The organism is Rhodoplanes sp. SY1, assembly GCF_046000175.1.
Classification (GTDB): domain Bacteria; phylum Pseudomonadota; class Alphaproteobacteria; order Rhizobiales; family Xanthobacteraceae; genus Rhodoplanes.
Map to the genome: position 1 here is coordinate 1 of NZ_JBEOMB010000005.1, position 55205 is coordinate 55205.

The window sequence follows — 55205 nt, forward strand, 5'->3', positions numbered from 1 at the left end:
CGCCGCGCCGGCGGTCGCGGCTGTCGGCCAGGATGGCGGCGAGCTCGGCGGCGCGACCGGCCACGTCGCCGGCCCCGCGCCGCTTCTGCGCGTCGACCACCCCGACATCGACCACGAAGCTCTCGTCCTCGCGGAAGGTGCGCACGTCGACATTGCCGATGAAGCCGAAGCGGACCGTCGTCGCCTGCTCGAGGATCTCGGTGTCGACGCCGCCGACCATCGGCGGCATGTTGCCCTTGGCGTCGGCGAGATCGAACTTGAGGGCCGCGTCGAAGGTGAGGACGAGGGCGTCCTTCTCGCGCGAGGTCGCCACCGGAATCAGATCGGGCAGATCGAAGACGTAGCGCGAGAAGGTCGGCTGGTGCGACACGCGGACGCGCGTCAGCGGCATCTGCTTCTGGCGGACGAGCTGCTGCTGCCTCTTGATCTCGCGCTCGGCCTCGCGGGCGCGCCGCGCGAGCTCCTCCACCACCTGCTGCGGCAGGCCGGGCGGAGCGCCCTTCCAGTTGTCCGGCAGGAGATCGACATAGAGGCGCTCGCCCGCCGTCAGCGTGTTGAGCTTGGCGCTGCGCGACAACGCGATGCGGATGCCGCGGCCGTCCGGATCGCGCCGCGCCGCGCCGACCCAGCCGTTCGACATGCTGGGCAGCCGCTCGACATTGACGGAGACGGGCTGGCGAAAGCCGATGATCACGAGCCCGTTCGCCATCCGCACCTCGCTCTCGACATCGTCGGCGAAGTGGAAGACCAGGCGGGCATAACCTTCGTTGGTGGTGACCGAGAGCTCGCCGCGGATCGGCGCGGTCTGGGCGACGGCGACGCCGAGCAGCGCCGCCATCAGGAGGGCGGCGGCGACCAGGCCGGCGAGCCTCGCCCGGAGATGCCCGAGCGGAGCGGCGACGCCCCTCCGCCCGGTGCGATCGAACGCGGCACGACGAGACGCGGTGCCACGATACGTGGTGCGCAACGCAACTGAGAACAACGGCATGACGGGTCCCGCGCGAACGCGCTACGACTGCACTCGGGATACGGTTCACCATAAGCCGCCGCGTTTAACGCGCGCTTAACGCTATACGCTTGATTTCGAAGGCCTCGCACGACCCGCTTGCGCCCGTCCAGGCCGCGCCGCGGCGCGGACGACACCGCGGCCTCGTCCCTGGCGGAACCGGTGCGCCGACCGGCGATTGTCCGATCGACACCGAACAGCCAGGAGGCTTCCATGGTTCAGGAAAATTTCGGCGTGATCCTCGCGCTCACGCTGATCATCGTGCCGACCGTCGGTGCGCTGCTGATGGGCAATGCCGGACGGTCGCACACGTCGTATCGGCCGGCCTTCGCCGGCGGTCGCGGCCGCGACGACCACGATCACGACACCGACGAGGGCGAGCCGAACCGCGGCCATCCGGTCCGCGACGTCGGCCGCAATCCCGACCGGCGCTGATCGAGCACGTTCCGCGTCGCGCAAGACGCGTCATGCGCGGGCTCGTCCCGCGCATCCTTCGCGCTTCACCAAAGCGTTCGCGCTTCACCAAAGCGTTCGCGCTTCACCAAAGCGTTCTTCCGCAGAAGGATGGATCGCCGGGTCGACGCCCGGCGATGACGCCCGCGGGGCCGCGCGGCGGTTCGGCACCGCCGCGCTCTTTCGACGTCTGCGTTTCGGACTCACGTCACGAGATCAGAACGACCTCAGCGCCGCCACGGCAGCGCGGCCGGGTCTTCGACGAACACCCAGGCGCCCTGCCCCAGCGCCTCCGGAAAAGCCGCCGTGACGGCGCCGTCGCGCTCGCCGACCGGCAGGCCGGCCTGCGCGAGTGTCGCCTTCACGACGGCGAGCGACGTCACCACCAGCGCATAGGCGCCGATGAACGGCAGGCTCGGCGGCACGATGCCGATCAGGTCGCGCAGCGTATCGGGCGTCGTGATCTGGACGCGGCCACGGTCGAGCGCGATCACCGGACCGGCCGCACTGTCACCCACCGGACGGCCGAGAAACCGCGAGAAGCGGGACGCCGCCTCGGCCGTGTCACCCACCGCGATCACGGCGTCGAGCAGCGCCCTCACGCCGTTCGGATGCGTCAGCCAGCGCGGCTGCCAGACGGTGTGCTCGGTGTGGTGGGTCAGGATCTGGATGCGCCCCTCCGGCATGACGCCGGGCGACAGCCGGGCCACCGTGAAGGCCGCGACGTCGGGGCCGTCGGCGGTGTCGACCGGCCGCTGCATCGAGACGAGCGGCTGCATCGGCATGCCGGCCTGCGCGACGCGCTCGTGATGCGCCGCCGCGTCCGCGACCGCGAACGCGATCAGATGCACGCCCGGGTAGCGGGCGCGCGCCGTGTCGAGCTGACGGCCGAGCGCGGTGTCGGCGGTCTTGAACAGAACCTCGACGTAGCCGCGTGAGAACATCGCCGTCACATTGCCGGTGCCGGTCGGTGTCGCGGAGCCGTCCGGCCCTGGATTGACCTGAACGGAGGGGGGCGTGGGCGCGAACCCGGCCTGCGCGAGTGCCGCACCGGCCGCGCCCCGGTCGGCAGCGAAGTGACCGATATGGTCCAGAAAAATCTCCTCCCCGGCGGGAAGCTGACGCGAGCTTTCTTCCATCAAACGCCGAACTCCTGATCCCATCGTCGTTTTTTCACCATCTCGCGCAGCGGTTGATGCCTCCTCTGCGCAGCTCGCCTTATATACGAGGCGTCACGGCGGTCGAGTGTCGCGCACAGCGGAACCGATCCGCGTCGCGAACGCCCGACGCCGGCGACCCCGTCCCGATGCGCGTCGCCCTCCACGGCCGCAGCCGGGCGTCATCTTCTCGTGATCGGCACAGAATTTGCTCGGGTTCACGGCCCGCAACAGCATAATACGGCCCCCAGTGGTCGAGATCGGACCTCGATTGACCCCCGTCACCACCATGGATGCCATGACGCCATCGGCGCCCCTCGCCGCGACCCCGGATCGACGCCAGGCACTCGCGTTCCGCCACGTCTCGAAGCGGTTCGGCCGCGCCGACGGCTCGTCCCTCGAGGTGCTGCGCGACATCAGCTTCGACGTGCCGGCCGGCTCGATCGTGTCGATCCTCGGCCCCTCGGGCTCGGGCAAGTCGACGCTGCTCAACATGGCGGCGGGCCTGCTCGCTCCGGATCAGGGGCGCGTCCTCGTGCTCGGCCACGAGACCACCGGCGACACGGCCGGCGCCGTCGACTGGTCGCGGCTCGGCTACATGTTCCAGGACGATCGCCTGCTGCCGTGGCGCTCCGCACTCGCCAATGTCGGGCTGGCGCTGGAGAGCGGCTCGGTCGGCAAGCGCGAGTGGCGTGCGCGGTCGCAGGCCCAGCTCGCGCTGGTCGGCCTCGGCGATTTCGCGTCCGCCTACCCGCACCAGCTCTCCGGCGGCATGCGCAGCCGCGTCGCGCTGGCCCGCAGCCTCGTCACCGAGCCGGACATCCTGCTCATGGACGAGCCGTTCTCGCGGCTCGATGCCCAAACGCGCACCACTATGCATACAGAGTTGCTGCGCATCCATCGCGAGCGTGACATGTCGATCGTGTTCGTCACCCACGACGTCGAGGAGGCGGTGATCCTGGCCGACCACATCGTGATGTTCTCGCCGCGGCCGGGGCGCGTGCACACCGAGCTCGCCGTCGACCTGCCGCATCCCCGCCTCGGCACGCCGGAGGCCCAGACCCTCGTCGCGGAGCTGCGTGCCGCGATCGCGGGCATGTCGGCCGACTGGGTGATTTGAACCCGTTCCTCGTCGCGTCCCGGAACAGCCACCGGTCCCGAACCCCCGTCCCTGGAGAGACCATGTCCGTTCGAAAGCTCGCCCTCGCCGTGGCCGTCGCCACCGTCACCGCTACCGTCACGCTCGCGCCGGGCGCCGCCGCGGCGCAGGAGAAGATCAAGGTCGGCTACTGGACCTCCGGCTTCAGTGTCGGCTTCGGCGCCGTGCTGGAGGCCGGCAAGTTCCTCGAGGCGCAGGGCCTGGTGCCCGAGTACATCAAGTTCTCCGACGTCAACGGCCCGACCAAGGCGCTGATGACCCACTCGATCGACGTCGCCTTCGGGGCGCCGGCGACCGGCGCCTTCACGCTCGGCGGCGAGGGCGCGCCGCTGGAGGTCGTGCTGGTGACGCAGATCGCCGAGGCGACCTTCGTCACCAAGGACGGATCGGGCATCGGCTCGCTCGCCGACCTGAAGGGCAAGAAGGTCGGCATGTCGCCGGCCGGCAGCGCCATGTACGCCATCACGACGTCGCTCCTGGAGAAGAACCAGGGCCTCAAGCGCAGCGACTTCACGGCCGTGCCGGGCAACGAGGGGCGGCTCCTCCAGTTCCTCTCCCAGGGCGACATCGACGCGGCGGCGCTGCGTGCCGTGACGCTCGCCTCCGTCACCGACGTCAAGCTGAAGCGACTCGGCAACGTCGTCGACGAGTGGAAGGCGATGACCAAGACCTCGGCCCCGCCGATCCTCGGCGTCGCCATCGTGCACAAGGACTTCGCCCGCCAGAGCCCGCAGGCCGTGGTGAAATACGTGAAGGCCGTGATCGAGGCGACGCGGTTCGGATCCAAGGAGACCGACAAGGCCTCCGAGATCCTGCGCAAGAGCGCCAATCTCGACGCCCGCGACGCCACCGCCTACGCCAAGCTGTGGGACCAGTTCTACGTCGCCTCGCTCGAGCCCACCGACGTCGCGACGCTCAAGACCATGGCCGAGGTGTTCCGCGCCGCCGGCACGATCGAGAAGCCGGTGCCGGATTCGCTGTTCGTCTCCAGCTACTACGAGCAGGCGAAGAAGTGAGAGCTCCGAGTGAAGCAATGGCCGCCACGGCGGCCCAGGGACCCGGACGCGGTGGGCTCGCGTTGCGCCGCACCGCGCTCCTCGTGCTGCTGATCGCCATCTGGTGGGCCGCCTCGCTCGCCATGCCGCCCTACGTGCTGCCGAGCCCGGTCCGCGTCGCCCAGCGCCTGGTGACGCTGGCCGAGAGCGGCGACCTGTTCTCGAACCTGTTCACCACGCTGTGGCGCGTGCTCGCCGGCTTCGCCGTCGCGGTCGTGATCGGCGTGCCGGGCGGCATCCTGCTCGGCTCCAATCGGGCGCTCGGTGCCTTCTTCGAGCCCGTGCTGCCGGTGATGAACACGGTGTCGTCGGCGATCTGGGCGATCTTCGCGATCCTGTGGTTCGGCCTGTCGCCGCTCACGCCGATCTTCGTCGTGCTGATGACGGCGCTGCCGCTGATCATCACCAACGTGTGGCAGGGCACCCAGGCCGTCAACGCCGACTATGTGGAGCTGGCCCAGACGCTGCGCTTCTCGCGGCTGAAGACGTTGACCAAGATCTACGTTCCGTCGATCCTGCCCTACTTCTTCTCGGGCGCGCGGCTCGCCTTCGGGTTCGGCTGGCGCGTCAGCCTGGTGGCCGAGACGCTCGGCGCCTCGAGTGGCGTCGGCTATCGGCTGCGCCAGGCCTCCGACCTGATCCAGACCGACCAGGTGTTCGCCTGGACGATCGCCCAGATCGCCATGATGGTCGTGATCGAGATCGGTCTTCTGGCACCGCTGGAGCGGCATCTGTTCCGCTGGCGGCGCGACGTGAGGACGTGAGCTGCGCCCGGCCGCCACGACGACGGTGGTCGCGGCCGGGATCTTGCAAGGGCGGACGGGCGACGTGTCGCCCGGACCTGTCCCGGGTGGCGTTCGAAGCGTGGGTGCGGCCCGTCCGACACGGGCCGATCGAGGTGCAGCGCAGCGGCCCCCGGCCGTGCCGCGATGGGAGACGAGAATGCTACGACGTGACGTGCTGAAGCTGGCGCTCGGTTCGCTCGCAGGGGCGGCCCTCGCCGCCCACCCGGCGGCCGCGCAGGGCTATCCGGATCGCCCGATCCGCCTGATCGTGCCGCGCAGCGCCGGCGGCGTGCTCGACATCGTCGCCCGCCAATACGCGGAGTGGGTCAAGACGTCGCTCGGCTCCGTCATCGTCGAGAACCAGGGTGGCGGCGGCGGCATCATCGGCACCGCGATGGCGGCCCGCAGCGCACCGGACGGCTACACGCTCCTGCTCGGCTCGACCAGCGACCTCGTCCTCATCCCGGCGCTCAACAGCAAGACCGGCTACGAGGCGAAGGACTTCGCGCCGATCGCCACGATGGCGATCTCGGTCGCGGCCATCATCGTGCACCCTTCCGTTCCGGCCAAGGACCTGAAGGAGCTCGCCGCCTACGCCAAGGCGAACCCGGGCAAGCTGTCCTACGGCTCGGCCGGTCCGGGCACCATGGCGAACCTCGCGGGAGAGCTGTTCAAGTCGCTCGCCGGCACGCCCGACATCGTCCACGTGCCCTACAAGGGCGCGGCGGGCGGCTACACGGATCTGATCGCCGGCCAGGTGCCGATGTTCGCCGCCAACGTCACCGACCAGATGGTCGCGCTGCACCGGAACGGCAAGGTGCGCATCCTCGCGGTGGCGAGCGAGCAGCGCCTCGGCATCGCGCCCGAAATCCCGACCAGCGCCGAGGCGGGCTATCCCGAGCTGATCGCCAAGCTGGCGCTCGGCCTGTTCGCGCCGGCCGCGACACCCGCCCCGATCCTCGAGACGCTCGACGCGGCGACGCGCAAATGCATGGACGACGAGGCGTTCCGGGCGCAGCTGGTGAAGGCCGGGTTCGAGCCGGTGCTCGGCGTCGGTCGCCGCGAGACGGGCGAGTTCATCGGCGCCGAGCAGAAGCGCTGGACCCCGGTGGTGATGTCGTCCGGGTTGAGGACGCAGTAGCTTTCAAGGTCATTCCGGGGCGCGGACCGCAGGTCCGCGAGCTCGGAATCCATAACCCCTGTCAGCGAATATGGATTCCGGGCCCGCTGCTTCGCAGCGTCCCGGAATGACGGGCTCACCCCTTCCGTCCCGTCTCCAGCCGCGCCTCGGCGTCGCGGTGGAGGGCGCCGCGGTCGATCTTGTTGGTCGAGGCGAGCGGCAGCTTCTCCACGAACCAGACGAAGCGCGGGTGCTGATAGGCCGGCGCGTTGGCGAGCGCGAAGCGCTTGATGTCGTCGGCGTCCGGCGTGCTGCCGGCACGCGGAATGACGAACGCGACCGGCTTCTGCCCCTTGATCTCGTCGTCGACCGGCACGACCGCCGCCTGCGCGACGTCGGGATGACGCTCCAGCATGCGCTCGACGTCCCCCGGGAAGATGTTCTCGCCGCCCGAGACGAACATGTCGTCGGTGCGGCCGACGAAGGTGTAGAAGCCGTCCGGGTCGCGGCGAAACACGTCGCCGGTCTTGTAGAAGCCGTCCGGCGTGATCGGCGTCGGAAGATCCGGGCGGTTGTGATAGCCGTTCATGATCGCCGGCGACTTCATCTCGAGCGCGCCCTCGACCGCGTCGCGGTCGTCACCGTCGACGAGACGCACCTGCACCTGCGGGTGCGGATAGCCGACCGACGTGTCGGGCTGCTTGCGCCCGTCGGGATGTGGGCCGAACACCACCGGGCCGCCCTCGGTCGTGCCATAGGCGTTGGTGATCACGGCGTTCGGCAACAACGCCTCGATCGCCGCCATCAGGCTGGCGCTGACCGGTGCCGAGCCCATCCGGACCAGCTTCACGCTGGAGAGATCGGTCGCGGCGAGCAGCGCGCGCTCGCGCAGCATCATCGCCATCATGGGCGGCACCGCGGTGAGCCAGGTCGCCTCGTAACGCCCGATCGCCTCGATATAGGCGGCGGCCGTGAACTGCGGCAGCAGGATCACGGTGGCGTGCGCCGCGCAGGCGAGCTTCGCCAGCGCGAGCGCGTTCATGTGATAGAGCGGCGCGGCGACGAGAAAGCGATGCCCGCTCATGCCGGGCGCGCCGGCGAGCCGGGTCTTCACCACCCACAGATGGCTCTGGTGCGACAACACGACGCCCTTCGGCGTGCCGGTCGAGCCCGACGTGTAGAGGAACATGGCGGGCTCGCGCTCGGCCGGCACCACCGCCTCGAACGGCCCCGGATCGAGAAAGCCCTCGAAGCTCTCGCTGCCGTGCGCCCCGAAGCAGACGACCGGGAGGTCGGCCGGGCAGTCGTCGCGTCGCGCCGAATCGCAGAACACCAGCCTGGCGCCGCAGTCCCGCAGGATGAAGTCGATGGTGCCGCGCGGGAACTTGAAGTTGACCGGCACGGCGACGAAGCCGGCCCGCATGATGCCGAGATAGGCGGCGACGTACTCAGACCGGTTCGCCGACAGGATGGCGACCCTGTCGCCACGCGAGAAGCCACGTGCAACGAGGGCACGGGCGACGCCGTTCGCGGCCGCGTCGAGCGCGCCGTAGCTGATCTCGCGCGGCGTCTCCTCGCCGCCGAGATCGACGATGGCGATCTTTTCGGGATCCTGGCGGCGGTCGATCAGGTCGCCGAGATTTTTCGGATCGAACGAGTTGGGATCGAAGGAATTGGAATCGAAGGATTGCGACGTCATCTCAGCTTCAACTCGCGCCCGAGGCCGACCGCCCCACACTCCGCTCATCCCCGCGCAAGCGGGGACCCAGGGCGGCACGTCGGATCGCCCCTCAAGTCCCCGCCTGCGCGGGGACGAGCGGCCTCACTCCGTGTCGCACCGACCATCATGCCACGACCGGACCGGTGACGATCCCATCTCCTGCAACGACGGTCGGAATGACGCAGTATCACTTCTTCGGCGCCGCGGCGCCGGTGAAATACGTGGCGCGCCCGCTCGCCAGGAGCTTGCCGTCGAGGTCGAACACCTGCGACTCGGCGGCGGCGAACTGGCTGCCCGGCTTCAGCACCCGGCCCTTGACGATCAGGTCGCCCGGCACCGCGGCCGCGTGATAATCGACCCGCATGTCGATGGTCGGCACGCCGCGCCCGGTGCGCTTCACCAGCGCCCAGTCGGCGGCGAGGTCGAGCAGCGTCGCGAGAATGCCGCCATGCGTGTAGGGGCGCTCCGGATGCACCTTCCACTCCTCGCGCCAGGTGGCGCGGATCTCGATCGTGTCCTCGCCGAGCGCCGTCACCTTCAGGCCGAGCCATTGGTGGAACGGCCCCTGGGTGATCATGGCGTCGACGTCTGCGGCGGTGAGGTCCTGGCTCATGAGTGTCCTGTGGTGTGGCTCTCCGCGCCGCCTTGCCGAGACGCTACCCCCCTCCCCACCCCTCCCCCACAAGGGGGGAGGGAGCAGGCGGAGATCCGGGCAGGCGCTCAGACCATCAGGCGCAAAGGCCTCTCTTGGAATTTGTCAGCCCGAGATTCGAGCGGTTGCGGCTCCTGCGTTCCCTCCCCCCTTGTGGGGGAGGGACAGGGAGGGGGGTGACGCGGCAAAGCGATGGCGATCTACGCCTCGCAATCGCGAGCGCCTCACGGCGTGATCACGACCTTGCCGATCACCTCGCGGTCCTGGATCAGGCGCAGGCCTTCGCGGGCCTGGTCGAGCGGCAGCACCGTGTCGATCACGGGGGCGAGCTTCTTCTGCGCGATCAGTTCCATCAGGGCGGCTAGGTTGTCGTCGTAGAAGCTGTTCGAGCCGATGATCTTCAGCTCGAAGCTCCAGATGTAGCGCAGATCCTCCTTCGGATCGTGGCCGGCGGTGGCGCCGCAGACCAGGATCTTGCCGCCACGCTTGACGCATTTCAGCGACGGCGCCCAGGTGTCGCCGCCGGTGAAGTTGATCACCACGTCGACGCCGCCGTCGTAGGTGCGGCGCTGCGGCTTGCCGTAACGCTCGACCGCCCACTTCGAGAAGTCGACCTTGGTGTAGTCGATCGCCTCGTCGGCGCCCATCTCCTTCAGGCGCTTGAGCTTGCTGTCGCTCGACGCGCAGGCGATCACCTCGGCGCCGAGCATCTTGGCGAGGATCACGCAGCCGGTGCCGACGCCGCCCGAGGCGCCGAGCACGATCACCTTGTCGCCGGCCTTGACCGTGTCGTGGGTGATCAGCATGCGGTGCGCCGTGCCGTAAGCGACCGGCAGGGCCGCCGCCTGCTCGAACGTCACGTCGTCCGGCATCGCGATGAGCTGATCGGCGCCGACCAGGCAGTACTCCGCCATGCCGCCGTCGAGCATCTCGCCCATCAGGCCCTTCTTCTTGTTGAGCGGGTTGACGAGCACGCGGTCGCCCGGCTTCCAGCCCGACACGCCCTCGCCCACCTCGGCGATCTCGCCGGCCATGTCGAGGCCGATGACGACCGGCAGCGGCACCTTGATGCCCGGCATGCCGCGCACCGTGAAGACGTCGTGGTAATTGAACGAGGAGGCGCGCACCCGAATGACGACGTGACCGGCCGTCACGGACGGCCGCGGGTGATCGGTGACATACTCCAGGTCGTCCAGGGTGCCGTGCTGCCGCAGCACCAGGGCTCGCATCGTCGCGCTCAAAGCCGTCGTCTCCTCTTCGTCCTCGTTCGGCGTTCCGGGCCTCTTGATTAACCCAGTCAGCCTGATATGCAAAGTGCTGCCGCGCGCATGGCGCCCGGCACGGATCCGGCTTCGGAAGAAGCGGCGGCGCAGGCCCGGCGAGCGTTAGACCGCGGTTGGCGATCGTCGACACCGGCCGCGTCCGCCCCCCGACAGCGCGGAGCCCTCCAGTGCAGCAGACCGTCGTGCAGCAGATCCCGATGCAAGAGACGTTCCGAGAGTTCCTCGACCGGCTGCGCGAGGCCGGCGAGCTCGTCGACCTGCGGCAGCCGGTCGACATCCGGCACATCGCCACGCTGGTCGACCAGTCCGACAAGGCGATCCTGTTCCACGACGTGATCGGCTACGACGTTCCGGTGGTCTCCGGCATCATCCGCACCCAGAAGCGCGCCATGATGTCGATGAACGCCGGCAGCTACGGCGCGATCGAGGAGCGCCTGCGCAACGCCACCGTCAACCCGATTCCGCCGGCCCGGGTCGCGACCTCGCCGACCCGCGAGGTGGTGATGCGCGGCGACGAGGTCGACCTGTTCCGCCTGCCCATCCCGATGTCGTCGATCTACGACGGCGGCCCGATGATCACGGCCGGCGTGGTGATCGCCCACGACCCCGAGCTCGGCTTCAACAGCGGCATCTACCGGTTCATCGTCAAGGAGAAGAACCTCACCGGCATCGACATCGTCACGCCGAACAACATGCGGCTGTTCGCGGACCGTGCATACAAAGCGGGCCGCCCCTGCCCGATCTCGATCTCGATCGGCACCCACCCGTTCGAGATCACCGGCTCGGGCTTCCGGGCGCCGCTCGGGGTCGACGAGATGGCGATCGCCGGCGGCCTGCGCGGCGCGCCCGTCGCGCTCGCCCCGTGCGAGACCATCGACGTGCCCTACATCGCCGACGCCGAGATCGTGCTGGAGGCCGAGATCCTGCCGACCGGCTGGACCTGGCCGGAGGGCCGATTCGGCGAGTTCACCCGGCTGATGGGCGGCCTGCACTGGAACCCGCTGGTGCGCATCAAGGCGGTCGCGATGCGGCGCGACGCCATGTACTACGCGCTCCACATGCCGTGGGAGAACACCTGGCTCGCCGCGCCGACCCGCTACGCGGCGCTGCGCCAGGCGCTCAAGACCGCCGGCGTCACGGTGAAGGACATCAACGTCACGCTCGGCGGCTGCGCCTTCTGGCACGCCGTGATCTCCATCAGGAAGCAGGCCGGCGAGGGCAAGAACGCGCTCCTCGCGGCGCTCTCGGTGATGGATCTCAAGCACGTCGTGGTGGTCGACGACGACATCGACGTCAACAACCCGGCCGAGGTCGAGTGGGCGATCGCGACCCGCGTGCAGGCCGACCGCGACGTGATGATCATCTCGAACTCGCGCGCAAAACCGCTCGACCCGAGCCTCGTGCCGATGCCGCCCGGCGTGGTGCCGACCGGCGCCAAGATGGGCATCGACGCGACGATTCCCGAGTACGCGCAGCGCGAGGCCTACGAGCGCATCACCTACGCCTATGCCGAGACGGCGAAGATCGACGACTACGTGTCCGGCAAGGCCGATCCGGCCGGCGAGAGCGGCGGCGACAACGAGGTGGCGCGGCTCGCCGACGCCATCCTCGACAAGATCGCGGTCGCGCCGATGTACTACACCGACATCGCCGAGGCGTTCGCGAGCTACAACTTCCAGACCGTGGCCCGCGCGCTCGGGCATCTGCACACGACCGAGCGGCTGTGGCAGGACAAGACCGGCCGCATGTGCGTGCGCGGCTCGGCCTTCGCGGCCAAGCCCCCGGCCGGGCGCTGATACCAGGTTCGGTCGGTCAGTTCTCTGTCATTCCGGGGCGCAGCGAAGCTGCGAACCCGGAAACCAGCGGCAAGCTCTGTGAATGGGGTTGGATTCCGGGTTCGGCGCTGCGCGCCGCCCCGGAATGACCGGTCACATCCGAGCTTTTGAACCGGCGGAACTCGTCACGCCGTCGTAAAGCTCGATGATCAGTACGCCGGCCCGGCCGGCATGGCGCCCGCCAACGGATCGGGACCGAAGCGGTTCGGGCCGGGCGTGCCGCGCATGACGAAGAAGACCAGCAGCACGAGCCCGCCGATCAGGGTGATGACCAAGAGCATCCACCAGCCGGTGCGGTCGATGTCGTGCAGACGGCGGACGCCGACCGCGAGCCCGGGCAGGAACAACGCCAGCGAGGCGAGCGCGTTGATCGGCGAGAGGCCGCCGGGCCCGAAGATGACGTAATCGAGGATGCCGGTCGCGAGGCTGACCAGGACGACGAACAGCACCCAGAACCAGTACTCGGACCGCGACGCGCGGCCGTCGAACGTCACATAGTTCCGGAACCCGGACGCGATCGCTTCGCCGAACGTCATGGAGCCCTCCGCTCGTTGCCCGAAACCCGATGGAAACACGGTGCAGGAAACACGCTGTTGGTGTCGCCGGCAACACGTTTCGTTCAGGTCGGGTCGGGTCGTCTCACGTCAGCCCGCGCCCCAGCAGCCACGCCCCGAGCAGCGTCAACCCGGCCATGAAGACGGTGCGGAACACCGGCTCGCTCACCCGCGCCCGCACCCGTTGACCCACGGCCATGCCGAGCGCCGCCGGCCCGAGCGCGGCGAGCGACAGGAGCGCGAGGTCAGGATCGTAGAGGCGCTCCATCAGGAGCCCGAGGCCGAGCGCCACGGTCGACACCGTGAAGGAGAGGCCGAGCGCCTGGACGAGGTCGTCCTTGGCGAGCCCCAGCGCCTGCAGCCAGGGCACGGCGGGCAGCACGAACACGCCCGTCGCCGCGGTGACGAGCCCCGTCGCGACCCCGACCAACGGGGCGAGCCAGGCCTCCTGCCCCGGCGAAGGCTGCGGCAGCCGCAGCCTCGCCAGCCCGACGATCCCGTAGGCGGCGAGCGCGGCGCCGAGCCCGGCCGATGCCCACGGCCCGACGAGCCCGATCACCCTCGAGCCGACGAGCGTGCCGGCGACGACGCCGGCGAGCATCGGCCACAACCGCACCAGCAGCGGCCGGAGGCGCGGCCCGGCGACCATCTGCCAGGCATTGGTGACCAGCGACGGCACCACCAGAACCGCCGCGGCCGCCGCCGGGGTCACGACGAGGCCCAAGAACCCCATCGCCACCGTCGGCAGGCCGAGCCCGATCGTGCCTTTGACGAATCCGGCGAGCAGGAATGTCGCGGCGCCGACCGCGAGAACCGTGGTGTCCATGCGGCGACCTTGATCGAGCGGCCCCGCCGCCACAATCTGTATTCTCCATCGCCAGCCTTCGGCTTCTCCGAAGGCTCCGACCCCGACGCCGCGCGGCTCCCCCCATGACCCTCGATCTCACCGATCTCCGCCTGTTCGTCGCCATCGTCGACCGCGGCAGCATCACGGCCGGCGCCGCCGACGCCCATCTGGCGCTCGCCTCGGCGAGCGCCCGGGTGCGGGCGCTCGAGGAGACGCTCGGCACCAGGCTGCTCGACCGCGGCCGGCGCGGCGTGCGTCCGACCGCGGCCGGCGAGGCGCTCCGCGATCACGCGCACCTCGTGCTCGCCCAGGTGGCGGCCCTGCAGGGCGACCTCGCCACTCACGCGCGCGGGCTCGTCGGGCGCGTGCGGCTGGTCAGCAACACGGTGGCGCTGGCCGAGTTCCTGCCGCCCGTGCTGGCGCCGTGGCTCGCCGCCCACCCGACCATCGCGCTCGCCGTCGAGGAGCGGCCGAGCCCGGAGATCGTGCGGGACGTGATGGCGGGACGAGCCGACATCGGGCTCGCCGCCGACAGCGTCGATCTCGGCGGGCTCGCGTGCTTTCCCTTCGCGATCGACCGGCTGGTGCTGGTGGTGCCACGCGGCCACCGGCTCGCCGGCCTGCGGCGCATCCCCTTCGCGGCGGCGGCGGCCGAGCCCTTCGTGGCGCTGGCCGGCGACAGCGCCCTGCAGCGCCACCTCGCCGGGCACGCGGCGCGCGCCGGCCGGCGACTGACGGTGCGCATCGCCGTGCAAGGATTCGATGCGGTGTGCCGGATGGTGGAGGCCGGCATCGGCGTCGCCGTGGTGCCGGACATCGCCGCGGCACGCTGCCGCCGCAGCATGGCGATCGCCGCGGTTCGGCTCACCGACCCGTGGAGCGAGCGGCGCCTCGTCGTCGGCGTCCGCCGGATGGCGGCGCTCGGGCCGCCCGCGCGTTCGCTGGTGGAGCACCTGCGCGCTTCGGCCCGAGCGGCCCGACCCGTGTCGCCGCCGGCCGCCGGCGCCCCGCCGGAGCGGGACGACCGGCGGCGCGGCGGTCACTGGGCGCGGGCGCGGCCTTCGATCTTGGGCAGTTCGTTCGGCGACGGCGGGCGCACCGAGGAGGACGCCCGGTGGGCGAGCTCGACGGTCAGCTTCTCGGCCGCCTCCGGCGTCATCAGCGCCATGATGTCGGACATGCGGCGCGGATTGATCTGGGTCGCGACGTCGAGCAGCACCTTCATCTCGAGCCGGTCGAAGATCTTGGCGGCGTCCTTGGCACGCATGTTTTCGTACATGGTGACGAGACTCTTGAAGCGCTGGGCTTCCGCCTCGTCCTTCTGCTGCGCCTGGACCTTGAGGCGCTCCTCCATGTCCTTCAGCTCGTTCATGCGCAGCTCGAGCTGCTTCTCGGCCGAGCGCAGCAGGCTCTCGCGCACCTCGAGCTCGCGGGCCCGCGTCTCGATTTCCTGACGCCGCTCCTGCAGCCGTTCGAGCAGGGCGCGCTCGCCGGGCGGGATCGGCGGTTGGGTGATCGGCACGACGAGGCCGCCCGGGTTCGGCGGCGGATCGGCGGGCTTCGGCTTCTCGTCCTTCTTCTCTTCCTTCGGCTTGGAGGGGGCCGAGCCGGTCGGCTTGTCGGGCACGGAGCCGGTGATGTCGGGGAAGTTGAACATCTGCTTCGCCCACGACACCGGGGCGGAGGTCGGGTCGGCGCTGGCGATCTCGCGACCGACCGGCCCGCGCGGCGAGACCGGCGGCTCGAAGCCGCCGGTCGGCATGGCGCCGTCCATCACGAAGCCGAGGATCTTCAGGGCGAGCAGGCAGACGGTCGCGAACAGCACGACCGGAATGAGCCGCAATTCGCGGATCAGGCTCATGCGGCGAGCCCCCGGGCGCGGGCGCGGGTGCGCTGGGCGAAGGCCTGGGCGGCGGCGGCGACGGCCTTGCTGTCGGCCGCCGCGGACCCGGCGGCGGCCTGCTCGGCCGCCTCGGCCGCGCCTTCCGGATCGGTGAGCGGACGGCCGGCCAGCACCACCTTGGTCAGCCGGTCGAGCACCAGATTGCCGGCCTCGATCTGGCGGCTGATGTCGGCGGCGAAGCGCTCGGCGGTGCGCAGGCGATCGCCGATGTTCTGGTCGACATCGCGCACCGTCACCTTGAGCCCGGCGATCGCGCGCTCGGCGATCTCGGTCGCGGTGATCAGCTCGGCGATGGTCGCCTTCAAGGCGTGCTCGTCCGCCTTCAGGCGCCGGAGCTGCTTGTTGAGCATGGTGCAGTAGATGACGGTCAGCAGGAGCAGGACCGAGACCAGACCCTCGACCGCGAATCCGATCCAGTGTGTCACGACGACGCCTCCAAGCGCTTGGACGATTCTCCGGCCGACTCGAACATCGCGTAGGTCGTCTTCGGCCGTCTCAGGGGTTTGGCGACCCGCACCGCGACCCGGTCGCCGACCCGGCCCATGCGTGCCTCGGTGAGGATGACGTTGCCGCAGCGGACCGAGACCAGCGTCTCGGGCCGCAGATCGAGCGGCAGCGTGTCGCCGACGTCGAGCTCCATCAGGCGGCGCAGCGGCAGATAGGCCTCGTACAGCACCGCGTCGACGGCGACCTCGGCCTGGCCGATCTCGGTGGCGAGATGGCCTTCCCAGATCGGGTCGCGGCCGAGCTTGTCGCCGACGAACATCTGCAGGAGCACGTCGCGGATCGGCTCGATCGTGGCGTAGGGCAGCAAGAGCTCGACCGTGCCGCCGCGGTCCTCCATGTCGATGCGCAGGCGCACCAGGATGGCGGCGTTGGCGGGCCGCGAGATCGCCGCGAAGCGCGGATTGGTCTCGAAGCGGTCGATGTTGAACTTCACCGGCGACAGCGGCTTGAAGGCGAGCTCGGCGTCGGCGAGCACCACCTCGATCATGCGCTTGACGAGGTCGGTCTCGATGGTCGTGTAGGGCCGGCCCTCGACCCGCATGGTCGTCTGGCCGCGACGGCCGCCGAGCAGCACGTCGATCATCGAGTAGATCAGGCTCGACGACACCGTGAACAGGCCGAAATTCTCCCACTCCTCCGCCTTGAACACGGCGAGGATCGCCGGCAGCGGGATCGAGTTGAGATAGTCGCCGAAGCGCACCGAGGTGATCTGGTCGAGCGACACTTCCACGTTGTCGGAGGTGAAGTTGCGCAGGCTCGTCGTCATCAACCGGACCAGCCGGTCGAAGACGATCTCGAGCATCGGCAGACGCTCGTAGGAGACCATCGCCGAGTCGATGATCGCCCGCACGCCCGACGAATCGTTGAGCGTCAGATCGGCGAAGCTATAGCCGAGGAGCGCGTCGATCTCCTCCTGGCCGAGCGTGCGCTCGGCGCTCGCCTTGCCGGAGCCGCCCTCGTTGGTCTCGTCGATGATGGCGGCCCATTGGGCCGCCATCTGCTCGTCGACCTGGCCCTCCTGGCTCTGGCTCGCCTCGCCGGGCGTCTCGTTCTCGAGCGCTAGGCCCCACTGTGCTGCTAGGGCGTCCTGGTCGACTGTCTGATCAGGCGGCATGGCACGGATCCCGGCGCGTCACTGGACGACGATTTCCTTGAACAGCACCGCGTTGACCCGGTTCGGCGCGATCGAGGCGTTGACCCGGCGGGTCAGCTCCTCCTTGAGCCGATAGAGTCCGGCGGAGCCGTCGAGATCGGTCGGGCGGAGCTCGCGCAGATAGGTCTGGAACATGTCCAGGAGGCGCGGCATCAGCGGTGTGAGCTGCTCCTTGAGCTTGTCGTCGGGCAGCTCGAGCACGACCTTGACCTTGAGATACTGGGTGCGCTCGTTGTTGGCGCTCGACAGGTTGACGAGCACGTCCGGGACGTCGAAGAAGACGGCCGGCTTGGCCGCGACCGCGGCGGGCTTGGCCGCATGATCGTCGTGGCCGCCGCCGCCGAGAAACATCTTGTAGGCCGCGAAGCCGCCGCCGCCGAGCAGCAGCACGGCGCCGCCCGCGATCGCGATCAGCTTGATCGGCAACCCCTTCTTGGCCGGCTTCTCGCCGTCTTCCGGCGCCGCATCGACGTCCTGAGTCTTGCCCGCCATGGCCGTGTTCCCGATCGCCTCTCGCTCGCTCGCGGCGTCCCGGATCCTCGGCCCGTTTCGGTCGGGTTCTCGCGGTTCCGGCCGCCCGATCACAGTAGTGGCCAAATGGTTAACGGAAACTTTCCGAGCCCCCTCCGGCACGGCACTTTTTGCCGGGTCGGGTCGGCATGCCGGCGCATGTTGCCGGGCCGCAACGCTCGCTTAACTATCGATTCCGTTGATTCTCCGTCGTTTTCTGCTCTGGCACGGGCGCTGCTTCGAAGCCGGCGTGGCGACGGTTTGGGAGAGCCGTCGGCACGGGAGGCCGGAGCGACGCAGGGAGAGCGGCGCCCCGGACAAAGGGGAGAGAGACGATGCCGAACGCAGCTCTGATCGGGCTGTCGTCGCAGATGGCGTTGCGTCGCGAGCTCGATTCGATCGCGAACAACATCGCCAATGTGAACACGACAGGCTTCAAGGCCGACCGGGTGGTGTTCCAGGAGCACCTCGCCCCGATCGCGCGGGAAAACCGCTTCTCCGGGCAGTCCCGGGGCGTCAGCTTCGTCGAGGACGCCGGCAGCTGGCGCAACTACGGCCAGGGCCCGGTCGTGCAGACCGGCAACCCGCTCGACGTCGCCATCGACGGCGACGCCTTCCTGGTCGTGCAGACGGCGAACGGCGAACGCTACACCCGCGCCGGATCGCTGCAGATCAACAACCAGGGCCAGCTCGTCACCATGGACGGCTCCGTCGTGGTGGGCGACCGCGGGCCGGTGACGTTCCAACCGCTCGACCGCGACATCTCGATCACCCCGGACGGCCGCATCACCGTGATGCAGGGCGCCGAGAAGCTGAACGATTCGCAGCGCGGCCGGCTCCGCCTCGTCACCTTCGCGAACCCGCAGCTCCTCCTCAAGGAGGGCACCAACACCTACTCGGCGCCGGACGGCGCCGGCCTGCAGGCGGCTCCCGCGAGCGTCAAGGTGATCCAGGGCTCGCTCGAGAAGTCGAACGTGAGCACCGTGGTCGAGATGACCCGGATGATCGAGGTGACGCGCCGCTACACGTCGGTCGCGAACCTCCTGTCGCAGCACAACGACCTTCGCAAGTCGGCGATCGAGCGTCTCGCCGAAGTGCCGAGCTGAGCCCCTGAGGAGATCTGATCATGCGCGCCCTCCACACCGCCGCGACCGGCATGGCCGCCCAGGAGCTCAACGTCCAGGTCATCTCGAACAACATCGCGAACATGCGCACGACCGGCTACAAGCGCCAGCGTGCGGAGTTCCAGGACCTGCTGTACGAGCACGTGCGCCGGATCGGCACCCAGACCTCCGACCAGGGCAACATCCTGCCGGTCGGCGTCGACCTCGGCTCCGGCGTGCGCACCGTCGGCACCCCCCGCATCATGACCCAGGGCACGCTGTCGAACACCGACGGCGACCTCGACGTCGCGGTCCGCGGCGAGGGCTTCTTCAAGATCCAGCTCCCCGACGGCAGCTTCGCCTACACGCGCGACGGCTCCTTCGAGAAGGACTCGCAGGGTCGCCTGGTGACGGCGCAGGGCTATCTGGTGCAGCCCGGCATCACCATGCCGAACAACGCGACCTCGGTGACGATCAACACCCAGGGCCAGGTCTCGGTCTACCTGCCGGGCAACACCACGGCCCAGGTGGTCGGCACCATGACGCTGACCCGGTTCATCAACAAGGCCGGCCTGCAGCCGATCGGCGACAACCTGTTCACCGAGACGACAGCGTCCGGCGCGCCACTCGACGGGACGGCCGGCGTCGACGGCTACGGCGACATCATGCAGAAGTATCTCGAGCAGGCGAACGTCGAGGTGGTGAGCGAGATCTCCGACCTGATCGCGGCGCAGCGCGCCTATGAGATGAACGCCAAGGTCGTCAGCGCCACCGACTCGATGCTGCAGACCGGCACCAACATGATGCGCTCGTGAGGAGACGGACCATGACCCGCCGCCTCGACGCCCCCTCCTCTCTGGCCCGCTCGTTCCTTCCCGGCGCCCTGCGGATCGCTCTCGCCGCCGCGCTCGTCGCCCCGCTCGGCCCGGTCCCGGCCGCCGCCGACCCCGTGTCCAAGGCCGTGTCCGAGCTGGCGCTCGCCCAGATCCGCCCGGTGCCGACGCTCAAGCGCAGCGTCACGGTCAAGGATCCGCTGGTGCGGATCGGCGACCTCGTCGACCATGCCGGCGAGCTCGCTGGCGTCCCGGTGTTCCGGGCGCCCGACATCGGCACCACCGGCACGATCTCGTCCTCGCAGGTGATGGAGGCGCTGCGGCCCTACCGGATGTTCCGGGTCGATCTCGCCGATATCGCCGAAGTCGAGGTGTCGCGCGCCGGCCGGGTCTTCACCCCGGCCGAGATCCAGGGCCGCATCCTGCAGGCCTTCGCCGGCCAGTACGGCCTCGGCGAGGCGGCGAGCCTGTCGCTGACCGTGGAACGCGACATCCGCCCCTTCGCGGTCGAGGCGACCTCGTCGGGCGAGCTCGTGGTGGCGCGGTCGAGCTACGATCCGCGCACCAACAGGTTCGACATCACCTTCGAGATCCCCGGCAGCCAGGCGGCGCGGCGCATCCCGTTGCGCTTCACCGGCACCGTCGTCGAGCTGGTCGACGCCGTCGTCGCGGCCCGCGGCATGCAGCGCGGCGACGTGATCAGGAGCACCGACGTCATCGTCGAGAAACGGCCGCGCGCCGAGGTGCCGGCCGACGCCGCCGCGCCCGACGAGACGGTGGTCGGCTTCGCGATGCGCCAGGGCCTGCGGGCCGGCCAGCCGATCCGCCGCCACGACCTGATGAAGCCCGATCTCGTGCGGCGGGACGAAACCGTGACGCTGGTCTTCCAGGCGCCCGGCATCCTGCTGACCACCCGCGGCAAGGCGCTCGAGGGTGGGGCCGAGGGCGACACCGTCACGGCCGTCAACCTGCAGTCCAAGCGCACCGTCCAGGGCGTCGTCTCCGGACCCGGCCAAATCCGGCTGGTCTCGTCGACGCCCCGGGTGGTCACCGCCGCCGCCCTCGATCCCTCCGCTGCCCAGCGGCCCGCGCCGACGTCCGGCAAGTGAGGAGCCATGACCAGGATCATCGACAACCGGCTGCCGCGCCGCGCCGCGACCATCGCGGCCCTGCTCGGCGCCACCCTGGCGGGCGGCTGCTCGGCGATCGACCGGCTCGCCAATATCGGCGAGCCGCCGGCCCTGCGAGCGATCGAGAACCCGACCGCGGCGCCCGGCTACAAGCCCGTGCAGATGCCGATGCCGACGCCGCAGCCGGCCGTCTACAATCCGAACTCGTTGTGGCGGAACGGCTCGCGCGCCTTCTTCAAGGACCAGCGCGCCCACCAGATCGGTGACCTGCTGACCGTCACGGTGAAGATCACCGACAAGGCCAAGTACGAGAACGAGACCAGCCGCAGCCGCTCCGCCGGCGAGGATTCGGGCGTCACCGACTTCATCGGCACCAAGACGTTCAACACCGCCAAGGCGCCGCTGCCGGGCCGCATCCTGACCGCCGATTCGACCGCCTCCAGCGACGGCAAGGGCACGATCGACCGCAAGGAGGAATTGTCCACCACGGTCGCCGCGGTGGTCACCCAGGTGCTGCCCAACGGCAACCTGGTGGTCGAAGGCCGCCAGGAGATCCGGGTCAACTTCGAGATTCGCGAGCTGATCGTCGCCGGCATCGTCCGGCCCGAGGACATCCAGAGCGACAACACCATCGATTCGACCAAGATCGCCGAGGCCCGCATCGCCTATGGCGGCCGCGGCCAGATCACCGACGTGCAACAGCCGCGCTACGGCCAGCAGCTGTTCGACATCATCCTGCCGTTCTGACGTCTTGACGTTCTGACGGTCCGCCGGCTCGGCGGCCCGAAACGCGGCATCGGCCGGCGGCACAGCCCGCCGGCTCCCGAGACGAGCTCCCCGCCGGTCCGACGGGACCGGCGATCGACGCGGCTCCCGGCCCCTCCCCGCCGGGAGCCGCGCTCCCTTTCTCGTTCGGCACCGTGAGGCCGGACCACCCCCGAGGGCGGCTTCCGCTCCCGCTACCCGCCCTGAGCGTGTTGTGATTAACTGACTGTGATCGGCGGACCGACGAATCGCTCGATCCCCCGATCCGGGGTCGATCCCGAGGGTTCCGCCCGAGCGCCGCCGGTGGTGCTTCCGTCGCGTCAGCGGGTCCGCATGCGTAAAAACGTCCAGAGCGGGAGGTTCCTAATACGACCGGGTGCACTCCCTCGGCCGGGCACGTGCGTGGCGCCGCAGCGCCGGCGTCCGCTCCGCCTCGCCGCGCGGATCCCGCCGTGGTGACGCGCCGCGTCCTGGTCACGGGCGCCTCCGGCTTCATCGGCCGCGCCCTGGTCCCGCGGCTCGCCGGCGCCGGCCGGCTGGTCCGCGCCGCCGCCCGCAACCCGGCCGACGTGCCGACCGGCGCGCGCGTCGAGGCGGTGGCGATGCCCGACCTCGATCTGCCGTGCGACTGGACGGAGTTGCTCGCCGGGGTCGACGAGATCGTTCACCTCGCCGGCATCTCCTATCGCAGCGGCGTCGAGGACACGGTCTACGACCGCGTCATCCGGGCCGCCACGGCCGAGCTCGCCCGCGCCTGCTCGCGGCTGCCGATCCAGCGGCTCGTCTATGTCTCCTCGATCGGCGCGCAGGCGGGCGGCGCGGTCGAGCATCCGCTCCACGAGACCGACACGCCGCGTCCGGTGACGGCGCACGACCGCGCCAAGCTCGCCGCCGAGACCGAGGTGCGGCGCGCCCGCGTCCCGTTCACGATCCTGCGGCCCGCGCTGGTCTACGGCCCGCATGTCAAGGGCAGCATGGCGCTGTTGATGCGCATCTCCGCCTCGCCCTGGCCGCTGCCGGCGGCCGCCTTCTCCAACCGGCGCTCGTTCCTGGCGATCGAGAACCTGGTCGACGCCGTGCTGTTCTGCCTCGACACCCCGGCGACCCTCGGCGAGACCTATCTGGTCGCCGACCCCGACCCGATCACGCTCGCCGAGATGATCACGATCCTGCGCGAGGTGGTGCAGCGCCCGACACCGGCCGGCACGCCGGCACCGTTCGAGATCCTGCTGCGGTCGAGCGAGCGCAGCGTGCTGTGGGACCGCATCGGCGGCGAGCTGGTGGTCGATCCGGGCAAGCTCCTGGCGACCGGCTGGCGGCCGCCGGTCGAGACCCGCGGCGGCCTGCGCGCCACGGTCCGGGCCGGCCTCGACTAGCGTCGTTTCCACACCGGACATTCCGCGTGGGCGCACCGTCGCGGCACGTCGGCGGAGCCCGGGGGAGATTTGCTGCCGAACGTGCTCGGTGCGGTGGATCACACGGTCCGGCGCCGCGCCCGCCGGCGCGACGACCGGTGGCCCCCGGGCGGACCGGCACCGAACGGCGCAGCAGCGGCCATGAGCCCTCCTGTCGGGGAGAACGTCGGCACCGAGCGTCTCCTCGACCGAGACCCGGACTCTGTCGAGGCCGGGTTGAGTGGGGGATCTGCAGAGGCCGGTTTGGGGGCCGCCGAACGGGCTGCCGCTCAGCCGACCACCGCGGTCGCGATCTCGTCCGCCTGCGCGTGGACACGCAGCAGCTCCGTCGTGCGGTCGAGCACGGCCGGCAGGCCGTCGCCGCCCCCGAAGGCGGTGACGACCAGCAGGATGCGGGTCGTCTCCACCGTCACCATGGCGCGCTGCGAGTCGCTCGTCGGGCTGCCGAACGGGCCTTGCGCGTCGACATAGACGGGCAGGCCTTCGAGATTGAGGACGTCCTTGCCGATCCCCTTGTAGGCCTCGCCGGCCGTCGCCACCCGCATCACGATGGCGTCGCCGACGATCTTGTCGCGGTCGTACACGCCGAGCGACTGGCGGCTCTCGATCGACACGAGGTTCATGAGATCGACCACGGTGTTGATGCGGTAGAGCCCGAGCCCGCGCAGCACCCGGCGCATCAGCGCCTCCTGCGAGCCGCGATAGCGGGTCGGATCCTTGCCGAGCGCCCGGTAGCCGCGGCGCAGCGCCTGCACGGCTTCGAGCTTGGCGATGTGCTCGATCGCCATGTCGCGCGTCACCGCGGCGGCGCAGGCGTCGAGCGCCGCCCCGAGCGCCGGATCGTCGGTGCCGTTGACGACCCGGGCCTCGACGAGCCCGAGCACGAGCGACGGACACGCGGCCTTCACGGCGGGATCGATCACGATGGTCATGCGGCACCTCGGAGATGGACGACCGCCATTAGAGCGCCTCGGCCGAAACGTAAATCCCGCGTGCGGCGCCTACCCACAGGACGGCAACTCGCCGGCGCCCGGCACGTCGCGCAGATCGACGTCTCGCACCAGCGGGAAGAAGTCGCCGCCGGCTTCCGTCTTCAGATAGGTGGTGAGCAGCACCCGCTCCGGCGCGGCGGCGGTGCGGCACGCTTCGGCGCCGACGCCGAGCGAGAGCGAGCCGCGCTCGCCGCGTCCCTTGCGGGCCATCAGGTCGCTGCGCAGCGCCGTCACCCGGGCGACGTCGGCCGGCTCCAGCCGAAAGGCCCAGACCGCGGCCCCTTCCGTCACCTCGCCGCGCAGCGACGCGAGCTCGGCCGGATCGGCGAGGTCGGCAAGCACGAACGCGCTGACGACCGGGGCTGCAGCGCCGACCGTCACGGTGAGCTTCAGGGTGACGCTGCCGGGCCGCGGCCGCACCCCGGCCGGCAGCCGCACCGCCACCCGCAGCACGGCCGGATCGATGGTGGCGAAGTCGGTGCGGGCGAGCTTCACCATCGACGTCACCGGCATCGACGTGCAGGCGGCAGCCATCAGGGCCACGGTTCCGAGGATCGCGGTCAAGCCCCGGCAGGATTGCGAGAAACGCATCTTCAAACCTCGATTGACGACAATGATTTATTGTTTTACGATAATTCATCATCGTCTTTCGATCAACGAGGTCGCTCATGTCCAGCGTGGTTCCGGCCCCTGCCCTCGCCTCGGCGCAAGCGCGGCTCGCCCGTCTCTCCCGCCGGATGGAGTGGGTGACGACGCTCGGCATCGTGCTGATCCTCGTGCTGATGGGGCTCGCCTTCGTGATCCCGGAGTGGAGCCGCAATCTGCTGATGCACCGGCTCGGCGCCACCGGCGCCAAGCTGCCGCTGGCGGCATCCGACCAGGTCGTGATGGCGATGATCCATGCCGTCCCGCTCGGCGTGATGATCTGGGGCCTGTGGCAGGTGCGGGCGCTGTTCCGCGACTTCGCGGCCGGCCTGGTGTTCACGGCCACGGCGGCGCAGCGGCTGCGGCTGTTCGGTCTGTCGGTGCTGCTGCAGGGACCGCTCGGCCCGCTCACCGCGACGGCGCTGGCGCTCGCTCTGTCGCTCGGCAATCCGCCGGGCCAGCGCTATCTGGTGCTCACCGTCTCGATCAACGACTACGTCGCCCTGATCGTCGGCGGCGTGCTGATCGCGGTCGCCGCCGTCATGCGCGAGGCCGTCCAGCTCGCCGACGAGAACGCCGCCTTCGTGTGAGCCCGCCGATGCCGATCGTGGTCAATCTCGACGTCATGCTGGCGCGGCGGAAGATGCGCTCCAAGGAGCTCGCCGAGCGCATCGGCATCACCGAGCAGAACGTCTCGCTCTTGAAGTCCGGCAAGGTGAAGGGCGTGCGCTTCGACACGCTCGCCCGCATCTGCGCCGTGCTCGACTGCCAGCCCGGCGACATCTTGGAGTATCGGCCCGGCCCCGAGGACGATGCCGCGCCGGGCGACGACATGTGACGTCAGTGGCTCAGTGGTCGGCCGGAGCGGCTGCCCGCGGCCGGTCGGTCGGGCGCGGCTGACGCCTCGCCCTCCTCGATCGCGCGGGCGCGGCGCCAGTCGAGCGTGTTGGGCGGCTCCGGGGGATCGGCCGGCCCGAAGGACGGGTCGGCGAAGGAGCGCCCCCCATAGGCCGCGACCGGGCGCGTGTCGTAGCGGTCCGCCGCATATCCCTCGGCGTCGTAGCGGTCGTCGGCGGTCTCGCCCGCCCCGACCGGCGCGGGTGCGGCCGCGACGGCCCGCACCTCGGCCCAGTCGGCCGGCGGCGGCGGATCGGCCGGGTCGTCGTCCTGGCGATAGCGCGGCAGCGCGCCGGCCTGGCGCTTGCGGTCGCGGCTGCGCGCCAGCCGCGCCTCGATCGCCTCGCGCCGGTTGCGCAGGCGGCTGCGCGCCTCCTGCAGCACCCGCCCGGCGGTGCCGCCGGCCCAGACCAGATCCCACGGCTCGAACTGGCGCACCGTGTCGTCGTTCTCGACGATCGCCCGGGCGATCAGGTTGCCGGCGATCGCCGTGGTGTTGAGCCCGTGCCCGGCGAAGGCACCGGCGACCCACAGGCCGGGCGAGATCTCGCCGATCTGCGGCATGCGATGGATCGCGAAGGCCATGCTGCCGTTCCAGGCATGGGTGAACTCGACCGGCCCGAGCCCCGGATAGACGGAGGCGATCGCCGGTGCGAAGGCGCGCTTCGCCACCCTCATCGGATCGCGCGGGAAGCAGGTGCCCTGGCCACACCACAGCAGGCGATCGCCGTCGATCACCCGGTAATGGTGGTTGGCGAAGCGGGAGTCGCTCACCGCGCCCGGATAGGCGATCGCCTCGCGCAGCCGCGGGCCGAGCGGCGCCGTCACGGCCGTCGTGCTGGTGATCGGCAGCACGGTCGCGGCGAGCTGGGGCATGACCTCGGCCATGTGGACGTTGCCGGCCAGCACGACATGCCCGGCCCGCACCATGCCGCCCGGCGTCGCGACGCGCTTGCGCACCCCGGCCGGATCGATCTCGCGCGCCGGCGTGCCCTCGAAGATGCGCACGCCCGCCGCCTCGGCGGCGGCGGCGAGGCCGAGCGCGTAGTTGAGCGGCTGGATGTGGAAGGCGTTGGGATAATGGATGGCGTGGAAATAGGCGTCGGTGCGCAGATGCTCGCGCACCTGCTCGACCGGCCAGCCCTCCACGGCGGCGCCGAACTCGCCCATCAGCAGGGCGAGCGTGTCATCCATGTCGTCGAGATCGTCGGTCTTGGAGACGTCGAGCCAGCCGCGCGCCGGCTGCACGCCCGGCAGCTCGCGCTCGCGGATGATGGTGCGGACATAGGCGACGCCCGCCTCCGACAGCGACCACAGCTGCCGCGCCCGGTCGAGCCCGACCCGCGCCACGATGGTGTGGGGATCGCAGGCGAAGCCCGGCAGCACGAAGCCGCAGTTGCGGCCCGAGGCGCTCCAGGCGACCCGCTTCGCCTCCAGCACGACAACCGACCAGCCGAGCCGCGCCACCTCGAGCGCCGTGGTGAGCCCGGCGAGCCCGGCGCCGATCACGCAGACGTCCACGTCGAGGTCGATCGCCAGCGCCGGCCGCGCGGGCGCCGCGACCGCCGTCGCCGCGTGATAGCTTCGCCCGTAATCGTCAGCCGTCGCCGCGTCCATCCTGCCTCGCTCGCATTCCAACCGCCCGCAGTCCACTCGCCCGCAGTCCACGCTCTCGCCCCGCCGCGACCTGTGCGGACGGCGCGGCGGATACCGGCCGTTCACCATCACCCGCCACAGTCGGGAGGTCTCCGGCACTGCCGCCACCGGACGACGTCCGGGACGATGGCCCACGGATGCCCTCTGGACTTTGTGCGCCGCCACATGGAATTTGCAACCCATGCGCCGACTCATCCTTCTCCGTCATACCAAAGCCGACCCTGCCGCGGCCGGGATTTCCGACCACGCGCGCCCGCTCAATGCCCGCGGCCTCGCCGCCGCGGACCTGATCGGCGCCTACATGGCGCGCCATCACCTGGTCCCCGACGCGGTGGTCTGCTCGACGGCGCAACGGACCCGGGACACCTGGGCGCGCGTCGCCCAGCAGCTCGGCGATCCGCCGGCCGCCACCTTCGAGCGCCGCGTCTACGAGGCGCCTGCCCAGCGCCTGCTCGCCACCGTCCGGGCTGTTCCGGACGAGGCCCATGCGGTGCTGATGGTGGGTCACAATCCCGGTCTCCAGGAGCTCGCCACCACGCTGATCGCGACGGGCGACGTCGAGGAGCGGGAAAGGCTGCGCGAGAAGCTGCCCACCGGCGGGCTGATCGTGATCGATTTCGCCGTCGACACCTGGACGGACGTCCACCCGCGGGGTGGCCGCCTCGATCGCTTCGTCACTCCGAGAAGCCTCGAGGACGACACGGTCTAGCCTTCCGGCCGCATCAGGCGACGGTCGGATCGGCCAGACTTTACCGATTGTTAAGCCAAACATCTCGAAATTTAGGGAAGCTGCGCGAACGCCGGAACCGGGGTGCGGCACGCGACGTTCAGCGTACACATATCGAGGACAGTCACCCGCGGGCCGCACCGGGCATGGGCGGAAATTCGGGTGGTCGACACGCACCGATGGAACCGGAGCGGCAGTTCGACGTTGTCACGGTGCTCAATCGTTCCGGTGGCTGCTGTGCCATGACGCTGAAGATGAACCACCTCCGCTTCGACCACGCCCGTTTCGAGGACGGCCGCGAGCCGCTGGCTTGCGGTGATCTCCGGCGACCGGTCGTGAAGCCGTTCGACACCGACGAGCTCGATCGGCTCCCGCAGCCGACCGACGACGATCCGCCCTATCGTCCGTGGTGGGTGGTCGACCGGTCGTGATCGACCGTTGGCGGCGGAGGCGGACCGGGCCGCCCGGTCGCGCCGACGGGTCGAATCTGCTACACAGCTTCGCATTGCACTCGAGACGGCGGACGCCCGAAGGCGCCCGCCGATTTGTTGTGTGGAGACATCCGTATCGTGTTTCCGCGTGTGTGTCGTGTTTCCGTCTCGGATCGTGCGTCGGTTCTGCGTTTTCGCCCGGGGTGTCCCGTCTCGAAGCTCGTTATCAGCCACGAGGGTCCCATGATTCGGTTTGCTACGGTGTCGGCTGCGGCAGCGGTCGTTCTCGCCGCCTTCGCGACCCAGCCGGCGTCCGCGCGTACGCCTTACGACGGCGCCTGGAGCGTCGTCATCATCACGGATCGCGGCACCTGCGACCGTGCCTATCGCTACAGCGTGCAGATCGCCGACGGCATCGTTCGCTACGCCGGTGAGATGGGGATGGATTTCCGCGGCCGCGTCGGCAAGGGCGGCGCCGTCACGGTGAGCGTCGCGGCCGGCGGCTCGCGCGCCAACGGCCGCGGCCGGCTCGGCCGCGACTATGGCGGCGGCACCTGGGCCGGCAACTCGTCGACCGGCGCCTGCTCGGGCCGCTGGACCGCCGAGCGCCGCTGACCGACCTCCAGCGCACCCGGCGGTCGTCCGCCGCCGATGCCGACGGATACCACCGACCGATACCGACCGGCGCCAGCGCAGCCCGCACTGGCGCCGGTTTCGTGTTCGCGGGCCCCTGTTTCGCGGGCCCCTGTCGAGCCGTTCGACGGCCTCGCGCGATCGACCCGCACGGATCCGCATCCGCTGCGCGATCCGCGTCGGCTGCGCCGATCCGCCCGGAGCGGGGCGGGAACGCCGGTCCGGCGCACGGCGTTGCCCTGGCGTGCGGACACCGCCGCGCCCCGCGCTCGGCCGACCGTGGCGCCTCGCGCCCGCCGCTTTCCGAGCCCCCTTTCCACCGATCCACGAGGACGCTCCATGCCACGTCGAGACACGCTACGTCGAGACGCCGCCCGCCCGATCGCCGCCGGCCTCGCCGTCGGCGCCGTCGCCACCATCCTGAGCCTGGCCCTTCCCGGACCGGCCGCCGCGCAGAGCCCGCAGCCGCCCGTGACGCCCGACCCGCCCGCCGCCGGCGACCGGCAGACGCCGCCGTCGAGCCGGCTCGACTGCCCGCCCGGCGTCGATCCCGATCGCGCCCCGTCCATGAACGGCCAGCGCGGTGCCGGCACCACCGGCTCGGCCGGCACGCTGTCGGACCAGCTCGCCCATTCGCGCGGCGTGGTCTGCCCGCCGGCCGCCGCCGACACCGGCATCGTCGAGCCGCCGCCGGCCGGCGGCGCCCTGAAGGTCATCCCACCGCCCGGCACGCCCGGCGGCGCCCCCGGCCCGGTGCCGAAATAACTGCGCTCCGCCCGGTCCGACACGACAAAACGCCCGCGGAATCCGCGGGCGTTTCGCTGTCGTCGCATCATCGGGCCCGGCGACCGGACGGCCGCCGGAAGACCCCGGTCAACGGGCGGCGCGGGCCTTCTGGTTGACGCTGCCCTCGGCCATCGAGGTGAGCTTGAGGTCGGTCGCCTTCTCCTCGTCGAGCGTCTTCTGGAGCACGCTCGCGCAGTCGGTGCGGCCGAGCTGCTTGGCCCACGCGATCAAGGTGCCGTAGCGGGTGATCTCGTAGTGCTCGACCGCCTGGGCGGCGGCAATCAGCGCCGCGTCGAGCACCTTCGGATCGTCGACCTCGCCCACCACGTCGTCGGTCTCCTCGATGATGCCGTCGATCGCCGGGCAATCGACGCCGCGCACCTCGAGGCCGTGCATGCGGAACACCTCCTGCAGGCGCGCGATGTGGTTCTCGGTCTCGCCGAGATGCGCCTTGAAGGCCTGCTTGAGCTGCGGGTCGCCGGCCTTCTCGATCATCTCGGGCAGCGATTTCACGATGCGGTTCTCGGCGTAATAGACGTCCCGCAGCGTGTGCACGAAGAGATCGTCCATCGTGCGGATGTCCTTGGAGAAAATGCCCATTTGTCGCGTCCTGTTGGAAGGGAGATCCGGGCGTCTGGGCGGCCCTTGCCGGCTGCCCGCCCGCTGCGCCGGCCCGGTCACCGGGCGCGGCTCGCCGGACCAACCGCCCGGAAACCCGCCGGTTCCGGCCCTCCGAGGCACCCACGGCTGCCCCACCGCCGCACCGATCGCTGCGCTGTTTGACCTTGATCAAGGAGGTTTTCGTCAATCGCCCTTTACACTCCTAGCCCATGAACAGTGTCATCGCGCTCGCCGAACGGAACGTCCCCCGGTACACCTCGTACCCGACCGCGCCGCACTTCTCGCCGACGGTCGACGCCAAGACTTACGCCGGCTGGCTCGAAGCCCTGCCGGCGGGCTCCACCCTGTCGCTCTACCTGCACGTCCCCTTCTGCGTCGACATCTGCCTCTATTGCGGATGCCATACGAAGGCGGTGCGGCGGGACGCGCCGCTCGACGCCTACACGGACCGGCTGATCGAGGAGATCGGTCTCGTCGCGGCGAAGGCCGGCAGCAAGACGGTGGTGCACATCCACTGGGGTGGCGGCACGCCGTCGATCCTCGGGGCGGAGCGGCTCGGCCGCATCGTCGACGCGATCAAGGGCGCCTTCGACCTCTCGACCCTGCACGAGCACGCGATCGAGCTCGATCCGCGCCGCCTGACGCAGGATCTCGCCGACGCGCTCGGCCGCATCGGCGTCACCCGTGCGAGCCTCGGCGTGCAGGACTTCTCGCCCCACGTCCAGGAGGCGATCGGGCGCATCCAGCCGTTCGAGGTCGTGCGCGACGCCGCCGCGATGCTGCGCAAGGCCGGCATCGACCGCATCAACATCGATCTGATGTACGGCCTGCCGCGCCAGACCATCGCCGACGTGGAGAGGAGCGCCGCGCTCGCCGCCTCGCTCGATCCGGCCCGCCTCGCGCTGTTCGGCTACGCCCATGTGCCGTGGTTCAAGGGCAACCAGAAGCTCATCGACGTCGCCGCTCTGGCGGGGCCCGGCGAGCGCATCGAGCAGGTGAAGGCGGCGGCCCGCACGCTGGCGAGCCACGGCTACGTGGCGATCGGCCTCGACCACTTCGCGCGGCCCGACGACGACCTCGCCGAGCTGCAGCGCGGCGGCCGGCTGCACCGCAACTTCCAGGGCTACACGACCGACGAGGCCGACGGCCTGATCGGCTTCGGCGCCTCGGCGATCGGCAAGCTGCCGCAGGGCTTCATCCAGAACGCCGTCGACATCGCCGGCTACTCGCGCACGGTCGAGAGCGGCTCGCTCGCCACCATCAAGGGTGTCGGCGTGTCGGCCGACGACGTGCTGCGGGCCGAGATCATCGAGCGGCTGATGTGCGACCTCGCGGTCGATCTCGACGCGCTGCCGGCCGCGCTGACGGCCGGCCTCGACACCGGCTTCGCCCACGAGCTGAGCGATCTCGACGGCCTCGTCGCCGCCGGCATGGTGCGGGTCGACGGCCGGCGGATCGTCATCACCGAGGAGGGCCGGCACTTCGTCCGGCTGGTGGCGGCGGCGTTCGACGCCTACCTGCCGCAGAACCGCTCGCGCCATTCGGTGGCCGTTTAGGCCACCGGTCATTCGGTGGCCTCGCGGGCCACAAAGTCGTACTGACGACGCATATTGCGATGGCCGGGGCGCGCCCCGGCCATCGTCGTATTCAGGAATGATGTGCCCGAAAAGGGCGCGCGTGCCGGTGGCTCAGGCGGCGGCGCGGCCGCGGCGGCCGTTCGGCTTGGTCGTCGTCTTCGCCCCGCCCTTGGCACCGGCCTTGCCCTTGCCGCGCGACGCGGTTCCGCGCGCCGGGCTGCGCCGCGGCGGCGCCTTGCCGGACGCCTTCGGGTTCGCCGACTTCTTCGCCATCACGGTGAGCTTCTTGTCGGTGGCGACCTCCTCGCGCAGCGTCTCGGTCAGCAGCGTCGCGACGTCCTTGCGGCCGAGCTGCTTCGCCCACGCGACCAGCGTGCCGTAGCGGGTGATCTCGTAGTGCTCGACCGCCTGGGCGGCGGCGATCAGCGCGGCGTCGAGAACCTCCTTGTCCTCGACTTCGCCGGCGACGTCGTTGGCCTCCTCGATGATGCCGTCGATGGCCGGGCACTCGGTGCCCTTCGGCTCCTGATCGAGCGCCTTGAAGACCTGGTCGAGCCGCTTGATCTGGCGCTTGGTCTCGGCGAGATGGGTCTTGAGGCCGCGCTTGAGCTCGGAGTCGGTCGCCTTCTCCATCATCTCGGGAAGCGCCTTCTCGATCTGATGCTCGGCGTAATAGACGTCCTCGAGCTGATGGACGAAGAGATCGTCGAGGGTGCGGATCTGGTCGGAGAACATCGCCATTCGGAGGCTCCTGGGGGACGGTCCTGAGCGGACCTCGGGGGATCTTTCGCGTCGGTCGATACGAGCGTCGCGACAGCCGTAATCTCGCCACCAACGAAAGATCACGGAGCGGGTTCCGCAACTCGCCGGCGAACGAGTTGAATCGCGTGCGAAATTGCGCAGGATGCGCGGCGTCGCGAGTCGTTCGACCGCCAAGGGGCCACGGTGTCGCCGCCGAGCCCGACGCGCCCAGCCACAGCCGAGCCAGAGCCGAGTCATGAACCGCGCAGCGAACCGCAGAGCGACCCCGCCGACGACGACCGCATCCGTGGTCGACGAGACGGTGCCGTCCCCGCGCGCCCTGGTCCTGTGCGTCGCCGTGCTCGGCGGCGTGATGACGACGATCGCGGCGCAGCTCGCCTTCGCCCGGTTCGGGCTCGATCTCGGCGCCGCGTGGCGCGCCATGATGGGGATGCGGAGCGGCCAGATGCGCTCGGCCTTCGCCTGGTGGGCGATCGCGCTCACCGCCTTCGCGGCTGGCTTCCTGATCGCCCTGGTGACGCGATGGCTGTCGCGCACCGAGGCCAATCTGGCGGTCCTCTCTTGGCTCGGCGGCCTCGCGCTCGTCGCCGGCCTCGCGCTGGTCGGTCACGCCGCCGGGGCGCCGAGCGGCCTGTCGGTCGGCGCCGCGACGGCGCTCGGACTGACCACGCTGTCGGCGGCCGCCCTGCTGTCGCTGCTCGGCGGCTATTTCGCCACGCGCCGCTGAGCGGCGTCTCGGCCGCGACCGTCGGGCCGATGCCGGACCGCCGGCGCGGCGCCGGTGTGGCCACGACGTGGCGGCGACTCCCGTTGGATCTGCACAACCCGCGGGCATCACAAAAAAAACACGCGCATCGTGATAGAAGCCGGCATCATGTCCGTGCCGACTCGACCGGCCGTCTCCTGGCCGTTCGAACCGCGGCACCAGCCGAAGCCACGCATGCCGTAGCGGCCGCTGCCGCATGCCAAGCCACAGCCCCCGGCGCGCGATGCCGATCGCAGCATCGCCGGCGGGTGGACCATTCGAGGCAGGTGGACAATGCGATCGTGGTCGCCGACGTGCCGTGTCTTCCGGATCATCCCGTTCGGGCTCGCCCTGAGCCTCGGCATCGGCGTTGCGGTCGCGATGCCACCTGTGGCGGCCGACGCCGCGCCACGCCAAAAGCTCGTCTGCCCGAAGACGCTCGTGCAGCCCGGCGCGTTCGCCGACGACGCCGAGCACGCCCGTTATGCCGCCTGCCTGCGCCGGGCGGAGGCCCGCAAGGCCCGCCTCGCCAAGACGAAGCAGCAGGCTGCCCCTGCAGGGACCGCGGCCGCGGCGACGGGAGCGGCCGCCACGGCGACGGCGGGGCGCGAGGCGACCGGCAAGACGCAGCCGAGCGGCCGGGACTTCAAGGCCGCGGATCTGTCGCTCGCCACGATCCCGGGAATTCCGGGCGCCCGCTTCTGGGGCGACTCCGAGGGCGACTATCTGCGCGTCCTCGGCGGCGCCGGCGACGCTTGGCTGGCGCTCTCCGCCGGCGGCGAGGACTCGGGCTTCGGCGCCGGCCTGTTCACCGGCCTGTCGGCGAGCGGCCGCCGCACCGACTACGCCGTGGTGACCGGCGTCAGCTCCGGCGCCCTGCTCGCCCCGTTCATCTTTCTCGGGTCCGCGCGCGACGCCGAGATGCGCGACAACTTCATGGCCCTGAACGCGGCGGAAGTGTTCGAGGATCAGCGCACCCGCGAGAGCCTTCTCGACACGTGGCCGCTGCGCAAGTTCCTGGAGCGGCACATCACCCGCGAGCTGATCGACGCGGTCGCGGCCGAGCACGCGCGCGGCCGCCGTCTGATCGTCCTCACCGCAAATCTCGACACGGCCCGCCCGGTCGCCTGGAACATGGGCGCGATCGCGGCCGCCGGCACCGAGGCGTCACGGAAGCTGTTCCGCGACGTGCTGGTCGCGTCGAGCGCCATTCCCGGCCTGTTCCCGCCGATGATGATCGAGACCGAGGCGAACGGCCGCAAGATCCAGGAGATGCATGTCGACGGCGGGCTCGCCTCGACGCTCTACGTGGCGCCGGACTCGATGCTGCTGGCCGGCGCCGCGAAGCTACCGATGAAGCGGATGACGCTGGTGATCAACGGCAAGCTCCGGCCGGAATTCGACGTGACCGATCGCAGCCTGGTCGGCGTGCTCGGCCGCTCGCTGTCGGTCGGCGTCAAGCGCGGCAGCCGGACCACCGCGCTCCTCGCCGCCGCGGCGGCGCGCCGCGCCGGCATCGGCTTCGAGATCGCCTATGTCGACCAGGGCTTCGATCACCCGAGCCGCGGCATGTTCGACCCCGCCTACATGAAGGCGCTGTTCGAGAGCGGCCTCGCCCAGGGCAAGAGCGCGACGCCGTTCCGCGCCGAGCTGCCCGGCACCGGCAGCGCCGACGCGGCGGCCGGCGGACCGGACCGCCCCGCGACCGCCCCCGCCGGCGGACCGACCGACGGCTCGGCCGCGCAGGCCACTCCTCCGACGGGTGGCGCCACGGCGCAGTGAACGGTCGCGACACGAGGCGGCAGCTTTTCGCGGGCGAGGTCGCGGGGCTCGGGCGCGGCACGGCGCTCCACCTGGGCTCTTGCGGCCCGGCGCGGCCGGGTCCAAAGCTGAGCCGATTGCGTCACCAGATCGATCGAGCCCCGATGCCCCGCCTGTTTCGCGTCTCCACGCTTCGCGGCCTCTGGCACGGCCTGCGCACCGAAGGCCCGCGCAGCCTGCTGCGCCTCGCCCGCAACGAGCTCGCCGAGCCCCGCCTCGCCCTCACGCGCAAGGTGAGAGGTGCGGTGACGGCGGTCGGCGACCGCTTCCGCCGGGTCACGACGGCGAGCGAGGCGTGGTCGGACGATTGCCTGCAGCTCGTCTGGGACCTTTCGGTCGCGCCCGTGTCCTACGACCTCGTCGCGGCGCTCGCGGCGGCCGAGATCGAGCGACGCAAGCGCGGTCTCGGCGGCATCGTGGTGATCGTCGTCCCGGGCCCACACCACGGCGTGAAGCGGGAGACGCCGGCGCACGAGATGGCCGACGATCCCGAGGCGCGGCTGCACCGGCTGCGCCAGGAGCTGCTGCCGCTGCTCGCGCTGATGCCCTCGGTGCGCGGCCATGCCGTGTGCGCCGACCGCCAGCAGGCGTGGTCGCTGATCGCCGGCGACGACCGCCGCGTCTATCCGGACGGCTATCGCATCTTCCTGCCGCTGCGGCCCGACTCGGGCGCCGCCCGCGACGAGGCGCGCCGCGCCGGGACGGTGTGGCCGCTGCTGTCCGCCACCGACCCGGGCCGTCGCGCCGCCGAGGAGTATCTGACCCGCGTCGCCGGCGGCCGTCGCGCCATCGTGATCACGCTGCGCGCGAGCGCGCTTTCGCCCCGGCGCAACAGCCGGATCGACGACTGGGTGGCGTTCGCCGACGGCCTCGACCGCACCCGCTATGCGCCGATCTTCGTCCATGACGGCCCGACCGGGGCGCCGCTGCCGGAGGCGCTCGCCGGACGCGAGGTCTGCGTCGCGGCGAGCCTCGACGTCGCGTTCCGGATGGGGCTCTACGAGCGCGCGTGGCTCACCATGGGCGTGCTCTCCGAGCCGCTGATGCTCGCCTGGTACGACGAGCGGGTGCGCTATCAGGTGTTCGTGCCGATCGACGAGGCCGACGACGTGACGGCGCGTGCCCTGGAGGACCAGGGTCACCGCATCGGCGGCGACATCGAGTTCGCGCGGCCCTGGCAGCAGCTCGTGTGGAAGACCGACACGCTGACGGCGATCCGCCTCGCCTTCGCGGTCATGGAGGCGCGCCTGACCGCCATCGAGGCGGTGGAGCGCACCGCACCGGCGGCGTCGGCTCGGGATTGACGGCTCTTTTGGATCGGCTGGACCGGGTCGCCGATCTGATCGGACCTACAGTCGAATCGGGTTCTCCGAGCTTGTCGCGTCTCAGAGCTTATCGCGTGTCCGAGCTTATCGCGTCTCCGAGCTTATCGCGGCTCCGAGCTTATCGCGTGTCCGAGCGTTGGGCTGGAGCGCACCCGCTGTCGGCAGGACGTGAAGATCGACCATAGGACAGCCGAGGCCGGTCGGCGTCAGCCATCAAGACCCTTCGAGGGGATCACGCGAGCCCGGCTCGCAAGGCGCGGCGGCGTTCCAAAACGGCCGCCGAGGTGACTGACGCGCTTCTCGAACCGGTGCGTCGGCGCACCGGGGCGCGTGGTCAAACCAGGAAGGTCAGCACAGTCGACAGAACGCAGCCGCTGACGAGCAGCAGCCAATCGCCGCCGTCGAACCCGAGCAGATGCGTCGATCCGCCGGTGCGGTCGTAGATGGCATTGTCGTAGGCGGTGTCGTCGAACATGACTGTCCCCTGGAGAACAAAGCCCCCTGTGCCACCACAACGCGCAGCCGGGCCCTCGGTTCCAGGGCGGTAACGAATTATTAAGGATTTGGGACACTGCGCCCGAGAGGGTGATTCGGAGGGCCGGCGACACTGGATCGCCGGCGGGGCGGGAGGCTACGGCAAGGGCCGGCAGCGAGCCCCTCGGGCCGGTGCCGGCGCGCGCCGAGCGCGCTGCGCGTCCTGCACCTTCGGCCGCGAAGCGTAACGTTCGATGCCTTCTTCTGCGACCTCGGCCGTCTACGACTTCGGTCGCCAGTCGGTCAGGAAGGTGTCGATGGAGCGCAGCCAGTCGGCGTTCTTGGCGAGCAGCTCGGAGGTCCGCGCCATCATGGCGAAGTGGTCGCGCTCCGCGATCGAGCTCGTCGCGCCGGCCTGGTCGGCGAAGCTGACGGCATTCCGCCGGTGCTGCTCGGCATCGAGCAAAACCTGTCGAGGCGTTCGACGCATCACTCGTCCCCCCGCCGAAACTCTCACGCATGACGGGAGAAGACTAACTCGAACGGCTTGCTCGCGTCCACGCTTGGTTGTAGCGGTCCACAAGGCACTGGATCCCGGGCCGGTCGCGACGCCGGAGGCGCATCTATAATTCACTTGGATTAATCAATCACATGTTTTGATTTGCTTTCGTGATGAAATGCCGGCGGAATTCGCACGGGTCCGGGCCCCGCCGCGTGCATGGCCGATGCACTCGCCTCGACGGAGAACTCGCATGCTCACCCTCGCTCGTCTGGCCTGCTGTGCCGCCGGGCTGGCCGCGGCCGCCCTCGCCGCCTGGTCAGACCCCGCCGCCGCCCAGCGCGTCATCCGGGTCGGCCAGGCCGACACGCTCACCGGGCACAACCTGCCCGAGCTGATCGCCATGACCAACACCGAGAAGCGGCTCGGCGTGAAGTTCAACGTGGTCGCGCTGAAGTCCGACGACGTCGTCTTCCAGGCGGTGATCAACAACGAGATCGATATCGGCATCGGCGACGCCTACAAGGGCATCGACACCCTCAAGGCGCCGGTGCGGCACTTCTTCCTGCTGCGCCGGGTCGCCTACTTCCCGGTGGTCAACAGCGAGGCCTACAAGACCTGGAAGGATCTGAACGGCGCCGACATGGCCGTCCACGCGCGTGGCTCCGCCACCGAGGCGCTGGCTTTGCAGATGGAGAAGGCGAACGGCATCAAGTTCGGTCAGATCAGCTTCGTGCCGGGCTCCGAGGTGCGCATCATCGCGATGCGCCGCGGCACCATGAAGGCGACGCTGCTCGACCTGCCGAACACCCGCAAGCTCACCGAGGAAGACCCGAAGAAGTTCATCGTCCTGCCGGTCGAGACCCAGTCGGCGAGCGACGAGATCTTCTACGCGACCACCAAGTTCATCGCCGACAACAAGGAGCTGGTGCAGGTGCTGAGCGAGGAGCTCTTGAAGTCGCTGCGCGCCGTCAACGCCGACCCCAAGGCGCCGGCGAGGCTGCGCACCGAGCTCGGTCTTCTCAAGGATCTGCCCAAGCCCCTCGCCGACGACATCACGCCTTATTTCGAGATGGCGGTGCCGGGCGGCCTGTTCCCGACCGACGGCGGCGGCGCTGCGGCGGCCAAGGCCGACTTCGACTTTCTGATCGCGGCCGGCCGCTTCAAGGGCCAGAACGCCGACTACAAGGTCGAGGACTTCTGGGAGCTCGCGCCCCTGAACGCCGCCCTCGCCAAGGTCGGCAAGAACTGAGCCGGCGGCTCGTGCCCCCCGTGCCCCGGCTCGTGCCCCGATGACACAGATCGAAACGTCGCGGCGCGCCGGGGCGGCGGCCCCCGAAGCGACCGACCGTCCAGCCGCGGCGGTCACCGATGCGGACGGTCTCGCACAGGTCGGTCCCGGCCTGCGCGACGACAGCTGGCGGGACAAGAGCTGGCCCTGGCAGGTCGCCTCCTTCGTGCTGGTGCTCGGCGCCTGGGAGATCGCCGGGCGCTGGCCGGTGAGCCTCGCCTTCCCGCCGTTCTCGCGGGTCGCTGTCGCCTTCGTCGAGATGGCGGCGGCCGGCGACTTCGGCCGCGCCTACGCCGTGACGCTGCCGCCGCTCGTCGTCGGCATCGGCATCGTCGCCGTGCTCGGCGTCACGCTCGGCATCGCCATGGGCCTGTCGCGCGGCCTCGAATGGATCGGCATGCCCCTGATGGTGGTGCTGCAGACCGCGCCGATCGCCGCCATCATCCCGCTGCTCACCTACTTCTACGGGGTCAGCCCGACCTCGAAGACCGCCGCCGTGATCCTGCTCGCCGCGCCCATCGTCGTGCTCAACTCGTATCGCGGCATCCGCAACACCAATGCGTCGCTGCTCGACATGTGCCGCTCCTTCCTCGGCACCCGGCTGCAGCAGGTGGTCAAGATCATGCTGCCGCATGCGAGCGGCATGATCTTCGCCGGGCTGCGGCTCGGCATCTCGGCCGGCTTCATCGGCGTGGTGCTGGCCGAGCTGCTGATCTCGCCGACCGGCATCGGCGACCTGATCAGCTACAATCGGTCGATCGCCCGCTACGACAAGATGTTCGCCGCGATCCTCTCGATCCTGGCGCTCGCCACCGTGACGCTCGCGCTGCTGCAGCGCCTCGAGAACCGGCTGTTCCGGCCGGACCACGCGGTATCCGGATGAACGTAATGGCCCCTCCCCTGCCCGCCTCGACGCTCGGCGCATCCGCGGCCGCCGGCGGTCCGTCGATCGTGCGGGTCGCGGGCGTCACCATGCGCTACGCCAACGGCGTCACGGCGCTGGACGGCATCGACCTCGATTTTCCGCGCGGCAAGCTCACCACGCTGCTCGGCCCGAGCGGCTGCGGCAAGACCACGCTCCTCAAGATCATCGCCGATCTGCTGCGGCCGACCACCGGCACGGTCGCCGTGAACGGCGCCCCCGTCACCGGCCCGGGCCCGGAGCGCGCGCTGGTGTTCCAGGATTTCGCCCTGCTGCCCTGGGCGACCGTGCTGCGCAACGTCGCCTTCGGGCTCGAGCTGCGCGGCGTCGCCAAGTCCGAGCGCGAGGCGATCGCGGCGAAATACATCCGCGAGGTCGGCCTCGCCGGATTCGAGAACCAGTATCCGAACCAGCTCTCCGGCGGCATGCGCCAGCGCGCCGGCCTCGCCCGCGCCCTCACGGTCGACGCCGAGATCCTGATGATGGACGAGCCGTTCTCGGCCGTCGACGAGCAGATGCGGCGCAAGCTTCAGGAGGATCTCCTGGCGCTGCTCGCGGTCGAGAAGAAGACCGTGATCGTCGTCACCCATTCGATCGAGGAGGCCGTCTACCTCTCCGACCGCGTGGTGCTGCTGTCGCGCCGCCCGAGCCGCGTCTCGGCGATCCGCGAACCCGGCCTCGCCCACGACATGCCCCCCGACCAGATCCGCCGCGACCGCCGCTACCTCGACACGGTCGACGAGATCTGGGACATGCTGAAGCAGTATCTGATATGAGGACGGCGGCAGACCGCACCGACAGTTCCGATCCTCATGGTGAGGAGCGGCCGCAGGCCGCGTCTCGAACCGTGCGGCCACGACGGGGCCGCCCCCGCCCTTCGAGACGGCCGCTGCGCGGCCTCCTCAGGACGAGGGCTGAGCAATGCCGACGCGATGGCATACGCCCATGACCCCGCGCTCGTTCCTCGATCACGTCCCGTCCGGCTTCTCGCTCCTCGTCTGGGCGCTCATCTGGGAGCTGATCGGCCGCTTCGGCGGCATCGATCTGATCCCGCCGATGACCGCGATCGTCGCCAAGGCGATCGAGCTGGTGCAGACCGAGTCGTTCATGAAGGCGCTCGCCGTCACGGCCCAGGCCTTCGGCATCGGCATGGCACTGGCGATCGTGGTCGGCATCCCGCTCGGTGTGCTGATGGGGGTGTGGCGACCGGCCGAGCGGCTCATGGACATCTGGGTGAACATCTTCATCAGCGCGCCGCTCACCGCGCTGGTGCCGGCCCTGATGCCGCTCCTCGGCATCGGCCAGACCACCGTTGTCGCGACCGTGTTCCTGTTCGCCGTCTGGGTGCTGGTCATCGACACGCAAGCTGGCATCCGCCATGTCGGCGGCTCGCTCGTCGACATGGCGCGGCTGTTCGGCGGCACCCGGGCGCAGATCTTCTTCAAGGTGCTGCTGCCCGGGGCGCTCCCCGAGATTCTCACCGGGCTGCGGCTCGCGGTGGTGCGCGGCGTCAAGGGCGTGGTGATCGGCCAGATCATCATCGCGCTGCTCGGCTTCGGCGAGCTGTTCGAGCTCTATCTCCAGAACTTCCTGATGGAGGAGTTCTGGGCCCTGGTGTTCGTCGTCTTCGCCCTCGCCTTCGTGCTGGTCGAGCTGGTCGGGATGGTCGAGCGCCGCTTCGATTTCTATGCCGGCTCGCGCTGATCCGCGTCACGACACGCTTCCGAGGACTCCAATGAACAACAACACTCCCATCCTGATCGAGAACGGCCGCGCGCTGCTGCCCGACGGCGATCCGCACCAGGGCGAGCGCTGCGACATTCTCGTCCGTAACGGCGCGATCGCGGAGATCGGCACGGGCCTCGCGGCCAAGCTGCGGACGGAGGGGACGGCGTTCGAGACCCTCGACGCCACCGACCGGCTGGTGATCCCGGGCTTCATCAACGCGCACTATCACTCGCACGACACGCTCGCCAAGGGCACCATGGACGAGACTCCGCTGGAGACGTGGCGCCTGCTCGCTTTGCCGCCCCAGTATCCCAAGCGGTCCCGCGCGGAGATCCGCGCCCGCACCCTGATCGGCGCGCTCGAATGCCTGCGCTCCGGCATGACCACCGTGCAGGACATGGTGACGCTCTATCCGTTCGATCCCGAGCACTTCGAGGCCGTGGTCGAGGCCTACGAGGAGATCGGCGTGCGCGCCGTGGTGGCGCTGCAATACGCCGACATCCGCGGCATCGAGACGATCCCGTTCTGGAAGGAGATCTTCCCGGCCGAATACCACCCCTATCTCTCGACCGCGGCCGAGCCCGACAAGAAGATCGACCAGCTCGCCTGGTTCGAGGACAACGTGCTGAAGCAGCAGAAGCCCGGTGCGCGCGTCACCTGGGCGCTCGGCCCCTCGGCGCCGGAGCGCTGCACCCGCGCCCTGATCGAGCGCACCGCCGCGTTGTCGCAGACCTACGACCTGCCGATCTTCACCCACATCTACGAGTCGAAGGGCATGGCCCTGCAGGCCCGCCTCGAATACCCCGACCACGGCGGCTCGCTGATCAGAAGGCTCGAGGTCGAGGGCCTGCTCGGGCCGCGCCTCAATCTCGCGCATTCGGTGTGGCTGATGCCGGACGAGATCGAGATTCTCGCCCGCACCGGCACCAACGTGGTGATCAACCCGCTCAGCAACACCAAGCTGAAGAGCGGAATCCCGCCGATCCGCGCCCTGCAGGACGCCGGCGTGTCGATCGCGCTCGGCTGCGACAACTGCTCGTGCTCGGACGCGCAGAACATGTTCCAGGCCATGAAGCTGTTCGCGCTCCTCGTGCACATCAGCGATCCGGAGCCCGGCCCCGACCAGTCGAGCCGCGCCTTCGGCGCGGCGACCACGGGTGGCGCCCACGCGATCGCGCGAAGCGATCTCGGCCGGATCGCGCCGGGCGCACGCGCCGACCTCGTGCTGGTCGACCTGAAGGATCCCTCCTACGTGCCGCTCAACAGCGCCACGCGCCAGCTCGTCTACACGGAGGGCGGCCGCGGCGTGGACACCGTGATGGTCGACGGCCGCGTCGTGATCAGAAACGGCCGCCTCGCCACCATGGACCAGGACGCGCTCCTGGACGAGGTGATGGCCGTGGTGCCGCAGTTCCGCGCTGACTTCGCCGCCATCGCGGCGCGTGTCGAAACGTTGAAGCCATGGATCGCGGAGGCGCACCGAAAAATCTGGGCGGCCGACGTCGGCACCAACCGGCTGTTCACGGGCCACTGAGCGGGGCTGACGGGCACGCGCCATGAAGCTCGCAGAAATCGATTACGTGCGGGCCGAGACGGTCGCGCAGGCGCTCGCGCTGCTCGCCGAGACCGACGTCGACAGCAAGGTGCTAGCCGGCGGCCAGAGCCTGATGCCGCTGCTCGCCATGCGGCTCGCCGGGCCGCAGCGGCTGATCGACATCGGCCGCATCGCCGGGCTCGACCGGCTGGAGGTCGTCGGCGGCCGGCTGGTGATCGGCGGGCTCGTGCGCCACCATCGCATCGCGACCGATCCGCTGGTCGCGCACGCCGTGCCGCTGCTCGCCGCCGCGGCCCCGCATGTCGCGCATCCGGCGATCCGCAACCGCGGCACGTTTGCAGGCTCGCTCGTCCATGCCGATCCGGCGGCCGAATTCCCGGCCTGTGCGCTGGCGCTCGGCGCCGAGATCACCTTGGCATCGACCGCCGGCACCCGCACGGTCGTGGCGGACGACTTCTTCGAAGGGCTCTATCAAACCGCTGTCGGCCCCGACGAGCTTCTGATCGAGGTCTCGGTGCCGGTCGCAACGGAGGCGTCACGCTTCGCCTTCGTGGAGTTCGCGCGGCGCAGCGGCGACTACGCGCTGGCCGGCCTCGCCGCCGCGGCACGCGCCGAGGGCGATCGCCTCGCGAACATTCGCCTCGCCTTCTTCGGCATCGGCGACACTCCGGTGCCGGCGCCCGAGGCGGCCACGATCCTGTCGTCCGGCCCGATCGACGACTCCCTGATAGAGCAAGCCGTCGCCTCGCTCGCGTCGCTGGAGGTGCGCGACAGCGCCGCCGCGAGCGAAAAATACCGGCGGCATCTCGCCGGCGTGGCGCTGCGCCGCGCCGCCGCCGCGCTCGTGCGTCCGGAGGCGGCGACATGCCGATGATCACGATCGCCTGCACGATCAACGGCGAGCCGGTCGAGATGCAGGTTTCGACACGCGAGACTCTCGCCGATGTCTTGCGCGAAAAGCTCGCGCTGACGGCGACGCATGTCGGCTGCGAGCACGGTGTCTGCGGCGCCTGCACGATTCTCGTGGACGGACGCACGGCGCGGGCCTGCCTGATGCTCGCGGCACAAGCCGACGGCGCCGTGATCGAGACGCTCGAAGGCGCGTCGCGAAACGGCCGGCTCGCGGCGCTCCAGAAGGCGTTTCACGATCACGCGGCGCTCCAATGCGGCTTCTGTACCCCCGGAATGCTGTTCACGGCCGCGGAGTTCTTGGCCGATCACGCGGCGCCCTCGCGTGAAGAAATCAGGGAGGCGCTGTCCGGCAATCTGTGCCGCTGCACCGGCTACCAGGCGATCGTCGACGCGATCGAAGCGGTGGGGAAGAGCGAGCGAGGTGGCGCTTGACGATGTCGGCAGCACTCTCTTGGCCGTCATGCCCGGCCTCGTGCCGGGCATCCACGACTTTTCTGCGTGGATGGAATGAAAGCGCGTGGATGGCCGGGACGAGCCCGGCCATGACGATGGGGATGGTCGGAGCCGTGGCATGCTGACCGAAAGCACCCTCCCCGCCCCCATCGGCGAGAGCGTCCCGCACCGGCGCACCTGGCGGCTGCTGCATGGGCGCGGGCGCTATGTCGGCGACGTGAAGATTCCCGGCATGCTGCACGCGGCGTTCGTCCGCTCGCCGCACGGCCATGCCCGCATCGACGCGATCGACACGACCGCGGCGAAGGTGCTGCCGGGCGTCGCCGCCGTCTTCACGGGCGCCGACATCGCGACCGTGTGCAAGCCGTGGCGCGGCGTGCACGGGCTGTTCCCGAGCCTCAACGCACCGCTCCAGCACGCGCTCGCGATCGACACGGCGCGTTTCGCCGGCGAGCCGGTGGCGCTCGTCGTGGCGACGAGCCGCGCCGTCGCCGAGGACGCGGCGGCTCTGATCACGATCGACTGGACGCCGCTGCCGGCCGTCGCCGATCCGCAGGCGGCGCGAGACGGCGCCGACGTGATTCACCCGGACCTCGGCACCAATGTCTGCCTGGTGCAGAGCCAGGCGAGCGGCGACGTCTTCGCCGCCTTCGCGGGCGCCGCCGTGGTGGCGGAGGAGACGTTCCGGTTCGGCCGGCATACCGGCGTGCCGATCGAGGCGCGCGGTCTCGTCGCCGAGTTCGATCCGACCGAACGGCGCCTCACCGTGCATCATTCGCACCAGTGCCCGCACCAGATGCAGAACGACTTCGCCGTGCTGCTCGGGCTCGCCGAGCACCGCGTGCGGGTCATCGCGCCCGACATCGGCGGCGGCTTCGGCATCAAGCAGCAGCTCTACGGCGACGAGATCGCGGTGTGCGCGGCCGCGATGCTGCTCGGCCGGCCGGTCGCCTGGACGGCCGACCGGCTGGAGTCGTTCACGGCCGATATCCACGCCCGCGAGCATGTCGTGCACGGCCGCGTCGCCCTCTCGGCCGAGGGCGACATCCTCGCCTTCGACGTCGACGACCTGCACGCCATCGGCCCCTACTCGCAGTTTCCGCGCTCCAGCGCCGGCGAGGGCCGCGCCGTGGTGGCGCAGACCGGCGCTCCTTACAAGTTCGATGCGATCCGGGCGCGCGCCACCGCGGTGTTCCAGAACAAGGGCATGTCGGGGCACTACCGCGGCGTCGGCCAGCCGATCGCCTGCGCCGTCACCGAGGTCCTGATCGACCATGCCGCGCGAAAAGCCGGGCTCGAGCCCATCGCCGTGCGCCGGCGCAACCTGGTGCGCGCCGCCGACCTTCCCTATGCGGCGCCGACCGGCGTCACCTATGCGCGTCTCGCCTTCGAGGAGTGTTTTGCCACGCTCGACGCGCATCTCGACATCGCCGCGCTCCAGGTGGAGTGCGCCGAAGCGCGCGCGAAAGGCCGCCTGCGCGGCGTCGGCCTCGCCTGCTTCGTCGAGATGACGGCGCGCGGCTCCGGCTTCTACGGCGGCGGCGGCGTCGCGGTGTCGAGCCGCGACGGCTGCACGCTGCGGCTGGAGCCGACCGGGGGCATCCGCGCCCTCTCCTGCATCACCGAGCAGGGCCAGGGTGCGGAGACCGGCGTGCTCCAGGTGATCGCGGCGGCCGTCGGCGTGCCGCTCGACGCGGTGGAGATGATCACGGGCGACACCGCGACGAGCTTTCACGGCGGCGGCACCTGGGGCTCGCGCTGCATGGCGATCGGCGGCGAGGCCGCGTGGCGGGCCGGCCGCGCGCTGAGGGCCGAGATTCTCGACATCGCGGCGCGCCTGCTGCAGGCCGACGCCGCCGCGCTCGACATCCGCGACGGGGCCGTCGTCGAGGCGGCGAGCGGCGCGGTGCGCTTCACGCTCGCCGAGATCGGCGCTATCGGCCACTTCCGTCCGCACGAGGTGCCCGGCGCGCAGCCGCAGCTCGTCGCCTCCGCGAGCTATGGCAGCGAGGCGCCGTTTCGGCCCGGCTGCGGGCTCCAGCTCGCCGTGGTCGAGATCGATCCGGCGACCGGCGCAGTGCGGCTCGAACGCTTCGTCGTGGTGCACGAGTGCGGCCTCGTGGTGAACCCGCTGCTGGTCGACGAGCAGATTCGCGGCGGCGTCGTGCAGGGCCTCGGCGCTGCGCTGTTCGAGGAGCTCCTGTACGATGCCGACGGTCAGCTCCTGAACGGCAGCCTCGCCGACTATCTGGTCCCCACCGCGCCGGAGCTGTGCGACATCGCGCTTCTCCATGCCCACGGCCCGGCGCTCGGCCCCGACGATCTCGGCATCGCCGGCGTCGGCGAGGCCGGGACGACCGGAGCCTCGGCGGCGGTGCTGTGCGCCGTCAACGACGCGCTGTCGGGCCGCGGCGTGACGCTCGTGCAGATTCCCTGTACGCCGGAGCGCATCCTCACAGCTCTCGGGGTGATCTGATCCCGACGGGGTACGGCGGGCACGGCCGCGCCGACGCTTCCCGCGTGATCACTTCAGATAGTCGGCGAGGCTGGGACTTTGGATCTTGGCGATCGCCGCGTAGGCCGCCTCCAGCTGCGTCTGGCGAGTCGCCAACTCGGCCGCCACGGCGGCGATGTCGGCATCGGTCAGGGTCGATTCCAGTGCGGTCGCCTGCTCCTGGAACGACTCCTGCATCGCGATCGCGCTCTCCAGCCGGTTGGCGTCGATCGACAGCTTGGTCTGCACGGTCGAGACCCCGTCCAACGCCTCCTGGGTCAGTGTCAGCACCTCGTCGAGCGTATCGGAGTCGAGGCTCGTCGTTCCGGCCGGCAGATTGGCCATGATGCTGAATGCGCGCAGCGCCTTCTCGAACGCCGGCTCGTCGGCCGTCACGCCGTACTCCACCACCCGCTCGGTGCTGACCCGGACCGATGCGATCTCGCCGTCGCCCTGGTAGTAGTCGTAAGTGGCGCTGCTCGGCACGCTCTGGGCCGGATAGCTGTCGAGATCGACCGGCACGGTTCCGGTCATGCCGCCGGAGAAGAGATAACGGCCCTCGTACTGTGTGTTGAGCTGCGCCGTGAACTCCTCGAGATACGCGGCCATCGAGGATGTCAGGGTGGCGAGCGTGCCGTCGTCGAGTGCTCCGCCTTCGGTCGCGCCGGTGATGGCGCTCTGGAGGATGGTGAGCAGATCCGTCATCTCGGTCATGGCCGAGTACATGATCTCGATGCGGCTGCCGGCGTTCGCCGCCGCCTCCGCATAGGCCTTGGACTGGGTGATGGCGGTCTGCATCTCCAGCACGCGCCGACTGTCCGCCCCGAGCCCGCCGAAATCGGTCGAGATCTCGCCCGAGGCTTGCTGTAGCATCAGCTCGGCGTTTCGCGCCTGGGTGCGCAGCGCGGACTCGATCATCTTCGAGCTGAGCGCGAAGGTGGCGACGCGACCGATCATGATCGGAACTCCGGATCAGGCGGACTGGACCATCTCGAGCAGCGTCGAGAACAGCTCGTTGACAATGGACATGATCTGGGCCGCCGCCTCGTACTGGGTCTGCAGCTCGCTCAGGAGATTGGTCTCCTCGTCGACATTGACGCCCGATTTCGACGCGATCGCGTCGGTGACGCTGCTCTGGAGCGCGGTCGCGGTTTCGAGCTCCGACTCGGCGCCCGCATAGACGGTCGCGACGGCGCCCACCACCTCGGCCGCGTAGCCCGCCAAGGTCGCCGTGGTGCTGCCCAGATTGCCGGCTGCGTCGAACGATCGGCTCGTCTCGAAGACATCGAGCAGCGCGTCCGCAATGGTGCTGGATCCGCTCGCCACCACGGTGGCGCCGGTCGTGAGCGTCGCCGAGGCGTCGAGCGAGGAGACCGCGAGAAGCGAGTTGTTCGCCAGAATGTCGGACCGCACCACGAAGTCGGAGGCGCCCGTCGCACGGACGAGGTCGTTGAGGCCGAGCCAGCTCGACAGCCCCTCCCCGTCGGTGCCGACCGCGCTGTCCATCTGATTGACGGCGACGCCATAGCTCGAATTCTCGGTCGCGACGACGAGGTGACCGGAAGCGTCGAGGCTCGCGGTCAGGCCGTCGACGGCATCGATCGCCGCGACGAGATCGTCCACGGTCGCGACGGTCGAGAGATCGATATCCGCGTAGGAGACGAGCGCCCCCTCGTCGTCGACCACGGCGAACCGCGCCGTACCGGTGGCGGACAGCGCGTCCGTGCCGGCGAGCACGGCGGAGCCGGTCAGCGTCGCCGGCGCCGGCAGCGCCGTCCCGTCGTTGTGCACGGCATTGAGCGCGTGGACGAGCTCCACCGCGAGGGTGTCGAGGTCGAGCTGGGCGTCGGGGAGAACCTCGTCGCGCAGCTCGATCAGCGCGCCGACGCTGCCGCTCGTGATCTGCGACGTGATGTCGACGCCTTCCACCATGATGCCGGCGAAGCCGCTCGGTGTCGTTCCGGTGTAGACGGTGTCGGACGTCACGGTGGCGGCGCTCTCGTAGGAGAGCGCGTGCACGGTGCTGTCGAGCAGCACCTTGCCGCCGCTCGAATAGACGTGGACCTGGTTGCTGGAATTGACGAACCAGGTGACGTTCATCAGCTCGCCGAGCGAGCCGAGCGCGGTTTTGCGCTGGTCCTCGAGGTCGCTGATGTCGGCGCCGCTCGCCTGTGCGCTGGCGATCCGCTCGTTGAGCGAGTCGATCGTACCGAGCAGCGTGTTGATCTCGTCGACCGAGGTCTCGATCTGGTCGTCTGCATCGGCCCGTAGCGACTGGATCGTGCTCGAGGTCGTGCGGAGCTGTGCCGCCAGGCTGTCGAGCGAATCCACCACCTGGGCCTGGAGGGTCGCGCTCTCGGGTGTGTCGGTGAGCTCGGTCAGGGCGGAAGCGAGATCGGCGATCGCATTGGCGATCGAGGTGCCGGCGGTCGTGTCGCCGTCGTCCGTGGTCGCGCCATACGCGTCCTGCAGGAGGCTCGTGTACTCCTCCATCGTGGTCGCGGCGCCGAGCCGGGACTGGGCCTCGACCAGCGAGCCGAGCAGCATCTTCGAGACCGTGCTGGAGATCGCCGTGATCTCGACGCCGGTTCCGACCCCGGCCGTCACCAGCGTCGACTGGGTCGCGGTCTTGCGGCTGTAGCCGTCCGTGTCGGCATTGGCGATGTTGGTCGAGGCGACGCTGATCCGCGTCTGGGCGGTCAGGAGCGAGCTGAGCGCGATGCTGCGCGTGGCGGCGAGCGACATGGTCCGTCTCCCGGTTGCCGGGGCCTGCTCAGACCCGGATGCTCTTGCCGCACACGCCCGCGACCGCGCCGGGACCGGCCATCCGGCCGTTCCGACCATAGGGCGCGCGGGCCGCGACGTCCTCGCGTACCGCCCGCATGATGGCGTCGACGCGCCGCTGGCTCGCCGTGATCGCGGCGCGCAGCCGCGTGACGTTCTCGTCCATCACGACCGTGAGCCGGCGCACCCGCTCGACCAGCCGCTCGCGCTGGCGGGGGTCGGTCGCGGCGCTGCCGAGATCGTGGCGCCGGAGATGCATGGCCCAGCGCTCGACATCCTCGGCGAGCGCCGTCTTGCGCGCCGTCGAGTTGGACAGCGAGGCCGGTAGCCCCCGCGCCAGCGCACGATTCTCCTCCTCGACGATCGTGATCAGCTCATCGACCAGGGAGACCACCCGGGCGACCGAGTGGTCCGCGTTCGACACCGGGGCGCCGCTTTCGACCGACAGCGTGGACATGGCTCACTCCTCGATTCTCAGGATCGCGTCACCCGCGGAGGACGCGCTGACATCGCACATGTTCGATAGGCCGCGACGGCCCGGGACCGCCGGTCCACGGCGGCGAGCTCGGCGGCCACCCGGTCGCGCTCGGCGATGAGGGCGCGCAGCACCTCGACGAGCTCGGCGACACCGGCCACGATCGCAGCGCCCTCGCCCGCCCCCCGGCGGCCGGCGGGACTCGCCCCTTCGAGCAGCCTGCGACCCGCGACGGTGGCGCGCCGGGCGCGATGCAGCAATGGATCCCGCGGCGTCTTCGTCGGGCGGTCGTGCACGGCGCTACCTCACGGAGCTCATCAGCGTGTCGTACATCTCGCTGACCGTGGAGACGACCTGAGCCGCGGCCGAGTAGGCCTGCTGGGCCGTGATCATGGTCGAGAACTCGCCGGTCGTGTCCACCGTGCTCGACTCGAGCTTGCTGCCGAGAATGTCGCCGGCACCGCCGAGGCCCGCCTCGTGCAGCGTCGCCGAGCCGGACTTGGTGCTCTCCTGATACATGCCGCCGCTCACCGTGGTCAGCCCGTCGGCATTGGCGAAGGTGGCGACCGCGACCTTGTAGATCACGTAGGTCTCGCCGTTCGAGTACGTCGCCGTGACATTGCCGCCGTCCTCGACCGAGATGCCGGTGAGGCTGCCATAAGCGAGGCCGTCCTGGTCGATCGACTTGAGGTCGATGTTGGGCGTCTCGGAGTCCGACGAGTACTGGGTCAGGCCGTCGGCGCCGCCCGCCGTGCCGAGATCGAGCGTGATGGTCTGGTCGGCCGCGCCGGTCGTCCAGCCGGCGATCGAGATGGTGGCCGGGCTCGGGCTGGTGCTCGCCAGCGTGCCGTCCTCGTTGAAGACGATGGCGATCGATCCGGTCACGGTGCCGGACGTCACGGACGAGTCGGACGACAGGGTCGCGTTGCTGAAGCTGGCCGTCCAGGTATTCTCGCCCGTCTTTTCCCAGGTGATGGTCACGCTGCTCGCGGTGCCCAGCGAGTCGTACACGTCCATCGTGGTGGTGAAGGTCGCGTTGACCGCCGCGTCGGCCGGCAGGTTCGCCTCGATGATTTCCGTCGTCGTCGCCGAGGCGACGCTCTGCAGCGCGCTGGTGTCGATCCGGGTGAGCGTCGCGGCGGTCTCGCCACCCGTCACGTTGCCGTCCTGGTCGGTCGGCCAGCCCATCAGGTAATTGCCGTTGATGGTCAGGTAGCCGTCGGCGTCGTCGATCACGGCGTCGCCGTTGCGGGTGTAATAGGTCGATCCGGAGGCGTCGCGCACGACGAAGAAGCCGTTGCCGTCGATCGCCATCGCCGTGTCGCTGCTCGACGACGTCAGGAGGCCCTGCTCGGAGATGTTGTAGCGAGCCGACACGCTGACGCCGCCGGAGGCGTAGCCGGCCGAGGACGAGCTCGACGACAGCAGGCTCTCGAAGCTCGCCGTCACGGTCTTGTAGCCGGTGGTGCTGGCGTTGGCGATGTTGTCCGAGACCATCGAGATCGCCTGGCTCTGAGAGTTCAGGGCCGAGACGGCGGAATTCAACGCTCCGCTGAGGCTCATGATACGCTCCTCGATACCGCTGTGTTCAGAAACGCCGGGCGGGTCGGACGATCACGCCGAGGCCTTTGCGGTGGACTCGTAGAGGCTCGTCACCGTGCTGTTCATGGTCGAGATCGTGTCCACCAGGGTGTCCAGCGTCGTGCTGATCTCGCTGATCTGGTTGAACGTCGCGTAGGACATGAGCTGACCCATGAACTCGGTCGTGTCGGTCGGATCGAGCGGGCTCTGGTTCTCGAGCTGCGTGGTGATCAGCTTCAGGAAGTCCGCGGTCGAGAGGTCGATGTCATTGGAGCTCGACGTCGACGTGCCGGTGGTGCTCGCCGTGCTCGCCGTGGAGGTCACCGAGGAGACGCTCATGATATGCCTCGACCGTTGTCGCGGCCGCCCGGCGGCCCGACGTCTGATGTCCGTCGCGATGTGATGAAGTGCTCGACGTTCGTCAGTAGAACGGACGGCGCGGCGATTTCCGGCAGACTTTTCGCGTGTCGCGGGCGACGCGGGCGGCCGCGGAGGCCGCTTCGCCGCCGCTATGGCTGGAGCCGCTCTCGGTCTCGAGGGATCGGCCCCGCGTTCCGCCCGTCCCCGCGAGGGCGGATCCCCAGGGGCGACACGATGCGCGGCTCTGGATCCCGGCTTTCGCGCGGATGAGCGGAGTGCGGTCGACTTGCGAACCTGCTCGCGCTCGCCGCCTCAGCGCGGCGGCGGACCCGGCGGCGGGCCGGGGGGCGGCCCCGGCGGCGGGCCGAACGGCCGGCCGGGCCCGCGCAGCACCACCTCGGCGATCACCTTGCGGTCGGAGACCGGAACACCGGCCAGCACCTCGCCGATGCGCCGCGCGATCGCCTTGTCGGTCTCGCTGCGGGCCGCGAGGAAATTATCGACCGTCGTGGCGAAGGCCGCCGGATCGAAGATCTCGGCGCCGAGCAGCACACGCAGCCGCTCGTCCATTCGGCGCGGATCGGCGGGGCTCGCACGGAAGCGCCCGTCGATCTCGCCGACCAACGCCTCGATCTTGTCGAAGCTGTCGGTCGAGATGCGACCCCGCAGCTCCTGCACGGCGCCATGGAGCGGCCGCGGGCGCGGCGGCGGCGCACCGTCCGAGCGCACGAGCGAGCCGACCCACGAGCCGGCCAGGAACAGATTGATCCCGAGCGACACCAACAGGGCGATCCGGAGCACGCCGGAGCGCGAGACGCCGCCGAACGGGGCCATGACCGGTTCCGAGCTCACTGCAGCGACCGGAAGAGCGACTCGGAGAAGCCGAGCCCGCTCTGATCCTGGTAGCGCGCGACGGTGAGGAAGCTGCTCGCGAAGCCGAGCAGGAAGCAAGCGGAGAGCGCGACGGCCGGACGCCACGCGGGCCGCGCGACGGCGCCGGCGAGTGCGGCGAGCGCCGTCGCCCACGACGAAGCGGACTCGGTGTGCCGAAGCGGCGACGCGTGGGACGGGGCGGGCTCGCGCTGCGGTTCAGTGGCGCGCGCTGCGGCGAGGATGCGATCGGCGAGATCGGCGGGCGCCCGCACGGGCTCGCGGACCGCGAGCGCCTCGCGCAACGCCTTCGCCTCGGCGAGCACCTCGCGCGCTTCGGCCGAGACCTTCAGCAGGGCCAGCGCCTGCGTGCGCGACGGCTCCGGCCAAGCCGAGACGTCCTCGCCCCATCGATCGACCTGATCCTCGAAGTCGTCAATATCCATCCGGGGCCCGTTCCATTCTGGAAGCCGACTAGTCTGGTCTTAATTCGAAATGCCAGAAGCTCCTTAACATTCCGGTACCGCTCTAACGACGTTCGACACCAAGCGATTCTGCCGTCGTCGGCCGGCGCGGCACCGGCCTCGCGCGCCTCGCGACCGGCCGGGCCGCACGGGCTGCATGTACATCGCGCCTCGTGGCTCGGCAAGCCGAGCCCCGACGAGCCGAGCCCCTGCCCTCCCGCCGCCACGGCAACCTCGACACGACCTCGACGCGATCGCCGTGCGATCGCCACTCGGCGTCGGTCAGCGCCGGCCGCTCATCGCCTGACGCGCGGCGACCTCGACCGGCACGGCGGCGTGCCCGCCCCGCGAAGCCTGCTCCTGAGCCCGCGTCGGAAGGCCGGCGATCCCGGCCCAGGCGTCGCGCAGCTCGGCGAGGCCCGCCGCGATCCGCCGGTAACGCTCGGGCGCATCCGGCTTGCGGAACGACTGCAGGACGACGAGCGTGTTCGTCGTGTAGGTCGTGAACAGCCGCTCGGCGAGCTTGCCGCCCTTCTGGAAGTCGATGATGTGGCTGAGGCCGCGCAGGATCGCGGCGACCTTCAGCACGTCCTCCCAGGCGGCGGCCGTGCGCCCCTCCTCGATCGCCAGGCTCGCGCGGCTGAGCAGCACGAGAACCTTGTCGTAGAGCAGCACCACGGCGCGCGACGGCGGCACCGTCGCGGCGGCACGCTGATAGGCCGAGATCGCGCCCTGCGCCAACATCGGCATCGGCTGCGCGTAAGACTCCGGGATCGGGCTCGGCGACGGGGTCGGCGACGCTTTCGGGGCGAACGTGCGCTTGCGCACGGACCTTTCGATGGCCATCAATCATCCTCGGCTGCGAGTATGGCTTCCAGATAGGCGAGCGTCGATTGCGCCTTGGAGATCGCCGCCTGATAGTTGGCGTAGCGGGTCTCGAGCGTGGCGCGGTAGTCCTCGGCCTTGCTCTCGATGTCCGAGACCTTCGCGGCGTAGTCGGTGTTCTGGTCGGTCAAGCTGTCGATCAGGCTCTGCAGGCTTCCGTCGCTCGTGTCGGCGGCGCCGTCCGCGACCGCGTAGAGTCGCTCGGCCAGCCCGTAGCTCGTCGTGAGGGTGATCGACTGCGAGGTGTCGCCCGCGAACACGAAGGAGAACCCTTCGTAGGCCGTGCCGGCCACGCCGATGATGCGGGTGCCGCTGATCGTGAACAGCGAGCTGTCGCCGCCGACCGAGGCGGACGTGAGGGTGCCGTCCGCGTCGACCACGACATCCAGCGTGAAGGAGGACGGCGCGCTCGCGCCGCGCGACAGCAGCATCAGGTCGTCCGACGAGCTGGTCAGGTCGAACGACAGCAGCGCCTTGACCTCGTCGAGATTCTCGAGCAGAGCCTCGTCGAGCGTGTCCTCGTCGAGCACCAGCAGGTTCGAGGAATCGTAGGTGATGCCGATGCCGGCGAGCGACAGCTCGTCGACCATGGTCGACAGCGCGCTCGCCACCGAGCGGTTGACGCTGCGCAGTGTGCCGTCGCCGAACAGCACGGCGTCGTCCGACGCGGTGCCGCTGGTCGTGAGCTCCTGCTGGGTGATCGCCCACTCGCGATAGGCGTTGTAGGCGTCGACCAGCGCCTGGATCGCCTCCTTGACGGCGCTGTAGTCGGTCTCGATCTCGACCGTGACCGAGGTGTCGTCCGGCGTGACGCTATAGACGTAGAAGGTGAGCCCGTCGATCGCGTCGTCGATCTCGTTCGAGTCGCGGGTGATCTCGACGCCGTCGAGCTCGA

55 protein-coding genes and 3 pseudogenes (1 of these 58 running past the window's edge) are annotated in these 55205 nt (G+C 70.2%); 30 read left to right on the forward strand and 28 right to left on the reverse strand.

Going from position 1 to position 55205, the window contains the following annotated elements; genetic code table 11:
- Positions 1–988: pseudogene (locus tag ABTU92_RS01235) on the reverse strand (tetratricopeptide repeat protein); the annotation flags it as partial.
- 231 nt (positions 989–1219) lie between these two features.
- On the opposite strand from ABTU92_RS01235, the gene ABTU92_RS01240 reads away from it, so the two are divergent.
- Complete coding sequence (locus ABTU92_RS01240) at positions 1220–1441, forward strand: hypothetical protein (RefSeq protein ID WP_408086871.1); 222 nt, start codon at positions 1220–1222, stop codon at positions 1439–1441.
- 245 nt (positions 1442–1686) lie between these two features.
- Here ABTU92_RS01240 and ABTU92_RS01245 read toward each other — a convergent pair whose 3' ends face one another.
- Positions 1687–2598 (reverse strand): VOC family protein, encoded by a 912-nt coding sequence (locus ABTU92_RS01245; RefSeq protein ID WP_408086873.1) that lies wholly within the window; start codon positions 2596–2598, stop codon positions 1687–1689.
- Positions 2599–2887: 289 nt separating this feature from the next.
- On the opposite strand from ABTU92_RS01245, the gene ABTU92_RS01250 reads away from it, so the two are divergent.
- The 4 genes from ABTU92_RS01250 (at position 2888) to ABTU92_RS01265 (ending at position 6756) form a co-directional block, all read left to right on the forward strand.
- Positions 2888–3736 carry an ABC transporter ATP-binding protein gene (locus tag ABTU92_RS01250; protein ID WP_408086875.1) on the forward strand — a complete coding sequence of 283 codons (849 nt, stop codon included), beginning with the start codon at positions 2888–2890 and terminating at the stop codon, positions 3734–3736.
- Between the two features lie 62 nt (positions 3737–3798).
- The gene (locus ABTU92_RS01255) at positions 3799–4791 is read left to right on the forward strand and encodes an ABC transporter substrate-binding protein (protein ID WP_408086877.1); all 993 of its coding nucleotides are present in this window, start codon (positions 3799–3801) and stop codon (positions 4789–4791) included.
- A gap of 17 nt (positions 4792–4808) precedes the next feature.
- Positions 4809–5594 carry an ABC transporter permease gene (locus ABTU92_RS01260; protein ID WP_408086879.1) on the forward strand — a complete coding sequence of 262 codons (786 nt, stop codon included), beginning with the start codon at positions 4809–4811 and terminating at the stop codon, positions 5592–5594.
- Between the two features lie 178 nt (positions 5595–5772).
- The gene (locus ABTU92_RS01265) at positions 5773–6756 is read left to right on the forward strand and encodes a Bug family tripartite tricarboxylate transporter substrate binding protein (RefSeq protein WP_408086881.1); all 984 of its coding nucleotides are present in this window, start codon (positions 5773–5775) and stop codon (positions 6754–6756) included.
- Positions 6757–6871: 115 nt separating this feature from the next.
- On the opposite strand, the gene ABTU92_RS01270 is transcribed toward ABTU92_RS01265, so the two are convergent.
- The 3 genes from ABTU92_RS01270 to ABTU92_RS01280 all read right to left on the reverse strand — a co-directional run bounded on the left by ABTU92_RS01270 (position 6872) and on the right by ABTU92_RS01280 (position 10336).
- Positions 6872–8434, reverse strand: a complete 1563-nt coding sequence (locus tag ABTU92_RS01270; RefSeq protein WP_408086883.1) for a class I adenylate-forming enzyme family protein — start codon at positions 8432–8434, stop codon at positions 6872–6874.
- 208 nt (positions 8435–8642) lie between these two features.
- Entirely contained in the window at positions 8643–9068 is a 426-nt protein-coding gene (locus ABTU92_RS01275; protein ID WP_408086885.1) for a PaaI family thioesterase, read from the reverse strand.
- Positions 9069–9331: 263 nt separating this feature from the next.
- On the reverse strand, positions 9332–10336 hold the full coding sequence (locus ABTU92_RS01280) for a zinc-binding dehydrogenase (RefSeq protein WP_408087124.1): 1005 nt from the start codon (positions 10334–10336) through the stop codon (positions 9332–9334).
- 221 nt (positions 10337–10557) lie between these two features.
- On the opposite strand from ABTU92_RS01280, the gene ABTU92_RS01285 reads away from it, so the two are divergent.
- Positions 10558–12186 carry a UbiD family decarboxylase gene (locus ABTU92_RS01285; RefSeq protein ID WP_408086887.1) on the forward strand — a complete coding sequence of 543 codons (1629 nt, stop codon included), beginning with the start codon at positions 10558–10560 and terminating at the stop codon, positions 12184–12186.
- 188 nt (positions 12187–12374) lie between these two features.
- Here the strand turns inward: ABTU92_RS01285 and ABTU92_RS01290 are convergent, their stop codons facing one another.
- Together ABTU92_RS01290 and ABTU92_RS01295 are read right to left on the reverse strand one after the other, a co-directional pair.
- Positions 12375–12761, reverse strand: a complete 387-nt coding sequence (locus tag ABTU92_RS01290; protein ID WP_408086889.1) for a DUF805 domain-containing protein — start codon at positions 12759–12761, stop codon at positions 12375–12377.
- 103 nt (positions 12762–12864) lie between these two features.
- Positions 12865–13605 carry a sulfite exporter TauE/SafE family protein gene (locus ABTU92_RS01295; RefSeq protein WP_408086891.1) on the reverse strand — a complete coding sequence of 247 codons (741 nt, stop codon included), beginning with the start codon at positions 13603–13605 and terminating at the stop codon, positions 12865–12867.
- 104 nt (positions 13606–13709) lie between these two features.
- On the opposite strand from ABTU92_RS01295, the pseudogene ABTU92_RS01300 reads away from it, so the two are divergent.
- Positions 13710–14534, forward strand: a pseudogene (locus tag ABTU92_RS01300) (LysR family transcriptional regulator); the annotation flags it as partial.
- A 131-nt stretch (positions 14535–14665) separates the two neighbouring features.
- On the opposite strand, the gene ABTU92_RS01305 reads toward ABTU92_RS01300, so the two are convergent.
- The 4 genes from ABTU92_RS01305 to fliL are packed head-to-tail and all read right to left on the reverse strand — an operon-like array spanning position 14666 to position 17681.
- Complete coding sequence (locus ABTU92_RS01305) at positions 14666–15487, reverse strand: MotE family protein (protein WP_408086893.1); 822 nt, start codon at positions 15485–15487, stop codon at positions 14666–14668.
- Positions 15484–15954, reverse strand: a complete 471-nt coding sequence (locus tag ABTU92_RS01310; RefSeq protein ID WP_408086895.1) for a DUF6468 domain-containing protein — start codon at positions 15952–15954, stop codon at positions 15484–15486. The genes ABTU92_RS01305 and ABTU92_RS01310 overlap by 4 nt, the downstream gene beginning before the upstream one ends.
- On the reverse strand, positions 15951–17150 hold the full coding sequence (gene fliM, locus ABTU92_RS01315; protein WP_378477336.1) for a flagellar motor switch protein FliM: 1200 nt from the start codon (positions 17148–17150) through the stop codon (positions 15951–15953). Before fliM ends, ABTU92_RS01310 begins: the two co-directional genes overlap by 4 nt.
- 18 nt (positions 17151–17168) lie before the next feature.
- The gene (gene fliL, locus ABTU92_RS01320; RefSeq protein ID WP_408086897.1) at positions 17169–17681 is read right to left on the reverse strand and encodes a flagellar basal body-associated protein FliL; all 513 of its coding nucleotides are present in this window, start codon (positions 17679–17681) and stop codon (positions 17169–17171) included.
- A 353-nt stretch (positions 17682–18034) separates the two neighbouring features.
- On the opposite strand from fliL, the gene flgF reads away from it, so the two are divergent.
- The 5 genes from flgF to ABTU92_RS01345 all read left to right on the forward strand — a co-directional run bounded on the left by flgF (position 18035) and on the right by ABTU92_RS01345 (position 22906).
- Entirely contained in the window at positions 18035–18805 is a 771-nt protein-coding gene (gene flgF / locus ABTU92_RS01325) for a flagellar basal-body rod protein FlgF (RefSeq protein WP_408086899.1), read from the forward strand.
- Positions 18806–18825: 20 nt separating this feature from the next.
- Complete coding sequence (gene flgG / locus ABTU92_RS01330; RefSeq protein ID WP_408086901.1) at positions 18826–19617, forward strand: flagellar basal-body rod protein FlgG; 792 nt, start codon at positions 18826–18828, stop codon at positions 19615–19617.
- 11 nt (positions 19618–19628) lie between these two features.
- On the forward strand, positions 19629–20744 hold the full coding sequence (gene flgA / locus ABTU92_RS01335) for a flagellar basal body P-ring formation chaperone FlgA (RefSeq protein WP_408086903.1): 1116 nt from the start codon (positions 19629–19631) through the stop codon (positions 20742–20744).
- 6 nt (positions 20745–20750) lie between these two features.
- Positions 20751–21512 (forward strand): flagellar basal body L-ring protein FlgH, encoded by a 762-nt coding sequence (flgH, locus tag ABTU92_RS01340; protein ID WP_408086905.1) that lies wholly within the window; start codon positions 20751–20753, stop codon positions 21510–21512.
- A gap of 470 nt (positions 21513–21982) precedes the next feature.
- Entirely contained in the window at positions 21983–22906 is a 924-nt protein-coding gene (locus ABTU92_RS01345) for an NAD-dependent epimerase/dehydratase family protein (protein ID WP_408086907.1), read from the forward strand.
- A gap of 308 nt (positions 22907–23214) precedes the next feature.
- On the opposite strand, the gene ABTU92_RS01350 is transcribed toward ABTU92_RS01345, so the two are convergent.
- A complete protein-coding gene (locus tag ABTU92_RS01350; protein WP_408086909.1) occupies positions 23215–23877 on the reverse strand; it encodes a B3/4 domain-containing protein in 663 nt (220 codons plus the stop codon).
- Between the two features lie 69 nt (positions 23878–23946).
- Entirely contained in the window at positions 23947–24528 is a 582-nt protein-coding gene (locus ABTU92_RS01355; RefSeq protein ID WP_408086911.1) for a hypothetical protein, read from the reverse strand.
- A 77-nt stretch (positions 24529–24605) separates the two neighbouring features.
- Between ABTU92_RS01355 and ABTU92_RS01360 the strand changes: the two genes are divergently transcribed.
- Positions 24606–25172: a DUF2975 domain-containing protein gene (locus tag ABTU92_RS01360; protein WP_408086913.1), complete on the forward strand. Its 567-nt coding sequence runs from the start codon at positions 24606–24608 to the stop codon at positions 25170–25172.
- 8 nt (positions 25173–25180) lie between these two features.
- Positions 25181–25420, forward strand: coding sequence for a helix-turn-helix domain-containing protein (locus ABTU92_RS01365; RefSeq protein WP_408086915.1), 240 nt, complete (start codon positions 25181–25183; stop codon positions 25418–25420).
- A 2-nt stretch (positions 25421–25422) separates the two neighbouring features.
- Here ABTU92_RS01365 and ABTU92_RS01370 read toward each other — a convergent pair whose 3' ends face one another.
- Entirely contained in the window at positions 25423–27096 is a 1674-nt protein-coding gene (locus ABTU92_RS01370; RefSeq protein WP_408086917.1) for an NAD(P)/FAD-dependent oxidoreductase, read from the reverse strand.
- 220 nt (positions 27097–27316) lie between these two features.
- Here ABTU92_RS01370 and ABTU92_RS01375 point away from each other — a divergent pair, with 220 nt between their 5' ends.
- The 4 genes from ABTU92_RS01375 (at position 27317) to ABTU92_RS01390 (ending at position 29691) form a co-directional block, all read left to right on the forward strand.
- A complete protein-coding gene (locus ABTU92_RS01375; RefSeq protein ID WP_408086919.1) occupies positions 27317–27844 on the forward strand; it encodes a SixA phosphatase family protein in 528 nt (175 codons plus the stop codon).
- Positions 27845–28041: 197 nt separating this feature from the next.
- Positions 28042–28293 carry a hypothetical protein gene (locus tag ABTU92_RS01380; RefSeq protein ID WP_408086921.1) on the forward strand — a complete coding sequence of 84 codons (252 nt, stop codon included), beginning with the start codon at positions 28042–28044 and terminating at the stop codon, positions 28291–28293.
- 243 nt (positions 28294–28536) lie between these two features.
- A complete protein-coding gene (locus ABTU92_RS01385) occupies positions 28537–28908 on the forward strand; it encodes a hypothetical protein (protein ID WP_408086923.1) in 372 nt (123 codons plus the stop codon).
- A 357-nt stretch (positions 28909–29265) separates the two neighbouring features.
- Entirely contained in the window at positions 29266–29691 is a 426-nt protein-coding gene (locus ABTU92_RS01390) for a hypothetical protein (RefSeq protein WP_408086925.1), read from the forward strand.
- A gap of 108 nt (positions 29692–29799) precedes the next feature.
- On the opposite strand, the gene ABTU92_RS01395 is transcribed toward ABTU92_RS01390, so the two are convergent.
- The gene (locus ABTU92_RS01395) at positions 29800–30312 is read right to left on the reverse strand and encodes a ferritin-like domain-containing protein (RefSeq protein WP_408086927.1); all 513 of its coding nucleotides are present in this window, start codon (positions 30310–30312) and stop codon (positions 29800–29802) included.
- A gap of 230 nt (positions 30313–30542) precedes the next feature.
- Here ABTU92_RS01395 and hemN point away from each other — a divergent pair, with 230 nt between their 5' ends.
- On the forward strand, positions 30543–31889 hold the full coding sequence (gene hemN / locus ABTU92_RS01400; RefSeq protein ID WP_408086929.1) for an oxygen-independent coproporphyrinogen III oxidase: 1347 nt from the start codon (positions 30543–30545) through the stop codon (positions 31887–31889).
- 261 nt (positions 31890–32150) lie between these two features.
- Here the strand turns inward: hemN and ABTU92_RS01405 are convergent.
- Positions 32151–32651: pseudogene (locus ABTU92_RS01405) on the reverse strand (ferritin-like domain-containing protein); the annotation flags it as partial.
- A 256-nt stretch (positions 32652–32907) separates the two neighbouring features.
- On the opposite strand from ABTU92_RS01405, the gene ABTU92_RS01410 reads away from it, so the two are divergent.
- The 3 genes from ABTU92_RS01410 (at position 32908) to ABTU92_RS01420 (ending at position 36542) form a co-directional block, all read left to right on the forward strand.
- Entirely contained in the window at positions 32908–33399 is a 492-nt protein-coding gene (locus tag ABTU92_RS01410) for a hypothetical protein (protein ID WP_408086931.1), read from the forward strand.
- A 312-nt stretch (positions 33400–33711) separates the two neighbouring features.
- The gene (locus ABTU92_RS01415; protein WP_408086933.1) at positions 33712–35199 is read left to right on the forward strand and encodes a patatin-like phospholipase family protein; all 1488 of its coding nucleotides are present in this window, start codon (positions 33712–33714) and stop codon (positions 35197–35199) included.
- A gap of 143 nt (positions 35200–35342) precedes the next feature.
- Complete coding sequence (locus ABTU92_RS01420) at positions 35343–36542, forward strand: hypothetical protein (RefSeq protein ID WP_408086935.1); 1200 nt, start codon at positions 35343–35345, stop codon at positions 36540–36542.
- 355 nt (positions 36543–36897) lie between these two features.
- Here ABTU92_RS01420 and ABTU92_RS01425 read toward each other — a convergent pair whose 3' ends face one another.
- Positions 36898–37038, reverse strand: coding sequence for a hypothetical protein (locus ABTU92_RS01425; RefSeq protein ID WP_408086937.1), 141 nt, complete (start codon positions 37036–37038; stop codon positions 36898–36900).
- A gap of 279 nt (positions 37039–37317) precedes the next feature.
- The gene (locus tag ABTU92_RS01430) at positions 37318–37527 is read right to left on the reverse strand and encodes a hypothetical protein (protein ID WP_408086939.1); all 210 of its coding nucleotides are present in this window, start codon (positions 37525–37527) and stop codon (positions 37318–37320) included.
- Positions 37528–37789: 262 nt separating this feature from the next.
- On the opposite strand from ABTU92_RS01430, the gene ABTU92_RS01435 reads away from it, so the two are divergent.
- The 8 genes from ABTU92_RS01435 (at position 37790) to ABTU92_RS01470 (ending at position 46873) form a co-directional block, all read left to right on the forward strand.
- The gene (locus ABTU92_RS01435; RefSeq protein WP_408086941.1) at positions 37790–38788 is read left to right on the forward strand and encodes an ABC transporter substrate-binding protein; all 999 of its coding nucleotides are present in this window, start codon (positions 37790–37792) and stop codon (positions 38786–38788) included.
- Positions 38789–38828: 40 nt separating this feature from the next.
- Positions 38829–39710, forward strand: a complete 882-nt coding sequence (locus ABTU92_RS01440) for an ABC transporter permease (protein WP_408086943.1) — start codon at positions 38829–38831, stop codon at positions 39708–39710.
- Between the two features lie 5 nt (positions 39711–39715).
- Positions 39716–40525, forward strand: a complete 810-nt coding sequence (locus ABTU92_RS01445; RefSeq protein ID WP_408086945.1) for an ABC transporter ATP-binding protein — start codon at positions 39716–39718, stop codon at positions 40523–40525.
- A gap of 169 nt (positions 40526–40694) precedes the next feature.
- Positions 40695–41453, forward strand: coding sequence for an ABC transporter permease (locus ABTU92_RS01450; RefSeq protein ID WP_408086947.1), 759 nt, complete (start codon positions 40695–40697; stop codon positions 41451–41453).
- A 31-nt stretch (positions 41454–41484) separates the two neighbouring features.
- The gene (locus ABTU92_RS01455) at positions 41485–43011 is read left to right on the forward strand and encodes an amidohydrolase family protein (RefSeq protein WP_408086949.1); all 1527 of its coding nucleotides are present in this window, start codon (positions 41485–41487) and stop codon (positions 43009–43011) included.
- A 22-nt stretch (positions 43012–43033) separates the two neighbouring features.
- The gene (locus ABTU92_RS01460) at positions 43034–43906 is read left to right on the forward strand and encodes an FAD binding domain-containing protein (protein ID WP_408086951.1); all 873 of its coding nucleotides are present in this window, start codon (positions 43034–43036) and stop codon (positions 43904–43906) included.
- Positions 43897–44376: a (2Fe-2S)-binding protein gene (locus ABTU92_RS01465; RefSeq protein ID WP_408086953.1), complete on the forward strand. Its 480-nt coding sequence runs from the start codon at positions 43897–43899 to the stop codon at positions 44374–44376. The genes ABTU92_RS01460 and ABTU92_RS01465 overlap by 10 nt, the downstream gene beginning before the upstream one ends.
- Before the next feature lie 139 nt (positions 44377–44515).
- Entirely contained in the window at positions 44516–46873 is a 2358-nt protein-coding gene (locus ABTU92_RS01470) for a xanthine dehydrogenase family protein molybdopterin-binding subunit (protein WP_408086955.1), read from the forward strand.
- A gap of 48 nt (positions 46874–46921) precedes the next feature.
- Here the strand turns inward: ABTU92_RS01470 and ABTU92_RS01475 are convergent, their stop codons facing one another.
- The 10 genes from ABTU92_RS01475 to fliD all read right to left on the reverse strand — a co-directional run.
- Complete coding sequence (locus ABTU92_RS01475) at positions 46922–47848, reverse strand: flagellin (RefSeq protein ID WP_408086957.1); 927 nt, start codon at positions 47846–47848, stop codon at positions 46922–46924.
- A 15-nt stretch (positions 47849–47863) separates the two neighbouring features.
- On the reverse strand, positions 47864–49636 hold the full coding sequence (flgK, locus tag ABTU92_RS01480) for a flagellar hook-associated protein FlgK (RefSeq protein ID WP_408086959.1): 1773 nt from the start codon (positions 49634–49636) through the stop codon (positions 47864–47866).
- A 28-nt stretch (positions 49637–49664) separates the two neighbouring features.
- Positions 49665–50132: a flagellar protein FlgN gene (locus ABTU92_RS01485; RefSeq protein ID WP_408086961.1), complete on the reverse strand. Its 468-nt coding sequence runs from the start codon at positions 50130–50132 to the stop codon at positions 49665–49667.
- Positions 50133–50149: 17 nt separating this feature from the next.
- Positions 50150–50446 (reverse strand): hypothetical protein, encoded by a 297-nt coding sequence (locus tag ABTU92_RS01490; protein ID WP_408086962.1) that lies wholly within the window; start codon positions 50444–50446, stop codon positions 50150–50152.
- 4 nt (positions 50447–50450) lie between these two features.
- Positions 50451–51713, reverse strand: a complete 1263-nt coding sequence (flgE, locus tag ABTU92_RS01495) for a flagellar hook protein FlgE (protein ID WP_408086964.1) — start codon at positions 51711–51713, stop codon at positions 50451–50453.
- Between the two features lie 51 nt (positions 51714–51764).
- Positions 51765–52070, reverse strand: a complete 306-nt coding sequence (locus tag ABTU92_RS01500) for a flagellar hook capping FlgD N-terminal domain-containing protein (RefSeq protein WP_408086966.1) — start codon at positions 52068–52070, stop codon at positions 51765–51767.
- A gap of 333 nt (positions 52071–52403) precedes the next feature.
- The gene (locus ABTU92_RS01505; RefSeq protein WP_408086968.1) at positions 52404–52925 is read right to left on the reverse strand and encodes a periplasmic heavy metal sensor; all 522 of its coding nucleotides are present in this window, start codon (positions 52923–52925) and stop codon (positions 52404–52406) included.
- A 14-nt stretch (positions 52926–52939) separates the two neighbouring features.
- Positions 52940–53407 carry a hypothetical protein gene (locus ABTU92_RS01510; RefSeq protein ID WP_408086970.1) on the reverse strand — a complete coding sequence of 156 codons (468 nt, stop codon included), beginning with the start codon at positions 53405–53407 and terminating at the stop codon, positions 52940–52942.
- A 300-nt stretch (positions 53408–53707) separates the two neighbouring features.
- A complete protein-coding gene (locus tag ABTU92_RS01515) occupies positions 53708–54271 on the reverse strand; it encodes a flagellar protein FliS (protein WP_408086972.1) in 564 nt (187 codons plus the stop codon).
- A protein-coding gene (gene fliD / locus ABTU92_RS01520; RefSeq protein ID WP_408086974.1) for a flagellar filament capping protein FliD crosses the window boundary here: on the reverse strand, positions 54271–55205 show its 3' portion. 739 nt of this gene lie beyond the right edge of the window; only the last 935 of its 1674 coding nucleotides appear in the window; its start codon lies off the right edge, out of view; it ends in the stop codon at positions 54271–54273. Before fliD ends, ABTU92_RS01515 begins: the two co-directional genes overlap by 1 nt.

Bases quoted from the DNA above. Each gene is read 5' to 3' on its own strand.
- ABTU92_RS01240 (WP_408086871.1), top strand. From the start codon at position 1,220: ATGGTTCAGGAAAATTTCGGCGTGATCCTCGCGCTCACGCTGATCATC.
- ABTU92_RS01245 (WP_408086873.1), bottom strand. From the start codon at position 2,598: ATGGAAGAAAGCTCGCGTCAGCTTCCCGCCGGGGAGGAGATTTTTCTG.
- ABTU92_RS01255 (WP_408086877.1), top strand. From the start codon at position 3,799: ATGTCCGTTCGAAAGCTCGCCCTCGCCGTGGCCGTCGCCACCGTCACC.
- ABTU92_RS01260 (WP_408086879.1), top strand. From the start codon at position 4,809: ATGGCCGCCACGGCGGCCCAGGGACCCGGACGCGGTGGGCTCGCGTTG.
- ABTU92_RS01265 (WP_408086881.1), top strand. From the start codon at position 5,773: ATGCTACGACGTGACGTGCTGAAGCTGGCGCTCGGTTCGCTCGCAGGG.
- ABTU92_RS01270 (WP_408086883.1), bottom strand. From the start codon at position 8,434: ATGACGTCGCAATCCTTCGATTCCAATTCCTTCGATCCCAACTCGTTC.
- ABTU92_RS01275 (WP_408086885.1), bottom strand. From the start codon at position 9,068: ATGAGCCAGGACCTCACCGCCGCAGACGTCGACGCCATGATCACCCAG.
- ABTU92_RS01280 (WP_408087124.1), bottom strand. From the start codon at position 10,336: ATGCGAGCCCTGGTGCTGCGGCAGCACGGCACCCTGGACGACCTGGAG.
- ABTU92_RS01290 (WP_408086889.1), bottom strand. From the start codon at position 12,761: ATGACGTTCGGCGAAGCGATCGCGTCCGGGTTCCGGAACTATGTGACG.
- ABTU92_RS01295 (WP_408086891.1), bottom strand. From the start codon at position 13,605: ATGGACACCACGGTTCTCGCGGTCGGCGCCGCGACATTCCTGCTCGCC.
- ABTU92_RS01305 (WP_408086893.1), bottom strand. From the start codon at position 15,487: ATGAGCCTGATCCGCGAATTGCGGCTCATTCCGGTCGTGCTGTTCGCG.
- fliM (WP_378477336.1), bottom strand. From the start codon at position 17,150: ATGCCGCCTGATCAGACAGTCGACCAGGACGCCCTAGCAGCACAGTGG.
- fliL (WP_408086897.1), bottom strand. From the start codon at position 17,681: ATGGCGGGCAAGACTCAGGACGTCGATGCGGCGCCGGAAGACGGCGAG.
- flgF (WP_408086899.1), top strand. From the start codon at position 18,035: ATGCCGAACGCAGCTCTGATCGGGCTGTCGTCGCAGATGGCGTTGCGT.
- flgG (WP_408086901.1), top strand. From the start codon at position 18,826: ATGCGCGCCCTCCACACCGCCGCGACCGGCATGGCCGCCCAGGAGCTC.
- flgA (WP_408086903.1), top strand. From the start codon at position 19,629: ATGACCCGCCGCCTCGACGCCCCCTCCTCTCTGGCCCGCTCGTTCCTT.
- flgH (WP_408086905.1), top strand. From the start codon at position 20,751: ATGACCAGGATCATCGACAACCGGCTGCCGCGCCGCGCCGCGACCATC.
- ABTU92_RS01350 (WP_408086909.1), bottom strand. From the start codon at position 23,877: ATGACCATCGTGATCGATCCCGCCGTGAAGGCCGCGTGTCCGTCGCTC.
- ABTU92_RS01355 (WP_408086911.1), bottom strand. From the start codon at position 24,528: ATGCGTTTCTCGCAATCCTGCCGGGGCTTGACCGCGATCCTCGGAACC.
- ABTU92_RS01360 (WP_408086913.1), top strand. From the start codon at position 24,606: ATGTCCAGCGTGGTTCCGGCCCCTGCCCTCGCCTCGGCGCAAGCGCGG.
- ABTU92_RS01365 (WP_408086915.1), top strand. From the start codon at position 25,181: ATGCCGATCGTGGTCAATCTCGACGTCATGCTGGCGCGGCGGAAGATG.
- ABTU92_RS01370 (WP_408086917.1), bottom strand. From the start codon at position 27,096: ATGGACGCGGCGACGGCTGACGATTACGGGCGAAGCTATCACGCGGCG.
- ABTU92_RS01375 (WP_408086919.1), top strand. From the start codon at position 27,317: ATGCGCCGACTCATCCTTCTCCGTCATACCAAAGCCGACCCTGCCGCG.
- ABTU92_RS01380 (WP_408086921.1), top strand. From the start codon at position 28,042: ATGGAACCGGAGCGGCAGTTCGACGTTGTCACGGTGCTCAATCGTTCC.
- ABTU92_RS01385 (WP_408086923.1), top strand. From the start codon at position 28,537: ATGATTCGGTTTGCTACGGTGTCGGCTGCGGCAGCGGTCGTTCTCGCC.
- ABTU92_RS01390 (WP_408086925.1), top strand. From the start codon at position 29,266: ATGCCACGTCGAGACACGCTACGTCGAGACGCCGCCCGCCCGATCGCC.
- ABTU92_RS01395 (WP_408086927.1), bottom strand. From the start codon at position 30,312: ATGGGCATTTTCTCCAAGGACATCCGCACGATGGACGATCTCTTCGTG.
- hemN (WP_408086929.1), top strand. From the start codon at position 30,543: ATGAACAGTGTCATCGCGCTCGCCGAACGGAACGTCCCCCGGTACACC.
- ABTU92_RS01410 (WP_408086931.1), top strand. From the start codon at position 32,908: ATGAACCGCGCAGCGAACCGCAGAGCGACCCCGCCGACGACGACCGCA.
- ABTU92_RS01415 (WP_408086933.1), top strand. From the start codon at position 33,712: ATGCGATCGTGGTCGCCGACGTGCCGTGTCTTCCGGATCATCCCGTTC.
- ABTU92_RS01420 (WP_408086935.1), top strand. From the start codon at position 35,343: ATGCCCCGCCTGTTTCGCGTCTCCACGCTTCGCGGCCTCTGGCACGGC.
- ABTU92_RS01425 (WP_408086937.1), bottom strand. From the start codon at position 37,038: ATGTTCGACGACACCGCCTACGACAATGCCATCTACGACCGCACCGGC.
- ABTU92_RS01430 (WP_408086939.1), bottom strand. From the start codon at position 37,527: ATGCGTCGAACGCCTCGACAGGTTTTGCTCGATGCCGAGCAGCACCGG.
- ABTU92_RS01435 (WP_408086941.1), top strand. From the start codon at position 37,790: ATGCTCACCCTCGCTCGTCTGGCCTGCTGTGCCGCCGGGCTGGCCGCG.
- ABTU92_RS01440 (WP_408086943.1), top strand. From the start codon at position 38,829: ATGACACAGATCGAAACGTCGCGGCGCGCCGGGGCGGCGGCCCCCGAA.
- ABTU92_RS01445 (WP_408086945.1), top strand. From the start codon at position 39,716: ATGGCCCCTCCCCTGCCCGCCTCGACGCTCGGCGCATCCGCGGCCGCC.
- ABTU92_RS01450 (WP_408086947.1), top strand. From the start codon at position 40,695: ATGACCCCGCGCTCGTTCCTCGATCACGTCCCGTCCGGCTTCTCGCTC.
- ABTU92_RS01455 (WP_408086949.1), top strand. From the start codon at position 41,485: ATGAACAACAACACTCCCATCCTGATCGAGAACGGCCGCGCGCTGCTG.
- ABTU92_RS01460 (WP_408086951.1), top strand. From the start codon at position 43,034: ATGAAGCTCGCAGAAATCGATTACGTGCGGGCCGAGACGGTCGCGCAG.
- ABTU92_RS01465 (WP_408086953.1), top strand. From the start codon at position 43,897: ATGCCGATGATCACGATCGCCTGCACGATCAACGGCGAGCCGGTCGAG.
- ABTU92_RS01470 (WP_408086955.1), top strand. From the start codon at position 44,516: ATGCTGACCGAAAGCACCCTCCCCGCCCCCATCGGCGAGAGCGTCCCG.
- ABTU92_RS01475 (WP_408086957.1), bottom strand. From the start codon at position 47,848: ATGATCGGTCGCGTCGCCACCTTCGCGCTCAGCTCGAAGATGATCGAG.
- flgK (WP_408086959.1), bottom strand. From the start codon at position 49,636: ATGTCGCTCGCCGCCACGCGCAGCATCGCGCTCAGCTCGCTCCTGACC.
- ABTU92_RS01485 (WP_408086961.1), bottom strand. From the start codon at position 50,132: ATGTCCACGCTGTCGGTCGAAAGCGGCGCCCCGGTGTCGAACGCGGAC.
- flgE (WP_408086964.1), bottom strand. From the start codon at position 51,713: ATGAGCCTCAGCGGAGCGTTGAATTCCGCCGTCTCGGCCCTGAACTCT.
- ABTU92_RS01500 (WP_408086966.1), bottom strand. From the start codon at position 52,070: ATGAGCGTCTCCTCGGTGACCTCCACGGCGAGCACGGCGAGCACCACC.
- ABTU92_RS01505 (WP_408086968.1), bottom strand. From the start codon at position 52,925: ATGGCCCCGTTCGGCGGCGTCTCGCGCTCCGGCGTGCTCCGGATCGCC.
- ABTU92_RS01510 (WP_408086970.1), bottom strand. From the start codon at position 53,407: ATGGATATTGACGACTTCGAGGATCAGGTCGATCGATGGGGCGAGGAC.
- ABTU92_RS01515 (WP_408086972.1), bottom strand. From the start codon at position 54,271: ATGGCCATCGAAAGGTCCGTGCGCAAGCGCACGTTCGCCCCGAAAGCG.